The following is a 56124-nucleotide window of genomic DNA, read 5'->3' as shown; positions in this document are numbered from 1 at the left end:
TGGTTGCGGTTTTGGCTTATTTGCTGGGGTCGGTGCCCTTTGGTTTGGTGATCACGCGGGCGCTGGGCCTTGGCGATTTGCGCAAGATCGGGTCGGGCAATATTGGCGCTACGAATGTGCTGCGGACGGGGAACAAGCCCGCCGCCTTTGCGACCCTTTTGTTGGATGCGGGCAAGGGCGGCATAGCGGTGCTGATCGCGCGGGCGCTGGTCGGCAATGACGCGGCGCAGCTTGCGGCTTTGGCCTCATTCCTTGGGCATATTTTTCCGGTTTGGTTGGGGTTTAAGGGCGGCAAAGGCGTAGCCACGTTTTTGGGCACCTTGCTTGCATTGGCTTGGCCTGTGGGCCTGGCGGCCTGCGGCAGTTGGTTGGTGGCGGCGGCGATCTGGCGGATTTCATCACTGGCGGCATTGATTGCGGCGGCGTCTTCAACGCTTTGGATGCTTGCGTTTGGCCATGGGCAGATGATGATCTTGGGCGCCATTTTAACGCTGGTCGTGTATTGGCGGCACGCCGAGAATATCAAGCGGATTAAGGCGGGGACAGAGCCGAAGATTGGCAAGAAGGGCTAACGCTAGCCGCGATTTTTCAACGAAAAAGCAGGTTCTAGGGCGGGTCTGGCTTGGCTTGCGTTTTGCGGGCTGACAGGCTGGATGGATATTTGTGAACAGATGATGACAGGCGGCGGTTCAGGTTATCCGCTTAAGGCGTTGAGGTAGGCGCGGGTGCAGGTGGTGACGTGGCGAAAGCGGTCGCCGCCAAGATGAGTGCCGCCGTACCAGCGGGTGACGGTGATGATGTGGTCGGTTAGACCTTCGCGCTCAATCATGCGCAAGATTGCGGCGGCGGCGCCTGACTCGCCATCGTCATGGCGCAGCTGGCCTTCGGTCGTAAGAATTGCGGCCCAGCTGTTATGGGTGGCTTTCGCGAATTTCTTGTTTGATTTTAGGGTTTTGAGGAAGGCGTCAATATCGGCCTTGCTGTGAACTGGCGCTCCCGAGACCGCGTATCGCGAGCCTTTGTCGCTGACGACATTCAAGATTTGGAGCATGCTGCGCCTTTGTGGCTAGGGTTACACGTGGCGCGGCCGGTTGGGTTGGCTGTGGCTGGCAATGTCGGTCGACACGGCATTGAGGGCCGCGATCTCATGCGGCAACAGTTTGGGAAGGCAGCGTTCCATCGCTTGGGCCGAGTGGGTATGTGCGAGTTTGCCAAACAGCGGTGGTGCAATATTTGCCAAGGCCAACAGCGATTTTTGTAACCGGATTTGGACGGCAAAGATCGCGGCACCATCGCGGGCGATGGGGGGGAATACATCTTCCATCATGTCGGCAAGGGTGAGTGCGGGGGCCCAGACATTGGGGTAGCGCAGATCCACCTCGTGCGGGTCGGCCAACGGAGCCAAAAGCCGGACGGCGCGGGTAAGGATGTCAATCGCGGTTCCTGGGTCATTTACAGCGGGCGACAGTGCACGCTCGGCTATTTCTGACAGGACGGCGAGGCCAAAGCGGGGGTCTTGTTCAAAGCTGCGGGTGGCACCGATAGAAAAGGCGCGTGCGATTTTTGTTTCATCCTCGGGCAAATCGCCCAGAAGATACGCGATGGGCGCGTTGGGGTAGACGAATGCGCCCGGCAGCGCAGCGAGGTAAATCTGGCAGCCCAGCCCTTCGGCGACGTCTTGCAGCCAATCCATATGGACATAGCGGACATAGCCGATCTTGTCTTGGGTGATGGGGTGCGCGTCGGGCGGCGGTGGGCCGTTGTGGCCGTGACCGCCGAGGTAGGGGGCATCAATCCGGTTTGTCAGGGCGCGTTTGGTGGCGGTTTCGACCTTTTCAATCGAGTTACTCATCAGGCCAAAGACGGTAAGATGTGCGATCCAGCGCAGGATGGCGATGACCACGATGGCAACGACCAGAATGGTGACCACAAACAACACAAAGCGGTCATTATCCGTCAGCAGGCCGGTATTCAGCGAAATGATCCCGATCAGGCTGTACAGAAAGGAACCGAGGAAAATGGCAAGCACCCGCTGGGTCGTACGGTCGGTTTTCAGCAGGGCCGTGACACGCGGGGTAACGGCAGCGGCGGCCCCTGCAAAGGCGGAGACCATAATCCCAAGCGAGAAGGTGACGACCGATAGCATCGAACTGGCAAGAATGGTCAGGACAGCCGAGACCGAGCCCGCCCCAAGAGAGGCGCCCAAGCCTGCGGGCAAAAGCGGGCCGATTACGATGGCAGCGCCATTGGTCAGCAAGGCGAGGGCGGCGTAGAGAACGGCGACGAACCAGAGCTGTTCAAACAGTTCCTTTAGAAAGAGTCGCCATTTTGAGAACATCGTCGCCCCTGTGCCTTTGGATCTGCGCCCAACCTGCCTGTTGCAGCCGTGGCAAGCAAGGGGTTAGCGCAGGGCCCCCACAGCTTTGGCCACCGTCGCGCGGCGGGCGGCGTTGGGGGGATGGCTGCCAAGGAACGCATCCCCCGGATCAGGCAGGCGATCAAAGAAAGCCGCGCCGCGCAGGGCGTCAAAGCCTGCCAGCTCGGTGATTTCGGTGCCAAGGGCATCAGCCTCTAGCTCAAACCCTTTGGAAAAACGGCGTGCGCCGACCGAGGCCCCGATTTTCTGGGCTTGCTGCACCGCCGCTTCGCCGCCGCCGCCCACTGCGACCAACAACCCCGCCAACAGTGCACCTTCGGTGGCGCTTTGCTGTTGTTGCGGGATGTGGCCTGCGATGTGATGCGCCGCCTCATGCCCCATGACAAAGGCCAGTTCATCGACGTTTTGCGCATCGGCGATCAGGGCTAGGTTAAAGGCCAAGATCGGGCGGCCGTAATCATCCACCGTTTGAAAGGCGTTGGGCGCTTGGTCGGCACGATCATCAATGGCAATTTGGAAATCGCAGTTGATGCCGCGCGTCCGTTCGCGGCAGATGCGCTCGGCCACGGGTTCAACACCGTTCACGGCCGCAATGAAATTGCGGGCGGCTTGGGTTGCGGCCAAGGATTGGGCGGCTTGTGAGGGCTGTCTGGGGGCCGGTTGCTGGATAGGGGCAATCGGTGCCACGCAACCCGCGAGCGTAACTGACAGCAGAATGGCGGCGAACAGGCGCATTTTCGTCTCTTTTAAATGGTTATCACTACTTAGCAGATCAGGTCTTAAGGAAAAGCCCCGATCACGCAGGCTTGTTGTGCAAGTGGGATTGCCCAAAGCCGCGCACTAGGCCTAGAGTGACCTATGTTTACCATTGAGCACGAATTCGACGCAACGGTTGTGACCCTGATTGATGAGGGCGGACCAAGCTTGACCGAAGATGTGACCATCTCGGCCTTTGAAGATTGTGTGACGCTTGTGCAAATGGACCCGCGCAGTGGCGCGCCGGTGACCGTGACCTTGTCGATGGTGCAGGTGAATGACCTGATGGCGGCGCTGGATTTGCCCGAAGGCAGCTATCGGTTGATGCGGCAAGGGCCGGAAGCTTAGGATCAATCGAGGCGGAACTGCTTGTCGCGGCCGGTTGCACCGCGGATCAGGGTTATCCGCGATTTGGCAACGCCAAGCGATTTCGCCAAAAGCTTGATAACGGCCGCTGTTGCCTTGCCGTCTTCGGGAATGGTGGTCACATAAACGCGGATCGCGCCATCCTCGGTTGTGATGGTGTTGCGAGAGGCGTTGGGGGTGACGCGCACCGCAAATTCGCTGCCCGATGTAATGTTTAAGGTAACTTTAGCCATATTCCGCTTTCCTATCGGACAAGGGCACTATTGCGCTGTTTGCATAGGTGGGACAAGGCGTTAGAATAGGCCTAGCCAAAAGGCTGGGCGTTAGGGAGGCTGCGATGCGATATTTGGTCCTGTTTCCAGTTTTGGCCGCCTTAGTGGGCTGTGGCACCCCACAAGAGCGTTGCATCGCGGGGGCCACGCGTGACATGCGGATCGTCGACAGGCTGATCGCCGAGACGCAGGGCAACCTTGATCGGGGCTATGCGTTGGAAGAGGTCGAACGCACCGGCGTGCGTTGGGAGACTTGCCGCCGTGGCCCACCGCAAAAGGACGGCAAGCCAAGTAGACCCGATTTGTGCCTGCAAGAGTACACCTTTACGGTGACAAAGCCGCGCGCGATTAACCTTGCTGACGCGCGCCAGACCTTGGCCGAGCTACAAAAGAAACGTGCGGCGCAGGCGCGGGTGGCCGCACCTTTAGTGGCCAGTTGCAAGGCCACCCACCCCGAATAAGTGTTTAATGCGCGGGGGCTGCTGCGGCGTCGATCAGGCCGCGGCCACCGTCCAGCGTGACGATTTGGCCGGTCATAAACCCCGAAGCATCGGATGCCAGATATTGTACGGTTTCCGACAACTCATCCGCGCCTGCAATCCGGCGCATCGGGGTGGCGGCGGCAATGGCATCGCGGTAATCGGGGTTTTCTTTTAGGGCGCTTTGCAGACTCGCGCTCATCAACGAGCCAAAAGACACGGCGTTTACGCGGATACGTTTGGGCGCAAGGGCCACGGCGAGCGAACGGGTCATTTGTTCAACCGCAGCACAGGAAATCGAATAGCCCAGCAATTCGGGCTGGGTGCGGCGGGCGGCGATCGAGGACATATTGATGATTGAGCCGATGTTGCCATCGGTATTGCCTGCCTTTTCGGCCTGTGAAATCATGCGCTTGGCCGTCATTTGCGACAGGCGGAGGCTGGTCATCAGGTTTTGTTGCCACATCAGTTCGACGGCGTCTTCATCGGGGTTCAGCGGGTCCGATGGCTGCATTTGGCGGCTGGCATTGACCAAAATATCAACGCGGTCAAAGGCGTCTATAGTGGCCGAAAGCAGGTTGGCGATGGTCAGCTTTTCGCGCAAATCCCCGCCAAAATAGCGCAATGCGCCTTCGGCTTTGGCCTCGACGCTGCATTCGCTGTCCAGCTTGGTTTCATCTATATCGGCGAACATGACATTCGCGCCTTTGGCCAAAAAATGCCTTGCCACAGCAAGGCCGATGCCCGCAGCCGAGCCGGTGACGATCGCGGTTTTGCCAGAAATGGAAAACGACATGGGAATACTCCTGCGGGGTTATTGCCGGATGGGGCGTGCGGCGCGGGTGATGCGAAAGCGCGGGTCGCTGCCGATGTCTTCGACCTCCCGAAATAGGGCGGCGAGGGTTTTTTGATAGGGCAAGTGACGGTTGGCCACCAGCCACAGCGTGCCATGCGAGGCCAAAAGCCGGGCGGCAGATTGGATAAAGGCGGTTCCAAGCGCGGGATCAGGGTCGCGCGCGGTGTGAAACGGCGGATTGCAGACCACGGTATCCACGCCGCGATCCAGTTTAAAGCTGGTGGCATCGGCCCAATGAAACTGCGCGCGCGGATCGGTGATGTTCAGGCGGGCGCAGTTTAGGGCAATCGCCTCGGCTTCGACCAAATGCAGCTCTTTCACAGTGGAACGCGTCAGGATGGCACGGCCAAGATAGCCCCAGCCAGCCCCCAAATCGATCACACGTGTGCCAAGTTTTTCGGGCAGATTTGCGGCCAACAGTGCCGAGCCCGCATCGGGCGCATCGGCCGAAAACACGCCGGGCAGGGTTTGAAAACCGCCGTCGATGATTTGGGGTTTTGCCGCCCAATCCAGCATCTGATCATCATGCGGGGTAAAGATGAACAGCTTGCCATGTGCCTTGGACACCGGTTCCGAGATTGTAAAACGCTGGCGCAAATCACGCAGCAGGCTGTCGATTCCATCGGTTTTTTGACCATCAACAATGATCAGGCCGTTCGGCCCTGTGGCGGCAGCGGCATCAGCCAGCATGGCGCGGGCCTCGGCCTTGGCGCGCGGCACGCAGACAAGCACGGCGGCAAAACGCTTCGACGCAGGGCGTTCGGCCACGACCTGATAGCCGCGGGCGCTGAAATCATCATAATCGGGGCGCATGGATTGTTGCACGGTCAGCCGCGCCTTGGGCAGCATCGAGAAACTGTCGCCGCCACGCGGGCGCAAAGCCAAAATTTCACCGCTGTCGGGCAAGGCCAACTGGTTGTTTCGCAAAGCGAATGTCAGACGTTCTGAGCGCATGGGCAGCCGGAGTTACGGCCTTGATCCTTTGTATGGGGGCTTTGGAGCCACAAGAGGTGCACCCTTACTCTTTTTCCATGGTACATTGCAACGGATGCTGATGCCTGCGCGCAAAATCCATCACTTGGGCGACTTTGGTTTCGGCAATTTCGTGCGAGAACACACCCACCACGGCCAAACCTTTTTTATGAACGGTCAGCATGATTTCAAACGCTTGGCCATGGTTCAGCCCGAAAAACCGTTCTAAAATATGCACGACAAATTCCATCGGTGTGAAATCATCGTTCAAAAGCATTACTTTATACATCGGCGGGCGTTGGGTTTTCGGTTTAGGTTTGGTTAACAGTGCCGGGTCGTCGCTATTCCCGTCTGGCTTTTCCGAGAGCGTGAAAGGCTGTTGTGGCACGGCAATGCTCCGTCTTGTATGTGGATGCTTGGGATTCGGCTTTTGGCTATTCGCGGTATAATATAGTGTTTTTCCCACAGGCGCAAAGGGGCCCATGTGTTGGCTTTTGTGTTTGGCCTTTGGATGTGCAATTGGGGGCTAAATTGGGGGTAACGATGCGGGATATCTTAACGGTTGGTTTTGATGCGGATGATACGCTGTGGCAAAATGAGGCATTCTTTCGGCTGACTCAGGCGCAGTTTACCGACTTGCTGGCCGATTATGCGGCGCCCGACCATCTGCACGAACGCCTGCTTGCGGCCGAGCGGCGCAATATCGGGCATTATGGCTATGGTATCAAAGGCTTTGTGCTGTCGATGATCGAGACCGCGATTGAGGTGACCGAGGGGCGCGTAGCTGCCACCGTGATTGCCGAGATTATGGCCGCAGGGCGCGACATGCTGGCCCATCCCATCGAACTGCTGCCCCATGCACGCGAAGCGGTGATCGAGGCGGCACGCGACCATCAGGTGTTGCTGATCACCAAAGGCGATTTGCTGGACCAAGAACGCAAGCTGGCGCAATCAGGGCTGGGCGAGTTGTTTCACGGGGTCGAAATTGTGTCGGATAAAACGCCTGAAGCCTATGAAAAGGTGTTTGCGCGGCATGGCGGGCGGGCGGATCGTGCGCTGATGGTGGGCAATTCGATGAAATCTGATGTGCTGCCGGTGATCGCCGCGGGCGGCTGGGGCGTGCATATCCCGCATGGGCTGACATGGGCTTTGGAACATGCCGAACCCCCAACAGGACATGTGCGGTTCTACAGCTTGCCCGATCTGGGGGGCTTGGCCGATTTATTGGCAACGTTGCATATCGGCACTACCCACTAGGGGCCAGTGGTTGGGGTGTGTTTGGGGCTTTCCCCTAAATATAGGCGGTAAAGCGCCATATTAAGAATGCTGGTAAACCCGTTGATAAAAATCAGAAGTTTTGGGCTTTTCGCTTGAGGGCTGAGCGTGCTACGTTTTGCCTAGCAGTTTAAGCCCCACAAAAACAATCGGGGCATCACGAGGCAGGATAAGGAACAGCGACGTGGCATCGCTTACGGGGCTTTTCGCCCGAATTTTTCTTTTGATCGCATTAGCGGCAACGTTTTCCGTTTCGTCTGTCCGTATTGGGCAGGCAGCGCCTTATGCTGCCTTTGTGATTGATGCGCGAAGTGGCGAGACGTTGTACGAGCAGAACGCAGATGCGCGTTTGCACCCGGCCTCACTGACCAAAATGATGACGCTTTACATCACCTTCGACGCGATTCGTCGGGGTGAGATTTCGTTGGATTCGATGATTACTGTGTCCAAGAACGCGGCCTCGAAGCCACCATCGAAATTGGGCCTGCGGGCAGGGCAAAAGATTGCGCTGCGCTATTTGATTCGCGCAGCGGCGGTAAAATCTGCAAATGATGCGGCCTCGGCGATCGGCGACGCTTTGGGCGGGAATGAGGCGCGCTGGGCCGACAGGATGAACCGCACGGCCAAGGCGCTGGGTATGCGCAATTCAACCTTCAAGAACGCGAACGGGCTGACCATGCCGGGGCATCTTTCGACCGCGCGCGATATGACCACGCTGGGGCGGCGCCTGTTTTACGACTTTCCCGAATATTACAATATTTTCTCACGTCGTGAAACGGATGCGGGCATGGCCAAGGTGCGCAACACCAACCGCCGCTTTTTGGATTCCTACGCGGGCGCGGACGGTATCAAAACCGGCTATACCTCGGCGGCGGGATTTAACCTGACGGCTTCGGCCGAGCGGGGGAACAAGCGTATCATTGCGACGGTTTTTGGCGGCCAATCCACCGCGCACCGCAATGCCAAAATGGCCTCGTTGTTGGATCTTGGCTTTGGCGCGGCCAAGAATAATGTGGCCGTGCGCAAGCCTGCTCCGCCGAACTTGCAGGGCGGGGATGTCGAGATTGTGTCCGATAGCGGCGGCAGCAGTGTCGAGGACGACGAGGACGAAGGCGAAGGTCTCAGCGCAGGCAAAACGATCCGGCTTGTGACCTCGTTGAAAACCTCGCCCCGTCCGGCGCCGCGCCCTGTCAGTGATGAAAAGGTGGCCGAAACCGCCGTGGCTGTTATGGCGATGCAAGATGATATTGCAGGGATTTTGGCCGAGGTCTCTGTGCCGCCAACGCCTGCTGAACCGATCATGGACGTTGCCGCCGCTCTGCCTGAGGTTCGCCCAGAGCCCAAGCCAGCCGAGCTTGCACCCGAGCCTGTTGATATTACGCCAACTGCGATGCAGATTGCTGCAAGTCCCGAGGCAAAGCCTATAACCGAAAGCCCCGAGGCTGTGGCGTCGGATGTTCCGAACGTTGATGTCACACCGCGCAAACGATCGACCAAACTGCTTTTGGCCTCGGCAGAGCCTGCGAAAACCGAAGTACCTGCACCTGTGGTCGTGTCACGGGTATCAACCTCGGGCGGGCGGCATTGGGGTGTGAACCTTGGGCGTTATCCATCGCGCAGCACGGCAGAACGGGCGTTGATGCAAACGGCCTTGTCCGAAAGTGCGACATTGCGGGATGGGTTGCGCAAGGTTGTAGAACGCAAAGGCGGTTATGACGCCAATTACATGGGCCTAAGCCAAGAGCAGGCGGATTTGGCATGCCGCCGGTTGCAAGCCCGCGCTGTGCAATGCTTTACGATTGGGCCATAAGCCGTTGGTACTGATAGACCGCTGTTAGGCGTGGCCTGCCGTACCTGAAAGCGCCATCGGGTTTACGCCAATATGGCGCAGCGCGGCCCCCCATTTGCTTGCGGGTTCTGCCTCAAAGATCAAATCCGCAGGCGCGTCCGCGGTCAGCCAGTCATTGCGCAAAATCTCGGCTTCCAACTGTCCTTCGCCCCAACCGGCATACCCAAGCGCCATGAGCGCGGTTTGCGGCCCTTCGCCGCGACCCAAGGCGCGCAGGATATCTTGGGTTGCGGTCATGCCAAACTGGCCCGCAATATCCATAGTGCCGTCTTTGGCGTGGTAGTCGGGCGAATGCAGGACGAAGCCGCGCCCGCGTTCCACAGGCCCGCCGAAATGCACCGAAATGTTGCGGCTTTCAGGCAGATGGGGGATGCCAAGCTGCTCTAGCAGGGTTTCGAAGCTCAGATCATCGACGGGTTTGTTGACGATCAGCCCCATCGCGCCCTGACTTGAATGGGCGCAGATTAAGATGACCGAGGCTTCAAAACGCGGATCCTCCATCCCCGGCATGGCGATGAGGAGTTTTCCCGTGAGATCCATTTCAACTGTGTTTTCCATACGCTTAACATGGTGCGGGGCGCACGATAGCTCAACCCCCATTTGTACGAACGGTACCGATAGAAGGTAGATAACGGCGGGATCGCTGCAATGTGCCCATCTGTGCGAAACGCACAGATAACGGCGGGATCGCTGCAATGTGATTGTGCAGCCGCAGTGATACGGATTATTGAAGGGTATGATGTATAAAACCCGCCCCAATTTTTCTGATCTGTCTCGTTCGGCGCGCATTCTGTCAGCGCTTGCCGTGCTTGCATGTTTTTCCATCGCCACCCCAGCGGTGGCACAACCCGAGGTGCTGCAAGCCAACCTGCGGGAAGGGTGGAAGTTGACCAATGGCAACCAAATGGCAGCGTTTCAGTTGCAGTTGCAGGACGGTTGGAAAACCTATTGGCGTGCGCCGGGAGATAATGGGATTCCGCCCAGTTTTGATTGGTCTGGCTCACGCAACGTGAAATCTGTGCTGTTTCATTGGCCAAGGCCCAAGGTGTTCTCGGTCGGCGGGATGCAGACGATTGGTTATAGCCACGAATTGGTTCTGCCGGTGGAAATTGTCCCACAAGACCCCACTCTGCCGGTCGAGCTGAAGGCGGTCGTAGATCTGGGGGTCTGCTCGGATATCTGTGTGCCTGCATCCTTTAACGTGGCGGCAATTTTGCCGCATACGATTGGCAAGGATGAAACGATTGAACGGGCCTTGCGTCAGCGACCATCAACGCCAAAAGAAGCAGGCGTTGCTCGCGCCACATGCGAAATCATGCCGAATAAAGGTGGCATGCAACTGACGGCTGTGCTGCAAATGCCATCGGCTGGCGGGGATGAGGTGGTGGTGGTCGAGACCGGTCTGCCGGGGGTTTGGGTGTCGCCTGCCGATGTGGAACGGCGGGGCACTGAGTTGCGGGCAGTTGTTGATATGGTCGGGCCTGCGGGGGCGGCCATAGCGCTGCAACGTGGCGCGGTGCGGATTACCGTTTTGGGCAAACATCGCGCGGTCGACGTGCTGGGCTGCGCTTCCCCGTAAACTGTGGGCCAGGCTGCCAGCCCCACCCCACGCGACAATCGCCCCAATGCATTTCGCCGTTGGGCCGAAGTTACTGAAAAAGCCAGCATTATAGGCTTTGAAGACTTTCAGCATTTCCGCGCAGTCGAACAGGATACTTGCATTGGCCTTGTTAGGTTGTGGTGCTGTGCATACGCTCAATATAGGCACGCATTTCCTCGGCCTCATGGCGGGACTCGCGCAGACCTTCCATCGCGGCGCGCAGCTCGGCCTCGGACTGGCTGATTTGATTGGTCAGCTCTGCCTCGCGTTGCTCAAGATAAAGAATCGCCTGATCGCGCATTTCCTCGGCCTCATGCAGCGATTTTGCAAGGTTATCCACCTCGTTCACATCACCGCCCGCAACACGGGTAAAGCGATGCAAAAGCCAATGGGTGAACCACCCCAGCATGAAGGCCACGAAGAGGATGATTGTTGTGGCGATGATGAATTCTGTACGGTTCATATATGCACTTTTCGTTGGGGCGAGAGAGAGGCGCAAGCCGCCTCATTCGGGAACGCGTATGGCGGCAATCAGCGGGTGGCCTTGGGGTTGGATTTCGGGCGCCCCCAAGTTTCATCGCTTGGTGTGAAGGTAAAGGTTTGGTCTTGGTCCGCGACCGCTCCGGTGGCGTTTTGTGTGGCATCACCGGCATTTTGGTTATCGATAATATCGCCGCTGCCGTCTTCGGTGCCGTCGCCCGAATCGCCGTCGCCAGAGCCCATATCAGGGCCCATATCCGTGCCAGAGTCTGGGCCTGTATTATCCCCTGACTCAACCGTACCGTTTACGGTAGCATCGGCGGCTTCCTTTGCGGCCTGCTCGGCCATGGCGGCGGCAACCAGCTCGCTAGGCGAGGGGGCGGCTTCGACTGTGGCCTCGCTTAGCAGTTTGAACTCAATCCGGCGGTTGGCTTCGCGCCCGTCTTCGGTGCCGTTATCGGCGATGGGGTTTTCATCGCCATATCCTTTGGCTTTGAATTGTGTCACGTCCAAACGGCGGCCTTGCATTGCGGTTAAAACGGCTTCCGCGCGGGCCTGGCTGAGGGCGCGGTTGCCCGCGTCAGACCCTTGGCTGTCGGTATAACCACCGATTTCCAGCTCTAGCGGCGGGCAGTTGCTTAAAATTTCGGCGAGCGCGTCGACAATTTTGGAGGCGGCACCGTCCACTTCGGCCGAGCCGGGGGCGAAGCTGATTTTATTGCGGCGCATTGCCTCGTTCATATCCGCCACGCATTCCTCGGGCGATGGCAGGGCGGCCAAGGGATCGTATTTCTCATCATAGGTGACGTTGATGCGGAATGTTTTGCCTTGGCCCAGCTTATCCGACAGGATTTGCGAAATACGGGCGCGGCCATCGAGTTTGCCGGTAACGCCTGTCACTTCGACAGTGTCAGCGCGCACCAACAGCGCGCCGTGATGCAAAAGCGCCAGTGATTCGAGGCCTGAGAGCACACGAATGGCCCACCCATCGGGCAGGTCGGCATCAAGGCGGGTGGCGGTATAAACGCTTTTGGCCCCGAATTGCGACCGTGCATAGCTATCGGCGGCGATGCGCAAAGTATCATCCGACAAACGGCCACGCAGTTGGACTTTGCCTGCCTCATCCAAGGCGGCGGTAAATTCGGCGGGGCCAGCGGCGGTGGCCGAGGGTTTCGGCGGCAGGGTTGAATCAAGCGAAAACACCGGCGGCAGTTGCGCCTGCAAATCGCCGACAACACGGTCAAAATCGGCCTGCGGCGTATCAGCCGACGCCAGCAGCGAGACATCAGCATCGGAAAAGGTGATCGTGCCCTTACCCAGTGCTGCCACGGCTTTGATCCCGGCTACAGCCGCTTCGGACCAGCGCGGCGTTGGCACACCAAGACCTATGACACAGTTGGTTCTGGCGGACGCACCCGCTGTCACACCAGCCGACAGAATGCGATCCCGCGATTTGTCGGTATCGGCCGAACAGGCATCAAAGCGCGCGCCCCTGTCATCGATGACAAAGCGCAGGGTAAAGGGCGTCAGAACGGGGCGCGGGGCCGAGATGTACATCTTTACGTTCAGCGTGCCGGGGGCAAGCCGCGTAAGATCGCTTTCAAACTTGCGCTTTTCCTCGGGGCTTTGCGAAATCGCTGTGATTTCAACCAGATCCGCCGAGATCGAGATTTTAGAGCGCGGCAGAATGCGCAAAGCCGCAAGGCCGAACTTTAGGGCTGTAGCCCAGCTTTCGGGGGCAGGGTAATCGGCGCTTTCCAGCATATCGGAAATCGGCAAGCCGTTGGTCAAAGCGGCCACGTTTTCCGATAGCGCGGGGTCAACCTCTTTGCCCGGCACAAGGCCGATCAGCGAGATGCCATCATCATTGCGCAAAATCTCTAGTGAAAATCGCGGCGCCTCAATCGCGCGCATGGCGGTCACTTCCAACTGGTCACGCACGCGGCTGGCTTGCACCACGCTGCCCGCCATGTTGACCACGCGAAAGCGCGCCGCCTCATTCGGGGCGGTGCCGTTCAGGCGCAGTTGCAACCCGTTCGCCTCGACCGTGGCCCAAGTGATGCCGCTGCTCAGAAGTTGCGATGTCACGGCGGCGGCCGAGCGTTTCTCAATAGTCAGCGCCGACCACCACGCGCCCATTGACGCAAGAGACCCTGCGACGAGAATTGCGGATGCGGTGAGTACTGTTTTGCGAAGCTGCATTAGACCACTATTTGAGGCTGGTTGATGATGCTTAAGCGGTTGGGGCGAAAGGATCAATCAAAGCAATGCGGCACCGGCAAAAAACAGCGCAGGAATCAGGCCCGCATCGCGGTTTGTGCGAAACAGGGTCAGGCATTTTCCCGCGTCGGTTGTATCAAGCCGCGCAAGCTGCCATGCCATGTGCCAGCCAAAGCCCCAAATCCCCGCAAGGGACAGGGCAAGTTTGGTCGGACTTGGGTTGTGCGGCAGCAGGGCCAGCAGCGCAGCAGCCGTCATCAACACCACCGCCGCCACCAAAAACCCGCGCAGCCATGCTTTGCTGTTCTTATCCCCAAACAGCCGCGCTGTTGATTTAACGCCAATCAGCGCGTCATCCTCTTTGTCTTGGTGGGCATAGATGGTGTCATAAAACAGCGTCCAAGCAATGCCCGACAGCCATAGCAGTACGGCGGGCAGCGCAAGGCTGCCGCTATGTGCCGTCCATGCGACCAGCGCGCCCCAGTTGAACGCAAGGCCCAAAAACACCTGTGGCCACCATGTAAAGCGTTTGGCAAAGGGATAGATGACAACCAGTGCCAAAGACGCGATGCCAAGGCCAATCGTGGCGGCGTTATAGGAAAACAGAATCATCCCAGCGAGGGCGGCTTGCACCCCCATCCAAACTGCCGCTTGTTTTACCGTCACTTGCCCCGAGGGAATCGGGCGGCTTTTGGTGCGCGCTACGGCGGCGTCAAACTCGCGGTCGGTGATGTCATTCCACGTGCAGCCCGCCCCGCGCATCAAAAACGCGCCGATGGTGCAGCCAGCCGCGATCCACAGATCCCACATGCGAAAGCCTGCGGTATCTGCCGCTGCGGCCAAAGCCACACCCCAAAAGCAGGGGATCAGCAACAGCCATGTGCCGATGGGCCTGTCAGCACGGCTCAGGCGCAGGTAAGGGCGTGTGGTGGTGGGGGCAAAACGGTCTACCCAGTTGCCCGCAGGGGCATCGGCAACTGTCTGGCCTTTAGGCTCTGGTATTTGGCCGGATGCGGTCATAAATTGCCTCTATGGGAAATGCAAAAATCAGACTCTTTGTAGATCAGCCAGTCGGGGCGGGGCAAGTGATTGCCTTGGACGAAGGGCAGGCGAATTATTTGTTCAACGTGATGCGGCTGGGCGTTGGCGCGTCTATTTTGGTCTTTGACGGCCAAAACGGTGAATGGCGGGCCGAGGTGGCCGAGGCGGGTAAGCGCAAGGGGCTGGTGGTATGTGTGGACCAAACCGCGCCGTTGCGGATGCCGCCTGATCTGTGGCTGCTGTTTGCGCCGATCAAAAAGGCCCGCACCGATTTCATCGTGGAAAAGGCGACCGAGCTGGGCGCGGCACGCGTGATGCCGGTGCAAACGCGGTTTACCAATGCCGACCGTATTCGGGTTGATAAGCTGCGTGCCCATGCTGTTGAGGCCGCCGAGCAATGCGGTGGCACCTTTGTGCCGGTGGTCGACGATGTGGTGCCGCTGGTTAAGGTTTTGGCAGCGTGGCCTGCTGACAGGCGGATTTTGTGGTGCAACGAGCACCTTGCTGGTGTGTCCGAGGCGCTGCCCAAAGGGGGCGGGGTAGGCCCTTGGGCCGTGCTGATCGGCCCCGAGGGCGGGTTTTCGGATGAAGAACAGGCAATGCTGGCCGCGATGCCGCAAGTGGTACAGGCCAGCCTTGGCCCGCGCATCCTGCGCGCTGATACGGCCGCAGTTGCCGCATTGACGCTGTGGCAAGCACAGCTGGGGGATTGGGTGTGATGATCCGCGCCGAGGCGCGCGCCCAGTTATGGCGGCTGCGAGAGGTGTTCGTCGCCTCTGGATTGGCTGCCGTTGGCCTGTGGCTCATGGCGCTGGGTGGCCTTCTATTGGTGCCGGTTGGCGGGGCAGTTGTGGCCTTGGCTGCTGGCTTTGGCGTGCTGGCATGGCGGCGGCTGCGCTTTGCCCAAGGGGGCGAGGCCCCCGGCGTGGTAGAGTTTGACGAAGGCCAAGTCAGCTATTTCGGCCCCAACAGCGGTGGCGCTGTGGCCCTGCGCGAACTGGTAGAGCTGCGTCTGTTGACGGTCGGCGGGCGGCGCGTGTGGCGGCTGAAACAGCAAGATGGGCAGGCTTTGCTGATCCCTGTGTCGGCGCTGGGGGCCGAGCGGTTATTTGACGCGTTTGCAGCATTGCCGGGCATGGATACGGGCGCGCTGGTGGCGGCGGTAGATGCGCCAACCACGGTTTCGACCGGACGGGTGGTGGCAATTGGTGGTGACAGTCGCGTGATCTGGCAACATCCTGCGCGTCAAGTCTTGACTTGAGGGCCGCAAAACGACAGGTCTGTCCACTGAGTTTGACACAGCGAGATCGGAGCCTTCCCAATGTCTATTCCCCAATCCGGTGGTGGCCCGATTGAAAGCTTTGAGCAGCTGGCGGCCTATATGGAAAGCGGCTGCAAGCCAAAGGCCGATTGGCGCATCGGGACCGAGCATGAAAAGTTCGGCTTTTTAACGGCTACCCACGCACCTTTGCCCTATGACGGCCCAGCCTCGGTGCGCAAGCTGCTGGAAGGTATCCGTGACCGTTTCGGTTGGGAGCCGGTCGAGGAGCAAGGCCACCTGATCGGCCTTCAGCGCAACGGCGCGAATATCAGCCTTGAGCCGGGCGGGCAGTTTGAGCTTTCGGGCGCACCGCTTGCCACGATTGACGATGTCGCGGCGGAACTTGACCAGCATTTGGCCGAGGTGGCGCAAATAGCCGACCCAATGGGCGTGGGGTTCCTTGGCATTGGCGCGGCCCCCGAATGGACGCATGACCAAATGGACCGGATGCCCAAGGGCCGCTACCGTTTGATGACCGATTACATGGGCCATGTCGGCACACACGGCACGCAAATGATGTATCGCACCAGCACGGTGCAGGTGAACCTCGACTTCGCGTCCGAGGGCGACATGGTGAAAAAGATGCGCGTGGCGCTGGCCTTGCAGCCGGTGGCAACGGCGCTGTTTGCGTCCTCGCCGTTCTTTGAGGGCAAGCCGAATGGTCATAAATCCTGGCGGTCGCGCATCTGGCGCGGGCTTGACGGATCGCGCACAGGCATGCTGCCGTTTATGTTCGAAGAGGGTGCGGGATTTCAGCGTTATGTCGATTGGGTGCTGGATGTGCCGATGTATTTTGTCTATCGCGATGGCAAATATATCAATGCCTTGGGCCAATCGTTCCGCGATTTCCTAAAGGGCGAATTGCCCGCATTGCCCGGCGAAAAGCCAACGCTTTCGGATTGGGCCGACCATATGACAACCGTGTTCCCCGAGGCGCGGGTGAAAAAATACATTGAAATGCGCGGGGCCGATATGGGCAGCCGTGACTATACCGTGGCTTTGCCCGCGTTCTGGGTCGGGTTGATGTATGATTCCACAGCGCTGGATGCCGCTTGGGATTTGGTCAAAGGCTTTGACGCCGATACCCGCGAAGGGCTGCGCGTTGCGGCATCTGTCAAAGGGCTAGAGGCCGAGGCCGAAGGCGTGAAGCTAGCTGATTTGGCGCGCGCCGCTGTCGCACTGTCGCAAGCAGGGCTGGCCGCGCGCGGGCACGGCGAAGAGGCGTATCTTGCGCCTGTGGTCGAAAGTGTGAAAACCGGCGTCACGCAGGCCGACCGCTATTTATCGCTGTATCATGGTGAGTGGGAAGGCGAGCTGACGCCGATCTACACCGCCGCCCGCCTATAACTGGCCGCTTAGAACAGGGTCAAAGCGCCTTGTGTGATCCGTCACACAGCGGCGCTTTGGCCGTGTGCTTGCAGCCACAGAAAAACACCTTTTTGCTGGCCTCGGCCGTGTATTTCACGGGCGCAAACTCCGACCCTTTGTGCGACCCATCGCAGAACGGCTGTTTTGCGGATTGCCCGCAGGAACACCAAAAGTAGGATTTACCTTCCTCTACCTCAACCGGATAGGGTGCGGGTTGTGCGATTTTCGGGGTGTCGGTCATGTGGGAGGTCCTTTGGGTTGGGGGGGGCTATTTTGATATCCAGAGTGACTTGTCTGACCCTTGATAAGTACTTCTATTCCAAACAGGTTCGGATGAAATGAAATTTCGAGATACTCCTGCCAGCCCTAGAAACTTGGTCCTCAAATACGAAACGGTTTGAGGAAGATCCTTTTTCAAGTTGGTCGTTTCAGTGAGGTTTTCGGGGTCAGTTGCTGTTAATTCGAGATGAACTGGAGCTTTTGCCTTGTTGTCCTTGGCCAGTTCATAAGCCCTATCAATTTCAAAAGCCGAAGCGATTAAGAGCGCTTCAGTTGCGGCCCTCAGTTCGAGATGAACCTCCGAAACGCACGCCACGTACTTCCTTATAAGCAACGTTGCATCAAGTAGAGTTACACCGAAACCTTCTACCTCTTTTCGTGTCTTCGCGTTGATTTTGTTCGATTCCACGAGTGCAGAAATCGAAAAATAGAGCCCTACTGCAACTCTGTTTCTAAAGGCAGATTTCTCATCTCGCCGATCGCCGGCATACTGATGCTGGCTGCCGAAGCTCAGGCTATGAAGTGGTAGAGTGTCATGTTGGGCAAAGTTGCGTAGCGCATCAACGATGCGGTACTCTTGAGACGTGTCAAACCGTGCAGAGAAGCTGTTCTTGATAGAGTTGTGTAAGCCTGGGCAAGCATTTTCGAGCAGCTTGGTTATGCTCATTGATTGTTCATAATGCGCCCTAAACGCATTGAGCAGATTGAGTATCTTGAGGTCAAATCGGTTTCTGTATTCTTGGAAAAAACGTTCCGTATCATTAGGGTCAAAGCTTAGCACCATATATCCCAGTGCTGCTTTTGAAATAATGGTCTCAAATTCCAAATAACTTTCAGCAGCTACTCCAAGGAGCTCTTCGATTTTCAATAAGTTCAGGAGGTTGCGCTGTGCGGCTGAAAACTTTCTGTAATCATCACTGGAGATTTGGACAGTTTGGCGGTCACCATAGGGTTCCAAGAGTTGATATGATGTTGCCAATTCTGGTTCTCCTCAAACCAACCGCCCCCACAAATCATACTCACCTGCTTCTTCGACCTCAACGACCACCAGATCGCCCGCGTTAAGCCCTTCAAAACCCTCATCAATAAACAGGTTTCCGTCAATCTCGGGGGCATCGGCTTTGGTGCGGCAAGTGGCACCGTCGGCGTCAACCTCATCCACGATGACTTGGATGGTTTGGCCAACTTTGGCGGCCAGTTTTGCCTCGGAAATCGCTTGCGCTTTTTCCATAAAGCGGTTCCAGCGGTCTTGCTTTACCTCATCCGGCACATGGTCGGGCAGGGCGTTGCTGCGGGCACCAGCGACATTTTCGTATTGGAAACAACCCACCCGGTCGAGTTGCGCCTCATCCATCCAATCCAGCAGGGTTTGGAATTCGGCCTCGGTTTCGCCGGGATAGCCTACGATAAAGGTGCTGCGCAGGGTAATATCGGGGCAGGTGGCACGCCACGCGGCGATTTCATCTAGCGTTTTGGCGGCAGCGGCAGGGCGGGCCATGCGTTTCAGCGTATCGGGGTGGGCGTGCTGGAACGGGATGTCCAGATAGGGCAAAATCAGGCCATCCGCCATTAGCGGGATTAGGTCGCGCACATGCGGGTAGGGGTAGACGTAATGCAGCCGTACCCACGCGCCCAAACTGCCCAGATCACGCGCGAGGTCGGTGATATGCGCACGGTGGCCTTTGTCGATTGCGTGTTTGATATCAACGCCATAAGCGCTGGTGTCTTGCGAGATGACCAGCAGTTCGCGCACACCAGCCTCAACCAGTTTTTCCGCCTCACGCAGCACAGCATGGGCGGGGCGCGATTGCAGGCGGCCGCGCATATCGGGGATGATGCAGAACTTGCACTTATGATTGCAGCCCTCGGAAACTTTCAGATAGCTGTAGTGGCGCGGTGTCAGGGTCACGCCGCTTGCGGGTAGCAGGTCGATAAACGGATCGGGCGATGGCGGTACGGCAAGGTGGACAGCGTCCAAAACCTGCTCATACTGATGCGGGCCGGTCACGGCCAAAATCTTCGGGTGATGCTCACGGATATAATCCGGCTCGGCGCCCAAACAACCCGTCACGATGACCTTGCCGTTTTCCTTTAGCGCCTCACCAATCGCATCAAGGCTTTCGGCCTTGGCACTGTCGAGGAAGCCGCAGGTATTGACGATCACCGCATCGGCACCCGCGTAATCGGGCGAGATGGCATAGCCTTCGGCCCGCAGGCGGGTCAGGATGCGTTCACTATCGACAAGCGCTTTGGGGCAGCCAAGGCTGACCATACCGATCATCGGCTGGCCTTCACGGCGGGGCTCGGACAGGCGCGCGCGGGGCGCGAGATCGGGGCGGAGGTTTGGCGGATTTTGCGTCATCTGCAGGGTATATCTGGGAATCTGGCCCGAGGGAAGAGGGCAGTAATTTGCGTAATTCACTGATTATTAAGGGAATATAAATTAGGCCCAATTGATTATTTTTTTCGCAAGTTAGCGACGGAAGGACAAAGGAAATGCGTATAAGTTTATGAAAGAAGGGCGTGTCACGCGCAGCACAAAAAAGTGCAGCGTTATAAGCAGTTTAAAAACAAGTGTTTGCAACGTGGACCATGCCTTTTGTAATGCCACATTGCCGCAGTTTTTAGGAAAATACCAGCCAGCCTTGGGGGTGAATATTAAGGGTTGGCGACTAGCTTTAGAGGCTTAAGGGAGGATTCCGTTGAATGCATGGTCTGATTAACCGAGCGATCCAATGCTATGTGCGCGATACGCATGGCGATGCTGCATGGGCACGAGTCGCGTGCCTTTCTGGGGTTGGTGTCGACGGGTTTGAAGCCATGTTAACCTATGATGATGCAATGACCGAAGGCGTGCTGGCCGCAAGCGTGACCGTTCTAAACCGTCCGCGAGACATGATTCTTGAGGATTTGGGCACATTCCTCGTCTCTAACCACAGTTCGGATGCGCTGCGCCGATTGCTGCGGTTTGGTGGGGTGACGTTTAAGGATTTCCTCCAAACGCTGGAAGATACCCAAGGGCGCGGGCAGTTGGCCTTGCCAAACCTTGATTTGCCACTGCTAGATCTATACGAAATAACGCCGAGCCTTTATACGTTGCAATGCCGTTTCCCGCTTGCGGGGGCAGGCCATGTTGTTGTCGGGTTGTTGCGTGCGATGGCTGATGACTATGGGGCGTTGGCATTGCTAGACCATGACGGCGATAGCCTTGAGGGTGAAATGGTCCTTATTCAACTGCTTGAAGTCGCATATGCGCAGGGGCGCAGGTTCGAATTGGCTGCCCGAGGTGATTGAAAAGGTGAGCAAATGATGCCCGACGGTCCAATGCAGATAGAAAAGCCCGCGCTAAACCGCGTCATGCCGATGCATCTTTGGATTTCTGGCCGAGGTGTTATCGAATCTGCGGGGGGGACATTGCGCAAGGTCTTTGGTGCGGAGCACCTTGAAGGCGCCAGCTTTTTTGACCTCTTCGAAGTGCGTCGTCCTGGGGGGGTTTTTACAGTAACTGACATGCGCCGCCTTGATGGTGAACGATTGCAAATCATGCCGAAAGAGGCAAGCATCGTGCAAGGGTTTCGGGGTATTGCAGTCTGCCTTCCCGCAAATGAAGGGGTGTTGGTGAACCTTTCTTTCGGGATTGATGTGATGAAAGCGGTGGCCGCCCACGACCTTACAGACGCCGATTTTGCAGCCACGGATTTGGCAATGGAATTGCTCTATCTGGTCGAGGCAAAGACGGCCGTGACCGAAGAGTTGCGGCAACTGAACATGCGGCTGCAGGGCGCGCGGGACGCCGCAGAGGAGCAAGCCCTAACCGACACCTTGACCGGCCTGCGCAACCGCCGTGCGTTGGATTTAGCAATGTCGATGATGATTGACCGTAAGGTGCCCTTTGGCCTCATGCACATCGACTTGGATTATTTTAAGTCCGTGAATGACACGCTGGGTCATGCGGCGGGTGATTTTGTGCTGCAAGTGGTTGCAAAAGTGCTGCTATCGCAAACCAGGTTGGGCGATACGGTCGCGCGTGTTGGCGGAGATGAGTTTGTTGTCGTTTTCAGGGATTTAACCGATCCAAGCACGTTGTTTAAGGTTGCCGAACGGGTTGTTGAAAAGCTGACGGAGCCTAGTGATTTTCATGGGCAGGTTTGCCAGATCTCGGCAAGTATTGGGATAACAATCTCAACCGATTACGCACAGCCCAATGCCGATAAGATGCTGAGCGATGCTGATGAAGCGCTATACGCGTCTAAAAACGCAGGGCGCGGGCAGGCAAAGTTGCATTGTGATGGGACACCGGCCGATTTGCCTGGCAAACGTATACAGGGCGCTTAGACTTTTCTGCATGACAGAAACGATAAGAACCCGCCAGAGATGCACCTGTTTTGAATGGAAGTGCATCGGGTTTAATTATGCGAGTTACTCAGAAGACGTCGTAAAAATAATCGCCGCAATGGACTGCTGCTAACAGGTCTCACACGGTTTTTATGCACACTCGAATCAGGGCTGTGCTTGCGCTTGGCTCTGCGAAATATGGCTAAAATCGGCCCTGATCGCAGATGATAGGGTAAAAGGCGCCAAAGCTTCACCCTAATTTTGATCGAATTTATGAGTATGTCTAAGTCTGGTTAAGTTTGGAGGAGGTCGTTGTGCAAGTATTTCGCCAAGATGAAGCAGACGTTGCGGCCGTTGTCAGTTGGGGCGTGCGCGTCTTGCTTTTGGCAGCAGAAGATTCTGTAGAAGGTGGCGCTGTTCACAATCAGATTGCGACGCGTATCGCGGGGTTGGGCGGTATGATTGAAACAGAAAAAGACGCGTTCGCAGCCCTTGAAACGCTTACCATGGATGGCACTGGTTTTGGCCTGTTTGTCATCAATAGTGACCATGTTGGCGGGCTAGAGGCCAGCCGAAAACTCGTATGTCTGATGCATAAGGGTGGCGTCGATATGCCGGTTATTCTCGTTTCAACCGAATGCGCCACCTCAGAATTTCCAAACGACAGCCATGCCCCCGTTGTGCTTCGTGCACCTTTATCCGTGGTCGCAATGCGTGTCGGTTTTGAACATGCGATGCGTAACAGGTTGGTTTTTCGTGCAGCCTAGGCAGCTAAGGCGGACAAAGCCGAAAACAAAAAAGGGCAGGCACAAATGGCCCGCCCTCTTGTATTTCAATTGCCTGACAACTCAGGCGTGTCGCTTATGCGAGTGCGAGGTTCGTCGCAGATTCGCGACCGTCACGGCCAGCTTCGATATCGAAGGTGACAGCTTGACCGTCGGCCAAAGTACGCAAGCCAGCGCGCTCTAGTGCAGTGATGTGCACGAACACGTCTTTGCTGCTGCCTTCTGGCGCAATAAAGCCGAAGCCTTTAGTTTCGTTGAACCATTTCACGGTGCCCTTGGCCATCGTGAGATCTCCTGTCTTAGTTCCGCCCACACCATGCGGCGGCTCGGCACGTCAGCCAGTCATCGAGTTGCTGTGGCCGTAAGGCGGTAGACAGTGGTCGATAGAGATAACGTCGCAGTGCCTACATAGAAGTAGTTTCGCCAAAAAGCAAGGGATTATGGCGCATCTCATCAAGTTGTGTCAAAATTTGCTTGTGTGAACATCCCGCAGATGTGGCATGATGCTGCAAAGGAGGGCCGTTCTATGCCAGAGATTAGCAAAGACTTTACCGGACAAACCGTACTTACCACGTTTGAGATGACGCCGGGCACCGCCGCCGATCTGATGGAGGCGCTGCAATCGGCCTATGCCGCGTTTATTCGCCACCAGCCGGGGTTTTTGGGGGCGGGGCTGCACATGAATGACGCGCAAACCCGCATCGCCAATTACTCCAAATGGCAGAGGCGCGAGGATTTTCAAGCGATGCTGCGCACGCCGGAAATGCGCGAACGTAACCGCGTGATTGCCGGCCTGTGCAGCCGGTTTGAACCGGTGATGTATGAGGTGGTCGAGGCGTTTTGAAAGCCTTATACCGAAGTAAGCTCGCGCCCCTTGGAAATAGGTCAGCCTGAAGTTACGAAACAGAAATTTACAATTTTGGAGAGATGATATGGCTGCTCAGGGTTTAATCTTAATACTGATAATCGGCGGCGTGGCTGGCTGGTTGGCGGGGCTTATCGTCAAGGGCTATGGCTTTGGTTTGCTTGGTAATATCGTCGTTGGCATCGTCGGCGCACTTGTGGCGGGCTGGATTTTCCCAATGCTTGGGCTTGGCTTTGGTGGGGGAATTTTGGCATCCATCCTGCACGCGACGATTGGCGCGGTGGTCGTGCTGTTCTTGGTCCGCCTGATAAAACGGGCCTAACCACAGCCCTAGCGCCGCCCCGGACGCGACTTTCCGCCGCGCATACCGGCCCGACCTGCGGTTGAACGGCCCGCCATTTTCTGCGCGTCCTCAACCGCCTCTTCGACCACTGATTGCCGCGCCAGTGGGTCATCGGCGATGGCCAGTTCCACCGCCTCTAGCCGTTTCACCTCATCGCGCAGGCGGGCTGCCTCTTCAAATTCAAGGTTCTCGGCGGCCTTGCGCATTTGCACCCGCAAGCCGTCCAAGTGCGCCGCAAGGTTGCTGCCAACCATCGGTTTATCAACCTTGGCGGTGATGCGCGACTGATCCGTATCGCCTTGCCACAGACCGGCCAGAACGTCCTCGACGTTCTTTTTCACGGTCGTCGGGGTGATGCCGTGCAGCTCATTATAGGCGACTTGCTTGGCGCGGCGACGGTCGGTTTCGCCCATCGCGCGCTCCATGCTGCCGGTGATCCGGTCGGCATACATAATCACGCGCCCTTCAGAGTTTCGCGCCGCCCGTCCGATGGTCTGGATAAGCGAGGTTTCAGACCGCAAGAAGCCTTCCTTATCGGCGTCCAAAATCGCCACCAGCCCGCATTCGGGAATGTCCAAACCTTCGCGCAACAGGTTGATGCCGACCAGAACGTCAAAGGCCCCTAGCCGCAAATCACGAAGGATTTCAATGCGTTCAATGGTGTCGATGTCCGAGTGCATATAGCGGATCCGGATGCCCTGTTCGTGAAAATACTCGGTCAGATCCTCGGCCATGCGCTTGGTCAGCACTGTCACCAAAACCCGCAAACCGGCCAGTGCCACGCGTCGAATTTCATCCAACAGGTCGTCAACCTGCGCCTCGACCGGCCGGATTTCAACCATAGGGTCGATCAATCCGGTCGGGCGAATAACCTGCTCGGTGAACACGCCGCCCGCTTGCTCCAGCTCCCATTTTGACGGCGTTGCCGAGACAAAAATGCTCTGCGGCCGCATCGCGTCCCATTCCTCAAACTTCAGCGGCCGGTTGTCCATACAGGATGGCAGGCGAAAGCCATGCTCGGCCAGCGTCATTTTGCGGCGAAAGTCACCCTTGTACATGCCACCGATTTGCGGGACGGAAACGTGGGATTCGTCTGCAAAAACAATGGCATTGTCGGGGATAAATTCAAACAGTGTTGGCGGCGGCTCACCCGGTGCGCGACCTGTCAGATAGCGTGAATAGTTTTCCACGCCGTTGCAAACGCCGGTCGCCTCTAGCATCTCAAGGTCGAACGAGCAGCGCTGTTCCAGCCGCTGCGCCTCGAGCAATTTACCATCGGAAGTCAGTTGGTCCAACCGCATCCGCAGCTCTTTTTTGATGCCGATTATCGCTTGGTTCATCGTTGGGCGCGGGGTGACGTAGTGGCTGTTGGCATAGACGCGGATTTGTTCGAAATTGTCGGTTTTCGCGCCGGTCAGCGGGTCAAACTCAATAATCGCTTCCAATTCCTCGCCGAAAAACGAAAACCGCCAGGCGCGGTCTTCAAGGTGGGCAGGCCAGACCTCTAGCGAATCGCCGCGCACGCGAAAGCAACCGCGCTGAAACGCTTGGTCGTTGCGGCGGTATTGTTGCGCCACCAACTCGGAAATCACCTGCCGTTGGTCATAGCTTTCACCCGTAATCAGGTCTTGGGTCATCGCCGAATAGGTTTCGACCGAGCCGATACCGTAAATGCACGATACCGAGGCAATGATGATCACATCGTCGCGTTCCAACAGCGCCCGCGTGGCCGAGTGGCGCATCCGGTCGATCTGTTCGTTGATCTGCGATTCTTTTTCGATAAAGGTATCAGACCGCGCGACATAGGCCTCGGGCTGGTAATAATCGTAATATGAGACAAAGTATTCCACCGCGTTATCGGGAAAGAAGCCTTTAAATTCGCCGTATAATTGCGCAGCAAGCGTTTTGTTGGGCGCGAGAATGATCGCCGGGCGCTGGGTTTCTTCAATCACTTTGGCCATCGTGAATGTTTTGCCCGTACCGGTTGCCCCCAGCAGCACTTGGTCATGCTCGCCCGCATTGATGCCGGCGGTTAACTCTTTGATCGCATTGGGTTGGTCGCCTGCCGGCTGAAAGGGTGTCGAGAGTTTAAACCGCTTGCCGCCCTCAAGTTTGGGGCGCGTTAAAACCTCGGGGCGTAGGGCAGGGGCGTTGGTATTATTGTGTGGCATGATGATTCCTTCCAGCGCCTTAAGGATGGTCTGTTTTTGTTCTTGTTCAAGGGGGCTTAAGCGGTTGTTAAGCAAGGTTACGCTAACGTTAGAGGATAAGATTCAATTTTAAGGAATATTTTAAATTACTTTGCATCTTTCGGTTGAAAAGAAAAAATCCATGGTGCAAAGTATAAGGGCAAGCAGCAAAGTCTGTCGACCGATCGCACCACACACCCCACACACCCCACCCACACTCCCAGCGATCGGTCGGCAGAACTCTTTGACAGCGGCAAAGCGCTTGCAAACCCCCCTGTTTTTCCGCCATATGGCAACACGCAAATTCCAAGGAGCCAGCCTATGCGCGCCCGTATTTATCAGCCCGCCCGCAACGCCATGCAATCCGGTACTGCCAAGACCAAGGTCTGGGTGCTAGAATTCGTGCCCGCCTCGGCCCGTTCGGTTGATCCATTGATGGGTTGGACGTCCAGCGATGATATGAATTCGCAAGTGAAGTTGCGGTTTGAGAGCCGTGAAGCCGCGGAGGCCTATGCAAACACGCATGGAATAGAATTTGCTGTGGCCGAAACCCATACCCGCAAGGCGAATATCCGTGCTGGCGGCTATGGTGACAATTTCGCGACCCATCGGCGCGGTGTCTGGACCCATTAAACTATTGTGAATCGGGGTAAAGATCCGGCGAAACTGATGGTGGCCCTATAGGTTGCGGCTCTGCCATCCCGATCCACAAGAACTAGTTTTCTGCCGAGCCTCACTCATAATCACGCACATAATGACCTTGGGGGCGGCCGCGTTGGCTGCCCAAATTAATTTAAGCCTTCCTGGAGCCTATATCTGATGACCATCACCCACCTTGTCACCCATTCCGGCGGCTTTCATGCGGATGAGCTGTTGTCCTCGGTCATCCTGACCCAGCTGTTTCCCGATGCCACGCTGACCCGCACCCGTGACAAAGCATGGATCACCCCCGCCGAGGATCGGATCATTTACGACGTGGGCGGTAATTTTGACGCCGAGGCGCAGATTTTCGACCATCACCAACGGCCCAACCCGCTACGCGAGAGTGGCCAACCCTACAGCTCTTTCGGATTGGTCTGGGCAAAGTATGGACGTGATTACCTTCGTGCGATGGATGTGCCGGATTATGACGCCGACGCGATCTGGGGGTCTTTCGATCGCGGCTTCGTGCTGCCTGTTGATCTTGTTGATAATGGTGCGGTGAACACATCTGAGGCAGGGCCAATGTTCGCGGGCCTCACGCTGCCTGCGCTGCTGGAAAGCCTGAAAACCGTGTTCGATGACAATGAGGAAGGCGCCGATGACCGCGCCTTTATGGCCGCCTTGCCCGTCGCCCGCGCGTTCGTTGAGGCGCAGATAAAGCGCAAAGCCGCCAAGCTGCGCGCCGAGACGATGGTAATGGCCGCGATTGAGGCCGCAGGCGAGGGCCGCGTGTTGGAGCTGTCGATGGGCATGCCGTTTCGCGCAGGCATTGATAAGGCCGGTGCCGACCATCTGCTGTTCGCCATCTGCCCGCGTGGTGGCGATTGGACGCTGTCCACGATCCGCATTGGCGACGACACATTTGACAACCGCGCCGATCTGCCCGCCGCTTGGGCTGGTCTGACCGACGAAGCATTGGAAATAGCTAGCGGTGTCACCGGCGCCAAATTCTGCCACAACGGCCGGTTCATCGCGGTTGCTGCCTCACGCGAGGCTGTGTTGAAAATGGCCGATTTGGCGGTAGCCGAGGCTTTGGCGGGATAGCCTTGCGGCGCATCGCGTGAAGCAAAGGTTTATATCGGGAAAAAAATCAGCCAATCTATTTTACGACAATGGATTGGCTGAGTGGGCAGGTTCAGATCTTTTTAGCATCTTCCACAATGTTCAATTTGGCCACCCCGCTTTCGCCCAGCGGAATAGATGCAAACGGCCCGCCGTGGCACATGTCTGTGGGGTCGAGCGGGTTTAGGGGTGCTGCCTCGGCAAGAATTTCCGCAGCAAATTGTTCGGCATTATCTTTGGGCCGATACCCCAGAAAATGCGCCTTTGAATTATCGACAGGCGCGCGATCATTGTTTGAAACCCCGTAAACCACGGTAAAGCCCGTCACAGGCGTATCAATCGCCCGCGTCACCAGATGGATCAAATCATCATAGCTGAGCCAAGATCCCAAGGCGCGCGGATTGCCAACCTTGGCCGCACTTAAAATCCGCATACAAACGGCCTCAACCCCCCGCTTTTCCCAATAAAGGCTTGCCAGATCTTCGGCGAAACACTTTGCCAGCCCGTAAAACGTATCGGGCCGGTGCGCGACATCGGTGCCGATAAACTGATTCTTCGGATACATCCCAACCGCGTGGATGGACGAGGCATAGACCACCCGCCGCACCTTGTTTTGATAGGCCGCTTCCCAGATATTATAGGCGCCAATGATGTTAGACGGCAAAATCTGATCCCAGGGTGCCTCATCCCCGATTGCGCCGAAATGCACGACCATATCGGCCCCCGCCAACAGCTCAACCATTGGTGCCAGCTCGGCCAGATCGGCCTGCACATAGCGTTCATTTGGGTAAAGTTTGCCGATATCAGCGACCCGATCGGTCGTTACCAATTCATCGCAGAGCTTGGACAGCGGTTCACGCAGGTACGATCCAAGCCGACCCGCGGCCCCCGTTAGAACAAGTTTTTTCATCACGCACGCCTTTTAATGTCATCTCTTTGGCATGACCCTAGGCCCCATGCCACCCTTGGGCAAGCATGGGTTTGCGCGGTTACTCCGCCATGAACGCCCGCAAGACACGGCGGGTGGCGGCGACCATCGGGTCATGGGTTTCTTTCAATATCGTCACACGGTCAAACCGGCTGGGGTCGCTGTTAACCGCAGCGCGCAAGGCGTCACCAAAGGCCATGCGCAGCTCGGTGCCGATGTTGAACTTGCAGATGTTCGATCCCCGCGCCAGCGCACTCCGCTGCGCCACAGGCACGCCCGACCCGCCATGAATGACCAGCGGTACGCGCGTCACCGCCTCAATCGCGCGAATGCGGGCGATATCCAAACCGCCCTCTTTATCTTGTTGCAAATGCACGTTTCCGACCGAGATGGCCATCGCATCGACGCCGGTCTCAACGGCAAACTTTGCCGCGTCATCCGGGTCAGTGCCTGCCGAGTTTTCGCCATTGGCATAGCCGACAAAGCCGATCTCACCTTCGCAGGAAATGCCCGCCGCATGGGCCATTGCGGCGATTTCTGCTGTCTCATCAATGTTTTGCGTCAATGATTTGCGCGAACCGTCAAACATCAGCGAGCTAAAGCCGCTGTCCAGCGCCTCGCGGCATTCCTGCATCGTATAGCCGTGGTCAAGGTGTGCGACGACCGGCACCGAGGCGTTTTCGGCTAGATGCCGGAACATCTTGCCCAAGATCGGCAAGGGCGTGTGGGCGCGGCACGATGGGCCCGCCTGCAAGATCACGGGGCAGCCTTCGGCCTCGGCAGCGGCGACAAAGGCGCGCATATCTTCCCATCCCAATGTCACCAAACCGGCCACCGCATAGCGCCCCTTCAGGGCGGGTTGCAGGACCTCTGCCAATGTTGCCAGCGTCATTTGAACTTCGCGATCATGTCTTTGATGCCGGGGATAGTTTCGACCTGATAGGCATGGGTCGGCTGGAAATATTGCACAAGGCTGCGTTGCGACAGCCCACCCAGAATGGTGAAATAATACATCTCATACCCCGGCATCACGGCGCAGGGGTGATAGCCCGATTTCAGGGTGATCGTGGACCCGTCCATCAGCTGATAGGCATCGCCGGGCTTGCCCTCTTCATGCTGAATGATCTGGACGCCCGAGCCGTGATTGGGGCGGAAACGGAAGTTATAGGTTTCATCATGCCGCGTCTCAATGATGTTGCCAGCGGCATCTTTGCGGTCGGTGTCATGCTTGTGCGCAGGAAAGCCGGACCAACCGCCGGTGCCCACAGTGAACAGCTCGCTGACCAACAAGCGGCCCACTTTGCCGTGGTATTTGGTGCCAAGGATGTGCTTGATTTTACGGTGGGTTTTGGTGTCGTCCGAGCCGTATTGGACCTTGTCGATATCGGCCACGCGTACCTCAAACGGGTCCAAAACCTTGTCATAGCGCGCGCCAGCGATAAAGGTTTCGGTATCGCGCACGGCGACAATCGTCACCTTGGCGCCGACAGGAATATACACGCCCTCTGGCTCGCCATCCCAAACATCGGCACCCCGGTTGCCGAGGGATTTATACTCAATCCCCTCAACCAGCACATCGACGGTGCCAGTGGCTGGCACAATGCAGGTCTCATAGCCCGGCACTTGGTATTCAAATGCCTCGCCCGCCTTAAGCTTGACGATGTTAAAGTAATTCAACGGCACATTGGCATCATCGGCGTCAATTATCGGTTTGTTTTTATTGTCATGGGGGGCAAAATGCATGGGGGGTCCTTTAGGCTGGATGGGTCGGGCCGTCATGGGCCGCGAGGAATTTTGTCAGGTCATCGGGGAAGGGCATAGCTGGCGCACAACCCGGTTTCGCCACCACAATGGCCGCGCAGGCCGACCCGCGCAAGACGGCAGTTTTCAGATCAGCGCCTGCGGCAATGCCCGACAGCATACCCGCCATGAAACTGTCCCCCGCGCCGGTGGGTTTAAGGGCTGTGACCGGGTAAATGCCGGTACGGATTTCTTGGCCCTCATTGAAGGTAATCGCGCCAAGTTCGCCCATTTTATAGACTACAATCGCTGCGCTTGTCGTTGCCAAGTCGCGGGCCTTGGCTAGGCCTTTATCCTTACCACCAGCCATAAAGCCGAACTCATCATCATTGCCGATAATCACATCCGACAAGGCCCCCGCGCGTGACAAAACATCGGCGGCAACCTGCGCCGAGGGCCAGCTATAGGGGCGGTAATCGACATCAAAGATGATCGGTAGGCCAGCGGCGCGGGCCAGCTCAAACGCGCGAAATGCAGCGCTGCGCGAGGGGTCCGCCGCGAACACCGTTCCCGCCGTGACCAAGGCACCGAACTGGCTGTAATCGACGGCCTCAACATCCTCAACCGTCATCTCAAAATCGGCGGCACCGTTGCGGTAGATCACCGATTGGTGCCCCTGCACACGGCTTTCATACAGCGCGAGCGAATTGCGCGCCTCGCCACCGGCAGGGGTAACATAGGTGGTGTCCACGCCGTAATGGCGCAACTTGTTTACGCAAAACCGCCCCACGGCATCATCGGACACGCGGGTCACAAGGGCGGCTTGGCCACCGAGTTTCACAATGCCTGCGGCGATATTGGCAGACGAGCCGCCCATATCGGCGGTGAACTGATCGGCGGTTTCCACAGCCTCGCCGGGGGCAGGGAACAGGTCCATCCCCACGCGGCCGACCACGACAAAGCGGTTCTTGGCAATGCCTGCGATTACATCCATCACACGCCCTTTCTTTGCTTGGCGCGGCTGGATTCAACCTCGTGGTGCTTGGCTTCGACCCGTGGATTTTGGGTGATGTGCGGCGTGCCCACCTCCCACCACGTGTGGCCTTGGGTGGTCCATCCGTCATAGGCATCAACCTGCATCACAATCACGCTTGTCTTATCGGCGGCTTTGGCGCGTTTGAATGCCTCGGCAAATTCAGCTGGGTTTGACACGGTTTCGGCCAGCGCCCCCATCGACGCCGCATGCGCTGCGAAATCGACGGCAAAGGGCACGGGCACGGTGGGGCAATCGGCGATCAGGTTGTTAAAGCTTTCGTTGCCGGTGTTGTTTTGCAGCTTGTTGATCACAGCAAAGCCGCCGTTATCTAGCACGCAGATAATCAGTTTGCGGCCTGTCAGCACCGAGGAATAGATGTCAGAGTTCATCAGCATGTAGCTGCCATCGCCGGTAAAGACGATGGTGTCCTTTTCAGGCTCACGTTCGAATTGTGCAATTCTAGCGCCCCAACCGCCCGCAATCTCGTATCCCATGCAGGAAAATCCAAATTCCACATCAACGGTACCGATGTCTTTGGTCTGCCAATGCGCGGTTACTTCGGCAGGCAATCCGCCCGCAGCGGCGACAACACGGTCGCGGCTGTCGCAGAGGTCGTTCACCACGCGGATCACTTGGGCATAGGAATTAGGGCCATTACCCGCAGTGGTGATCTGGTCGGTATAGCCCACCCATTTAGCACGTTCGGCTTGGGCAAAACCCACCCAATCGCCTGCGGCTTTTTGCCCGCCCATCGCAGCCGACAGCGCCGCAAGCCCCAACTTGGCATCGCCGACAACAGGCAAGGACAGATGCTTCATCGCATCATGCCGCCCTACATTCAGGCCTATAATTTGCGCGTCCTTGGCAAAGGCGGTCCACGACCCTGTGGTGAAATCTTGCAACCGTGTGCCGACGGCCAAAATCACATCGGCCCGCTCGGCAATCGCGTTGGCACTGTCGGACCCCGTCACGCCAACGGGGCCGATGTTCAGCGGGTGGTCTTGCAGCATGTTCGCGCGGCCAGCGATGGTTTCAACCACGGGGATATTATGCGCCTCGGCAAAGGCGGTCAGGTCTGCCACTGCCCCCGAATATTGCACCCCGCCACCCGCGATAATCATCGGGCGCTTGGCGGCTTTCAGCAGGGCCACGGCATCTGCAACCTCGGCCACATCGGGCGCTTGGCAGCGGATGCGATGGACCCGTTTGGCAAAGAAATTGGTCGGGTAATCAAAGGTCCAGCCCTGCACATCTTGTGGTAGGCCAATAAAGGCAGGCCCGCAATCGGCAGGGTCTAGCATGGTGTTAAGTGCTGCGGGCAAGGATTGCAAAATCTGCGCGGGGTGGGTGATGCGATCCCAAAACCGCGTCACAGCCTTGAACGCGTCATTCACACCCAGTGTTGGATTGCCGAAATGTTCCAGCTGTTGCAAAACGGGGTCCGGCAGGCGGGTGACATAGGTATCGCCGCACAGCATCAGCATCGGCAAGCGGTTGGCATGGGCCAGTGCTGCGCTGGTTAGCAGGTTCGCCGTACCCGGCCCCGCACTGGCGGTGCAAAACATGAAGCGCTGGCGCAGCCATTGCTTGGAATAGGCGGCGGCGGCGAAACCCATGCTTTGCTCATTCTGGCCACGATACAGCGGCAGCGTGGCGCGCGCATCATACAGCGCCTCACCCAGACAGGTCACGTTGCCGTGGCCGAAAATGCCAAAGCCGCCACCGCACAGCCGCCACTCCTGACCGTCGATCTGAATGAACTGGTTTTCCAGATATTTGATGATGGCTTGCGCCACGGTAAGGCGAAGGGTGCTGTCTGGCATGGTTTTGGGCTTTCGGTGGTGGGTGCAATAAATGACGCTTGCGCGACTCTTGATCCAAGGATACTAATTTTGCAACCGGTTGCAAATCATATTTGTAGATGTGGTTCAGATCGACGCTTGGGAGGGCAGCATGGCAGATATTGGAATCGGGATTATCGGCGGCGGCTACATGGGTAAGGCCCACGCGGTTGCCATGTCGGCTGTGGGGGCGGTGTTCAATACTGGTCTGCGCCCAAAGCTGGAAATGGTATGCGCCAATAGCGATGCCAGCGCCGAACGTTACCGCGTGGCTTACGGCTTTGCCCGCGCCACATCTGATTGGCGCGTGCTGGTGAATGACCCAAAGGTGGAGGCGATCGTGATTGCGTCACCGCAAGAAACCCACCGCGAGATTGCGCTGGCGGCCTTTGCGCTGAACAAACCGGTATTTTGCGAAAAGCCCTTGGGCGCGTCGATTGACGATAGCCGCGCGATGGTTGCGGCCTCGGCGGGTCAAATTTCGATGGTGGGCTTTAACTATATCCGCACGCCCGCCAGCCAGTTTGCGCGGCAGTTGGTGGCAAGTGGCGCGATTGGCGATGTGACGTGGTTTCGTGGCGAACATACCGAAGATTTCATGGCCGACCCGAACGCCCCCGCGACATGGCGCACGCTGGATGATGCGAATGGCACGATGGGCGATTTGGCGCCGCATATGATTAACGCGGGGCTGGCGCTGATCGGGCCGGTTTCCAGCCTGATTGCCGAGGTGGAAACTGTGCATGCGACCCGCCCCGGTGGCAAAGTGACCAATGATGACCACGCGCAGATGATGTGCCGCTTTGCCAATGGCGCGATGGGCCAGATGTATTTCAGCCGCATCAGCCATGGCCGTAAAATGGGATATGCCTATGAAATAACGGGAACAAAAGGCGCGATCAAGTTTGACCAAGAGGATCAGAACGCGATCTGGCTATATAGCATGGATGAGCCCGAGGCCACGCGCGGCTTTCGCAAAATCCTGACCGGCCCCGCGCATCCTGATTACCTGCCGTTTTGCCAAGGCCCCGGTCATGGCACCGGCTACCAAGACCAAATTATCATCGAGGCGCGTGACTTTTTGCGCGCTATTGAAACCCAAAACCCTGTCTGGCCGACGTTCCAAGATGGCCTAGACGTGACCCAAGTTGTGACCGCGGCGCTTGCCTCCTCTCGTGCGAAAGCATGGGTGGATGTGGCCGCATATTAGGCTGTGAAAGGCACTGAAATGACGATCAAAATCGGGAATGCGCCCTGCTCTTGGGGTATCGAATTTGCCAGCGACCCGTCCTATCCGGCGTGGACGTCGGTTTTGGATCAATGCGCCGCTGCAGGCTATAAAGGCATCGAGCTCGGCCCTATCGGCTATATGCCCGAGGACCCTGCCATTTTGGCCCCCGCGCTGGCCGAACGTGATTTGGAAATCATCGGTGGCGTGGTGTTTCGCCCATTCCATGACGCGGCGAAATGGGATGAGGTGATGGACGCATCGGTGCGTACCTGTAAGGCGCTGGTGGCGCATGGCGCGCAGCATCTGGTGCTGATCGATAGCATCTCGCCCCGCCGCGCCCCATCCGCTGGCCGCGCGACAGAGGCCGAGCAGATGGATAAGGCCGAATGGACCGCCTTCCGCGACCGTATCGCCACAATCGCCAAGCTGGGCGCCGAGGAATACGGCTTGACCGTGGGCATTCATGCCCATGCCGCAGGCTTTATGGACTTTGAGCCAGAGCTGGAACGCCTGCTGGATGAGGTGGATGAAAAGATCCTGAAGATCTGTTTTGACACCGGCCATCATTCCTATGCCGGCTTTGACCCGGTGGCGTTTATGGACCGCCACATCAACCGCATTTCCTACATGCATTTCAAAGACATTGACCCTGTGGTCAAGGCCGACGTCGTCGCCAACCGCACCGACTTTTACACGGCGTGCGGGCAGGGGATTTTCTGCAATCTGGGCAAGGGTGACGTTGATTTCCCTGCCGTGCGTCAGCGCCTACTGGATGCAGGGTTCTCGGGGTGGTGCACGGTTGAACAAGACTGCGACCCGTCCAAACCCGGCACGCCGATGGAAGACGCCCGTGCGAACCGCGAATATCTGCAATCTATTGGTTTCTAAGGAGATACGATCATGGCAAAACTGAAATGGGGCATGATTGGTGGCGGCGAAGGCAGCCAAATCGGGCCAGCACACCGCCTGGGCGCCTTGGCCGACGGGCATTTTGAATTCGCGGCAGGTGCGCTCGACCATCGCGCCGCCGAGGGGCGCGACTATGCCCAGCGTTTGGGTATTGCTGCCGACCGTGCCTATGGCGATTGGCAAGAAATGCTGGCTGGCGAAAAAGGCCGCGCCGACCGTTGTGATCTGGTGACCGTCGCCACGCCAAACGCCACGCATTTTGAAATTACCAAGGCTTTCCTTGAGGCCGGATTCAACGTGCTGTGCGAAAAGCCAATGACGATGACCGTCGAGCAAGGCGAAGAAATCGTGAAGGTCGCGGAGGCCACGGGCAAGATTTGCGCGGTGAACTATTGCTATTCCGCCTATCCGATGGTGCGCCAAGCCCGTGCAATGGTTCGAGCGGGTGAGCTGGGCAAAATCCGGCTGGTCGTCACCAACTTTAGCCACGGCCACCACGGCGACGCGACCAATGCCGATAACCCGCGTGTACGCTGGCGCTATGATCCAGCGATGGCAGGCGTGTCTGGGCAGTTTGCCGATTGCGGCATCCACGCGCTGCATATGGCCAGCTTTATCTGCGACGATCAGGTTGAAAAACTCTCGGCTGATTTCGCCTCGACCATTTCCAGCCGCGTGTTGGAAGATGACGCGATGGTCAACTTCCGCATGACGGGCGGCACGGTCGGCCGGCTTTGGACCTCATCGGTGGCAATCGGGCGGCAGCACGGGTTTGACATTCAGGTCTTTGGCGAAACCGGCGGTTTGCGCTGGGCGTCGGAACAGCCGAACCAGCTGATCTATACCCCCGTAAACGGCCGCACGCAGATCATTGAAAAGGGCGAGGGGGGGCTGCATGCCGATGCCCAACGCCTGAGCCGCGTGTCGATAGCCCACCCCGAGGGCTTCCCCTTGGCCGTGGCAAACATCTACTGCGATCTGGCCGATGCCATTCGGGGTGAGGTGCGCGATGGCTTGCCAACCGCGCCCGATGGGCTGCGGTCGATGGCGGCGGTTCATACGGCTGTGGCCTCGGCCAAGAACCACGGCGAGTGGATGGATGCCCGCCCGCCGATGTTTCGCTAGGCTTTCGGGCGGGGCCGTAATGTGCCCCGCTCGGTCACCCGACACGGAAACAGCCGCGCCTCGGGGTAGCGGTCCGGCTCTTCCAGCAGCCGGACCATCAATTCAACCGAGGCGGTGACAATCGGCTTGATCGGTTGGTGAATGGTGGTCAGGTTGATATTCTGCCACCCCGCCATTTCCATATCGTTTAAGCCAATGATACCAATATCTTGGGGCACCTTCAGCCCCGCATCGGCAATCGCACTCAGCGCGCCGATAGACAGCACGTCATCCCCACAAAAATAGGCCTCGGCAGGGCCCAACGGCAACAAACGCTGCATTTCTGCACGGCCCGCATTAAAGGAATAGGCCTCGGCAAAGCTGTGGCGCACCTGAATCGTTGGGTGCAGTGCCAGCTCTTCGGCAAAGCCTTTCAGCCGGTCTATCGTAGAGGTCGCGTTTTGCGGCCCGCCCAAAAACGCGACCCGATGATACCCCCGCACGACCAATTCCCGCGCCGCCATCCGCCCAGCCTCAACGTTATCAATACCCACCACATGCACATCAGGGTCGCTGGTATAGCGGCCAAAGGTATGCACCACAGGCAGCCCTTGTTCGCGAAAGGCCTTTGAAAACACCGGCGGCAGGGTAGAGGACGCCACAATCGCCCCATCGACCGAATATTGCTGCAACATTTGCAGTGATTTCTCGGGCGCCACCTCGTCACTAAGGTTCACAAGCAACGGCCGCAAACCCCGGTCTTGCAGGCCACGTGTGAATAGATCAAACACCTGCAAAAAGATCGGGTTATGAAAGTTATTGCTGACCAGCCCGATCAGTTGCGTGCGCCGCGTCGTCAGGCTGCGGGCAAGAAAGTTCGGGCTATACCCCAGCTCGGCCGCTGCCGCCTCGACCTTTTGGCGCATTTTGGGTGAGACCGATGCCCCGTCGGTGAACGTCCGTGAGACGGCCGAGGTCGAAACCCCCGCCTTGATCGCCACATCCTTTAACGTCGCCGCCATCGCTTTGCCCCACTCGCTGTAGGTTTTACAAAACCACCTTCAGCGAGGTCTTGCAACCAATTGCAAGGCAAGCATGAAGGCAAAGATGCGTGGCACATACCCCTATGTAAACATAATTTTTATAGGTACTTGCCCCCATTTGTGCTGCAGATTGGTGCCACCGCATGGGCCGCTTATGGCTGTCAGCGCGGTGCCGAGGGACGTGAAGCCCAAAGTCATGCCGGACGCTCGCGGAAACTGGATTGGATGGTTTTCAAACTGTCTAAAGGATGCATGGATGGGCGAATCTGACTTGGGGCAGGTCACCAGCGGCTTATTCTCTTCTGCTATCACGCTAGAGCGATGGGGCGAAACTTATCAGGCAATGTGTGCAATAAAGCCATTCTTATGGAACACTCTATCAATTTTACTATTTCTGCATGAGGGTTTAAGACCAACGAACGGTTTGGCGCGTTACCTCCACCAACTTCAATGAAGGCTTCCTCATGGCCACCAAAACTGAACTTCACCCCCGCAATCAACACCGAGAGGGGTACGATTTTGTGCGCTTGGTGGCGGATTCACCTGAACTAGAAGCCTTTACGATCAGCAACCCTGTGGGCCAGACGACTATTGATTTTCAAGATGTGTCGGCGGTCCGTATGTTAAATCGTGCGTTGCTAAAGACGTATTACAATGTTGATTTTTGGGATATCCCTGCCAATTATCTATGCCCTCCGATTCCCGGTCGTGTCGACTATATCCACTATCTGGCGGACTTGCTTGCTTGCAGCAACAATCAAGAAATCCCTCGTGGGCGGAATATCAAAGCCTTGGACATAGGCACCGGTGCAAGCTTGGTGTACCCCCTTATTGGCCAGAGCGAATACGGCTGGCACTTCACGGGCGTCGATATCGATCCGACCGCCATAAAATCGGCACAGCAGATTTGCAAATTCAACCAGCTGAAAATTACCCTCAGACGACAAAAGAATCCTGAAAATATCTTTAGAGGCGTGATCGAGCCCCGCGATGCGTTTCACATCACCCTGTGCAACCCGCCGTTCCATGCGTCCATCGAACACGCGAACAAAGGCACCCAGCGCAAGTGGGCCAACCTTGGCAAGGGACAGTCTACAAAGCTCAATTTTGGTGGGCAAAACGCTGAGCTTTGGTGTCCGGGTGGCGAAATAAAGTTTATCGCGAGCATGGTTGAACAGAGCATAGAGTTCGCCGACCAGTGCCTGTGGTTCACCTCATTGGTGTCGAAAAAAGATAACCTGCAGCCACTCAATAAAATTTTAGAAAAAGCTAAAGTTGCTGATTTTAAAGTCGTCGAAATGGCGCAGGGGCAAAAAACAAGTCGTTTTATTGCATGGACTTACATTAAAGAAAATCAGCGATCTTTGTATCTGAATGGGGTTGCTCTGCCCCCCGGGCGTTCCCATCAATCTAATGTAGGGTCTGCCCAACCCTAAAGGAGCAGACGAATGAGGAAGAGCCGTTTTGCCGATGCGCAGATAATCGGCTGTCCGGCAGGGTATTGCGTAGCAATGCACGAGGGGAGGGCTGGTTTGCCAACCGCTGAGCCATACCGAAAGCATGGATTGAGTTCTACAACACCAAGCGCCCGCATTCTGCCCTTGGTGGCCAACCACCTGCCGTGGTCTATTGGCAGAGTAACGAAACAACCAGCCCTTATCAGCAGGTGCAAAGCGTCGCTTAAATTACGCTAATCCCTGTCCAACAAATGGACAAATGGGGAGTAGTTCAGTGTGCAAATAATCTGCATCCGGCGCGCCGATCGCAATGCCGAGCGCCCACATCTTAGGTAAGGCATGGTGACGCTGGCCGCGGCATAGGACGCCAAATTCAAACCTCTATATCGGGCGTTCCTACGCTGCGGGCTTGAAACTTGTCGCGCAACGGGATATCTGCACGTAAACAGCGAACAGTCAGGACGTAATGATGGCAAAGGCCAACCCTCTTCAGTTCATCCAACAAGTGCGGAGCGAGATCGCCAAAGTTGTATGGCCAACCCGCCGCGAAGTGGTCTTGACCACGATCATGGTGTTTATAATGGCCGCGCTGACCGCGACGTTCTTTTCGCTGATCGACTTGACGATCCGCACAGGGCTAAGCGCCGTAATCAACAGCTTCGGCTGAAAACGGCGCGAATTGGCCTTAGCCTCTTGAAATTAGGGGTCTAAGGCTGTATTCGGTCGATCAATCAGGAACAAAAACGCGCGGCGATTCGGTCCGCGCGTTGTTTTTTGTTCTAGTCGGGCGGAATGATCTGCCCAAAAGTCAAAGAATTTCCGAGGCTTAGGTCTTGGGCAAGATAGGTGAAGCAGGCATGGCCAAGCGTTGGTATTCGGTGAGCGTTCTCTCGAATTTTGAGAAGAAAATTGCCGAGCAGATCAGAACGTCCGTTCTTGAAGCTGGTCTTGAGGAAGAGATCGAAGAGGTTCTTGTTCCGACAGAGGAAGTGCTTGAGGTTCGCCGTGGCAAGAAGGTGACGTCTGAGCGTCGCTTTATGCCGGGTTATGTGCTCGTGCGCATGGAGATGACGAATAAGGGGTATCACCTGATCTCCTCGATCAACCGCGTTACTGGCTTTTTGGGTGCGCAAGGCAAGCCGATGCCGATGCGTGACGAAGAAGTGAATGCGATCCTGAACCGGGTTGAAGAGGGCGAAGCTGCGCCGCGCAACCTGATCCGCTTTGAGGTGGGTGAGCAGGTGAACGTGACTGACGGGCCGTTTGAAGGCTTTTCTGGCATGGTCGAAGAAGTTGATGAAGAGCATAGCCGCCTGAAGGTGACTGTCTCGATCTTTGGCCGGGCGACACCGGTCGAGTTGGAATTCACGCAGGTTGCTAAAACAGCCTAACGTGTTCTCGTGGGAGGTGGCCCGTACGCGGGCACCGAACCACTAAACCAAGCGCCCCGCGGTGGGGTGCGGTGATAAAAGGAGAGGCCACATGGCCAAGAAGGTTATTGGGCAGCTGAAGCTGCAAGTTAAGGCGGGGCAAGCTAACCCATCCCCACCCGTTGGTCCAGCTTTGGGTCAGCGCGGCCTGAACATCATGGCGTTCGTAAAAGAATTCAACGCCAAGACCGCTGATATGGAGCCGGGTACACCGACGCCAACGATCATCACGTATTATCAGGATAAGTCGTTCAGCCTTGAAACCAAGACTGCACCTGCTTCGTTCCTGCTGAAAAAAGCTGCTGGTCTGCCACCTGTTGGCAAGCGTAACCGCGCCAAGGGTTCGGTTAAGCCGGGCCGTGAAGTTGCTGGTACGGTAACTGTTGCGCAGGTTCGCGCGATTGCTGAAGCCAAAATGAAAGATCTGAGCGCTATCGATATCGAAGGCGCAATGTTGATCATTCTTGGTTCGGCCCGCTCTTGCGGTATCGAGGTGAAAGGTTAAGTCATGGCAAAGTTTGGAAAACGGACGCGCGCGGCGCGGGAAGCCTTTGCTGGCAAAGACATGATCTCGGTTGATGATGCTGTTGCTTTGATCAAAGCAAACGCCAAGTCGAAGTTTGACGAGACGCTGGAAATCGCGATGAACTTGGGTGTTGACCCACGTCACGCGGACCAGATGGTTCGTGGTGTTGTGACGCTGCCAAACGGCACAGGTAAGACTGTACGTGTGGCTGTGTTCGCACGTGGCCCAAAGGCTGATGAAGCAACGGCTGCTGGTGCAGATATCGTTGGTGCAGAAGACCTGATGGAAGCCATTCAGGGCGGCAAGATCGACTTTGATCGTTGCATCGCAACACCTGACATGATGCCATTGGTTGGTCGTCTGGGCAAAATCCTTGGCCCTCGTAACCTGATGCCGAACCCTAAGGTTGGTACAGTTACGATGGACGTGGCCGGTGCTGTTGGCAATGCCAAGGGCGGCGAAGTTCAGTTCAAAGTTGAAAAAGCTGGCGTTATCCATGCGGGTATCGGCAAGGCTTCGTTCGACGCGGCTAAACTGGCAGAAAACGTTCGTGCGTTTGTTGATGCTGTGACCAAGGCTCGCCCATCGGGCGCCAAGGGCACCTATGTTAAGAAGATCTCGTTGTCTTCGACCATGGGTCCTGGTGTTGCTTTGGATCTGGCGACAACCGCTGCGAAGTGAGTTTTGGTGCGGTGGGTTAACCCGCCGCACTTACAGAATTCCTGACCCTTCGGGGAAAGGATGGCGGGGCCGCCAAACGGCCCTGTCCTGTCCGAGACGGTGGGAGGGCATTTGTCCTTAATTTTCCTGCCTGAGATGGGGATCGAGACAAATTTCCGGGGGCTTCCCTCGGGTGATCTGGCCTCGGGACCCGTAAAAGGACCCGAATGCCCTTTTTTCGGAAGGGGCTAATATGAGCCGGGGGGAAACCCCCAAACTTGGAGTGAAACTGTGGATAGAGCACAAAAAGAGAAAGTGGTCGAGGAACTCGGCCAAATCTTTGAAAGCTCTGGCGTCGTAGTGGTTGCCCACTATGCCGGGATCACGGTTGCACAGATGCAGGACCTTCGCGCCAAAATGCGTGAAGCTGGTGGTTCTGTACGCGTTGCCAAGAACAAGCTCGCCAAGATCGCCCTTGACGGGAAGCCTTCTGCAAAGATGGCAGACCTGCTTACGGGCATGACAGTGATGGCCTATTCCGAGGACCCAGTCGCAGCTGCGAAGGTCGCGGAAGAGTATGCCAAGAAGAACGACAAGTTCGTTATTCTTGGTGGTACTATGGGTGACATCCTGTTGGATCCTGCTGGTGTTAAAGCCGTTGCAGCGTTGCCGTCGCGTGAAGAGCTTATTGCTTCGATCGTGTCTTGCATCGGTGCACCTGCGTCGAACATCGCTGGGGCCATTGGCGCGCCTGCTTCGAACATCGCCGGCATCTTGTCTACTATCGAAGACAAAGCTGCCGCCTGAGCAATCTAATGATCCGGCGTGGTTGATAATACCGACGTTGGAACCCAACTTTAATGAACGGAACAGAAAATGGCTGATCTGAAAAAACTCGCCGAAGAAATCGTGGGTCTGACCCTTCTTCAGGCACAAGAACTGAAAACCATCCTGAAGGATGAGTATGGCATTGAGCCCGCTGCTGGCGGCGCTGTAATGATGGCTGGCCCTGCTGCGGCTGCTGAGGCTGCTGAAGAGCAGACTGAATTTGATGTTGTTTTGACCGATGCTGGCCCGAACAAAATCAACGTCATCAAAGAAGTACGCGCTATCACCGGTCTTGGTCTGAAAGAAGCCAAAGACTTGGTTGAAGCTGGCGGCAAAGTAAAAGAAGGCGTTTCGAAAGCTGACGCTGAAGGCTTGAAGAAAAAGCTGGAAGAAGCTGGCGCGAAAGTAGAACTGAAGTAATTCGGTTCGGTGCCGCGTTTGGCATCGCCAAAAATTGGGCTGGGTGCGATGAATTTCGCGCCCAGCCAACTGCGTCTAAGGCGCATCTTGGCAGGGATTTGATAGGGATCTGACTGGGGCAGGGCCCCAAACCCCTTCCAAGGTGTGTTGTCATTGTTCGGGAGCCTTCCGGTGGGACGGAGGGCATGAATAGAACCGATAACCCCTCTATCGCCAAGCGGCGTATGCTCGTAGCCCGACGAGCCTGCGCCGGCGAAAACGATGAAAGGTGACTATGAGCATGGCTCAGAGCTACGTAGGTCAAAAGCGAATCCGCCGCTACTTTGGTAAAATCCGTGAAGTCTTGGAGATGCCGAACCTGATTGAGGTTCAGAAATCTTCCTATGACTTGTTCCTGAAATCGGGCGAGGGCCCGAAGCCCACCGATGGTGATGGCATTCAGGGGGTTTTCCAATCGGTGTTTCCGATAAAAGATTTCAATGAAACGGCCATTTTGGAGTTCGTGAAATACGAACTTGAAAAGCCGAAATATGATGTCGACGAGTGCCAGTCGCGCGACATGACTTACGCAGCACCGCTTAAGGTGACACTGCGTTTGATCGTGTTTGATGTCGATGAAGATACAGGCGCACGGTCGGTTAAAGACATTAAAGAGCAAGACGTGTTCATGGGCGATATGCCCTTGATGACGCATAACGGTACCTTCGTTGTCAACGGCACCGAGCGCGTTATCGTAAGTCAGATGCACCGTTCGCCGGGCGTGTTTTTCGACCATGACAAAGGCAAGACGCATTCCAGCGGCAAGCTGCTGTTTGCCTGCCGGATTATCCCCTATCGCGGGTCTTGGTTGGACTTTGAGTTTGACGCAAAAGACATTGTGTTCGCCCGTATTGACCGCCGCCGGAAACTTCCGGTGACCACGCTTTTGTATGCGCTTGGCATGGGTCAAGAGCAGATCATGGACGCGTATTACAACACGGTCAGCTACAAGTATGACAAAAACAAGGGTTGGGTCACCAAGTTCTTCCCAGAGCGTGTGCGCGGCACCCGTCCGACCTTTGATATCGTAGATGCGGCGACCGGCGAAGTGCTGTGCAAAGCTGGCGAAAAAATGACGCCGCGGATGGTCAAAAAGATCATCGACGAAGGCAAGGTAAAAGAGCTTCTGCTGCCCTTTGACCAGATCCTTGGTAAATATGTGGCTAAGGATATCATCAACGAAGACACCGGCGAGATTTGGGTCGAAGCCGGCGACGAGTTGACGATGGATTACGACAAGGACGGCGAAGTGAAGGGCGGAAGCCTGAAGGTTCTGCTGGACCAGGGCATTACCGATCTGCCAATCCTTGACATCGATAACGTCAACGTTGGCCCCTATATTCGCAACACGATGGCGGCTGATAAAAACATGGGCCGCGATACCGCGCTTATGGATATCTACCGTGTGATGCGCCCTGGCGAGCCACCGACCGTTGAAGCGGCAAGCCAGCTGTTCGACACGTTGTTCTTTGATAGCGAGCGTTACGACCTTTCGGCCGTTGGTCGCGTTAAAATGAACATGCGTTTGAACTTGGGCAAGCCCGACACCCAGCGCACGCTGGACCGTGATGATATCGTGGCTTGTATTAAAGCCTTGGTTGATCTGCGGGATGGCCGTGGCGACATCGACGATATTGACCACCTGGGCAACCGTCGGGTGCGTTCCGTTGGCGAGCTGATGGAAAACCAGTACCGTGTTGGCCTGTTGCGGATGGAACGTGCGATCAAAGAGCGGATGTCTTCCGTTGAGATCGACACGATCATGCCGCAAGACCTGATCAACGCCAAGCCAGCCGCTGCTGCGGTGCGCGAATTCTTCGGCTCTTCGCAGCTGTCGCAGTTTATGGACCAAACCAACCCGTTGTCGGAAGTGACGCACAAGCGCCGCCTTTCGGCTCTTGGGCCAGGCGGTTTGACACGTGAGCGTGCGGGCTTTGAAGTGCGCGACGTTCACTCGACCCACTATGGCCGGATGTGCCCGATTGAAACACCAGAAGGTCAGAACATTGGTCTGATCAACTCGCTCGCCACGTTTGCGCGGGTGAACAAGTATGGGTTCATCGAGACTCCGTATCGTAAGGTTATCGACGGCAAAGTTACCGACGACGTGGTTTACATGTCGGCAACCGAAGAAATGCGCCACACTGTAGCGCAGGCCAACGCGACTTTGGATGAGAACGGCAAGTTTGTGAACGACCTCGTGTCGACCCGCAAATCCGGCGACTACATCCTTAGCCCGTCCGAGACTGTTGACCTGATCGACGTGTCGCCAAAGCAGCTGGTATCGGTTGCGGCGTCCTTGATTCCTTTCCTTGAAAACGACGATGCTAACCGTGCGTTGATGGGTTCGAACATGATGCGTCAGGCTGTGCCTTTGGTACGGTCAGATGCGCCTTATGTTGGTACGGGTATCGAAGGTATCGTTGCACGCGACTCTGGTGCTGCGATCATGGCACGCCGTGCGGGTATCATCGACCAAGTCGATGCGTCCCGTATCGTTGTGCGTGCGACCGAGCTGATGGAACCGGGTGAGCCGGGCGTTGATATTTACCGTTTGCGTAAGTTCAAGCGTTCGAACCAGTCGTCCTGCATCAACCAGCGTCCGCTGGTAAAGGTTGGCGACACGGTTACGCGTGACGAAGTGATTGCCGATGGTCCTTGCACCGATATGGGTGAATTGGCTGTTGGCCGGAACGTGATCGTCGCGTTTATGCCTTGGAACGGTTACAACTACGAAGACTCGATCCTGATTTCCGAGCGTATTCTGAAAGACGACGTATTCACCTCGATTCACATTGACGAATACGAAGTCGCGGCACGCGATACAAAGCTGGGGCCAGAGGAAATTACCCGCGACATTCCGAACGTTGGCGAAGAAGCCCTGCGCAATCTGGATGAAGCCGGTATCGTCTACATCGGTGCCGAAGTTCAGCCGGGTGACATTCTGGTGGGTAAGATCACGCCAAAAGGCGAAAGCCCGATGACGCCAGAAGAAAAACTGCTGCGCGCCATCTTTGGTGAAAAGGCCTCGGACGTTCGTGATACGTCGTTGCGTCTTCCACCGGGTGCCTTTGGTACGATCGTTGAAGTGCGTGTGTTCAACCGTCACGGTGTGGACAAAGACGAGCGTGCTTTGCAGATCGAGCGTGAAGAAGTTGAGCGTCTGGCGCGCGACCGTGATGACGAATTGGTCATCTTGGAGCGTAACATCTATGCGCGCCTGAAGGTCCTGATCATGGGCAAAACCGCAGTTAAGGGGCCAAAAGGCATCCGCGCTGGGTCGACCATTGATGAGGAACTGTTGGGCACGTTGAGCCGTGGTCAGTGGTGGCAACTTGCGCTGGGTGAAGAAGCCGAAGCAAAAGACGTCGAAGCGCTGCACGACCAGTTTGAAGCACAACGCCGTGCCTTGGACCACCGTTTCGACGACAAGGTCGAAAAGGTACGTCGTGGCGATGACTTGCCTCCGGGCGTGATGAAGATGGTCAAAGTCTTTGTGGCGGTTAAGCGTAAGCTGCAACCGGGCGACAAAATGGCTGGTCGTCACGGCAACAAAGGTGTTGTTTCGCGCGTTGTTCCTATGGAAGACATGCCGTTCCTTGCTGATGGGACGACCGTGGATATCTGTTTGAACCCGTTGGGCGTGCCATCGCGGATGAACGTTGGTCAGATTCTGGAAACCCACATGGGTTGGGCCGCGCGCGGCTTTGGGATCAAGATTGACGAAGCTTTGTCCGAGTATCGCCGGTCGGGGGATATGACCCCTGTTCGTGATGCTGTGCGTTTGGCTTATGGCGATGAGACCTATGAAGCGGCGTTTGCTGGTCAGGATGAGGAGTCGTTCCTCGAACTGGCAGGCAATGTGACCGGCGGTGTGCCGATTGCTACGCCCGTTTTTGACGGTGCCAAAGAGGCGGATATCAACGATGCGTTGAAACGGGCAGGGTTCGCAGAATCCGGTCAGTCGATCGTGTTTGATGGCCGCTCGGGTGAGCAGTTTGCGCGCCCTGTTACCGTTGGCGTCAAGTACTTGCTGAAGCTGCACCACCTTGTGGATGACAAGCTGCACGCACGTTCGACCGGCCCATACTCGCTTGTGACCCAGCAGCCGCTGGGTGGTAAGGCGCAGTTTGGTGGTCAGCGTCTTGGGGAGATGGAGGTCTGGGCACTGGAGGCCTATGGCGCTGCATATACCTTGCAAGAGATGCTGACTGTTAAGTCGGATGACGTGGCGGGCCGGACGAAAATGTACGAAAGCATTGTGAAGGGTGAAGATAACTTTGAGGCCGGCGTGCCTGAAAGCTTCAACGTTCTGGTGAAGGAAGTACGTGGCCTCGGCCTGAATATGGAACTCCTGGACGCGGAAGAAGAATGACGCAGTCGGGGTGCGCAAATAACTGCGCACCCTACCGCCAACTCTTCCCACGCCCCCAATTCTAAGGATTGAAAATGAACCAGGAACTCTCAACCAACCCGTTTAACCCGGTTGCTCCGGTCAAAACCTTTGATGAGATCAAGATCTCTTTGGCATCGCCAGAGCGGATTCTGAGCTGGTCTTACGGTGAGATCAAAAAGCCGGAAACCATCAACTACCGGACGTTCAAGCCTGAGCGTGACGGTCTGTTCTGCGCGCGTATCTTTGGCCCGATCAAAGATTATGAATGCCTGTGCGGCAAATATAAGCGCATGAAATATCGCGGCGTTGTCTGCGAAAAGTGTGGCGTTGAAGTCACGCTGCAAAAGGTCCGCCGTGAGCGGATGGGCCACATCGAACTCGCAGCCCCGGTTGCGCATATTTGGTTCCTTAAGTCTCTGCCAAGCCGTATTGGTTTGATGCTTGATACCACGTTGCGTGATCTGGAACGTATTCTGTACTTCGAAAACTACGTGGTGATTGAGCCGGGTCTGACCGATCTGACCTATGGCCAGTTGATGACCGAAGAAGAATTCCTCGACGCGCAAGACCTTTACGGCGCTGACGCTTTCACCGCCAACATCGGCGCCGAGGCTATTCGTGAAATGTTGGCGGCGATCGACCTTGAGGCGACCGCTGACCAGTTGCGCGAAGAGCTGAAAGAAGCCACTGGCGAGCTGAAGCCGAAAAAGATCATCAAGCGTTTGAAGATCGTCGAAAGCTTCCTAGAGTCGGGTAACCGGCCTGAGTGGATGGTTTTGACCGTTCTTCCAGTGATCCCACCAGAACTGCGCCCGCTGGTGCCGCTCGATGGTGGCCGCTTTGCGACCTCGGATCTGAACGATCTGTATCGCCGCGTTATCAACCGCAACAACCGTTTGAAGCGTCTGATTGAGCTGCGTGCGCCTGATATTATCGTGCGCAACGAAAAGCGGATGTTGCAGGAATCGGTTGATGCGCTGTTTGACAACGGCCGTCGTGGCCGCGTGATCACGGGCACCAACAAGCGCCCGCTGAAATCGCTGTCGGACATGCTGAAAGGTAAGCAAGGTCGCTTCCGTCAGAACCTTTTGGGTAAGCGCGTCGACTTCTCGGGTCGTTCGGTTATTGTGACCGGCCCAGAGCTGAAGTTGCACCAGTGCGGCTTGCCGAAAAAGATGGCGTTGGAACTGTTCAAGCCGTTCATCTATTCGCGTCTTGAGGCCAAAGGGCTTTCCTCGACTGTTAAGCAGGCGAAGAAGCTGGTCGAAAAAGAACGTCCCGAAGTTTGGGATATCTTGGACGAGGTTATCCGCGAACATCCGGTACTGTTGAACCGCGCGCCGACCTTGCACCGTTTGGGCATCCAAGCGTTTGAACCGATCTTGATCGAAGGTAAGGCTATTCAGCTGCACCCGCTGGTTTGTTCGGCGTTTAACGCTGACTTTGACGGTGACCAAATGGCCGTTCACGTTCCGCTTTCGTTGGAAGCGCAGCTTGAAGCCCGCGTTTTGATGATGTCGACGAACAACGTGTTGTCGCCTGCAAACGGCGCGCCGATTATCGTTCCATCGCAGGATATGGTTCTTGGTCTGTACTATACGACCATGGAGCGTAAAGGCATGGTTGGCGAAGGCATGGCCTTTGCTGATGTCACCGAAGTTGAGCATGCTTTGGCGGCGGGTGCTGTGCACTTGCATGCTAAAATCCAAGCGCGGATCAAGCAAATCGACGAAGAAGGCAACGAAGTGTGGAAGCGTTTTGAAACGACCCCCGGTCGTTTGCGCCTTGGTAACCTGCTGCCGTTGAACACCAAAGCACCGTTCGATCTTGTGAACCGTTTGCTGCGGAAAAAAGACGTACAGAACGTTATCGACATGGTTTACCGCTATTGCGGTCAAAAAGAGTCGGTTATTTTCTGTGATCAGATCATGACCATGGGCTTCCGTGAGGCGTTCAAGGCCGGTATTTCGTTTGGTAAAGACGACATGCTGATTCCTGAAACCAAGTGGCCAATCGTCAATGATGTTCGCGATCAGGTTAAGGAATTCGAACAACAGTATATGGACGGTCTGATCACTCAGGGCGAGAAGTATAACAAAGTTGTCGATGCTTGGTCGAAGTGTTCGGATAAGGTTGCGGCAGACATGATGGCGTCGATTTCGGCGGTTCATTATGATGACGCTGGTGCTGAAATGGAGCCGAACTCGGTTTACATGATGTCGCACTCTGGTGCGCGTGGTTCGCCTGCGCAGATGAAGCAGTTGGGCGGGATGCGCGGTCTGATGGCCAAGCCAAACGGCGAGATCATCGAGACACCGATTATCTCGAACTTTAAAGAAGGTCTGACCGTGTTGGAGTACTTCAACTCTACCCACGGTGCCCGTAAGGGCCTTGCGGATACGGCTTTGAAAACAGCGAACTCGGGTTATCTGACCCGTCGTTTGGTGGACGTTGCCCAAGATTGCATCATTCGTGCGCATGATTGTGGAACCGAAAACAGCATCACCGCGTCTGCGGCTGTGAACGACGGCGAGGTTGTCTCTTCGTTGGCGGAACGTGTGCTGGGCCGTGTGGCTGCCGAGGATATCCTTGTACCGGGTCAGGACGAGGTTATCGTGGCAAAGGGCGAGTTGATCGACGAACGCAAGGCTGATCTGGTAGATCAGGCCGGTGTTGCGTCGGCACGGATCCGCAGCCCGCTGACATGTGAGGCCGAAGAGGGCGTTTGCGCCCAGTGCTACGGCCGTGACCTTGCACGCGGTACATTGGTGAACCAAGGTGAAGCTGTCGGCATTATCGCCGCGCAGTCGATCGGTGAACCGGGTACACAGCTGACGATGCGGACGTTCCACATCGGCGGTATTGCGCAGGGTGGTCAGCAGTCCTTCTTGGAAGCAAGCCAAGAGGGTAAGGTTGAGTTCCGCAACGCAAGCCTGTTGGAAAATGCCAATGGTGAGCAGGTCGTTATGGGCCGCGCGATGCAAATCGCGATCATCGATGAGGCAGGCCAAGAGCGCGCGTCGCACAAGGTTTCCTATGGTGCGAAAGTTCACGTCAAAGACGGCCAAGCGGTTAAACGCGGTGCCAAGCTGTTCGAATGGGATCCCTACACCTTGCCGATCATTGCCGAAAAGGCAGGGGTTGCACGGTTCGTGGATCTGATCTCGGGCATCTCGGTCCGTGAAGATACCGATGAAGCCACTGGCATGACGCAGCGGATCGTTTCCGACTGGCGGTCTGCGCCGAAAGGCAACGACTTGAAGCCAGAAGTGATCCTGATGGACGCTGACGGCGAGCCTTTGCGCAATGACGCTGGGAACCCGATTTCCTATCCAATGTCGGTTGACGCGATTTTGTCGGTCGAAGACGGTCAGGACATCAAGCCAGGCGACGTTGTTGCGCGTATTCCGCGTGAAGGCGCCAAGACCAAGGACATCACTGGGGGTCTTCCTCGGGTGGCGGAATTGTTCGAGGCCCGTCGTCCAAAAGACAACGCGATTATCGCGGAATCTGATGGTTACGTGCGGTTCGGAAAAGACTATAAAAACAAGCGTCGTATCACGCTTGAGCCTTTGGACGACTCGTTGCAGCCTCTGGAATACATGGTGCCGAAGGGCAAACACATTCCGGTTCAGGAAGGTGATTTCGTTCAAAAGGGCGATTACATCATGGACGGTAACCCGGCCCCGCACGATATCTTGCGGATCTTGGGTGTCGAGGCGCTTGCCAACTATATGATCGACGAAGTGCAGGACGTTTATCGTCTGCAAGGCGTTAAGATCAACGACAAGCATATCGAAGTGATCGTGCGTCAGATGCTGCAAAAGTTCGAGGTTCTTGACTCGGGCCAGACCACGCTTCTGAAAGGCGAAAACGTCGATAAAACCGAGTTGGACGAAGCAAACGCCAAGGCGCATAAGTTGGGTGTTCGCCCTGCTACGGCTGAGCCGATCCTTTTGGGGATTACCAAAGCCAGCTTGCAGACGCGCAGCTTTATCTCGGCGGCGTCGTTCCAGGAAACCACGCGGGTTCTGACCGAGGCTTCGGTGCAGGGCAAGCGCGACAAGCTGGTCGGTCTGAAAGAGAACGTCATCGTTGGTCGCCTGATCCCAGCCGGGACGGGTGGTGCGACAAGCCGTGTGAAGCGGATTGCAGCAGAGCGCGACCAAAAGGTTGTGGATGTTCGCCGGTCGGATGCTGAACAAGCAGCCGCTCTGGCCGCACCTGAACCGGTTGCAGCCCCAATGGACACCAGCGGCGAATAATCGCGTCGTTCGTTGAAAATTTGGCCCCTCGCAGGAAACTGCGGGGGGCTTTTGCTTTGTGAGGGATACAAAGTTTTGCGGCACGGGGGCTTGATCAATCCTGCCAAAACCGTGACGCATGTATGGTAGGGCAGGGGGCGCGTATGACCATTTCGAACAATTCACGCGGAATTTTGTACATGGTTGTGGCCATGGCAACCTTTACCCTGAACGATACATTTATAAAGCTTGCCACCGAGACGGTACCCTTGTCCGAGGCGATAGCGGTGCGGGGAATGTTAACGGTTTTGGGGCTTTTGGCCGTGGCGCGGGTGATGGGGGTAAAGGATTTCAACCTTGCCGCCGCCGATCGCAAACTGTTGGGATGGCGCACCTTTGGCGAGGTCGGGGGGACAATCACCTTTTTGTTGGCGCTGCGGCAAATGCCCTTGGCCAATATCTCAGCGATTTTGCAGTCTTTGCCTTTGGCGGTAACCTTGGGGGCGGCATTATTGCTAAAGGAACCCGTGGGCTGGCGGCGGATGACGGCGATTTTAGTCGGGTTCTGCGGGGTGATGATGATCGTTAAACCCGGCACCGAAGGGTTTAACATTTGGTCGGTTCTGGCGCTGGTTTCGGTTGGCTTTGTGGTGATCCGTGATCTGTCGACGCGGCAGTTTTCGTCAAACATTCCCTCGGTCGTGATAGCGCTATTCTCGGCCGTTGCGGTAACGATTATGGGTTTTTCCGGGTTGGCATTGGAAAGCTGGCGCGGATTGACGGTGGCCGAGATGCTGATGCTGACGACGGCTGCAGGGGCCTTGATTGTCGGATATATGTTTATTGTGATGGCAATGCGGGTTGGGGATGTGGCGATCATAGCGCCGTTTCGCTATACGTCTTTGGTAGTGGCGATTTTCTTGGGCTGGTTGGCGTTTGATACTTTGCCCGGTCCATGGACTGTGGCCGGTGCCGTGGTGGTTGTTGCGACGGGCCTTTACACCTATCTCCGCGAGCATCAGCTGCAACGCCGGATCGCCGCGAGCAAATCTTCGCTGACGGGTACGGCCACACCGGATCGCTAGGGGGCAAGCGGGTGTGTTGACAATCTCTGCGACTCCCCCTATACGCCAGCCACCTAAGGTATGTTTCGGCATGTCAAAAGGTCTCAAAGACTAAAGTGGTCATGATCCGGTCCGTAAGGTCCCGATCCTCTGGAATTCCACCGCACCGTTACCCGCAAGGGCAACGACTGCGGTTTTGGTGTTTTGTGAAGGCACAAGATGCCGTCGAGAAGCAGTGTGCCGGAAGTCGACCGGTACGAGTATTGACAGTTGCAACACGAGGAACGTGAATGCCAACGATCCAACAGCTTATCCGTAAGCCGCGCGAACCGCGCGTCAAGCGGTCCAAGTCACAGCACTTGGAATCCTGCCCACAAAAACGCGGCGTATGTACGCGCGTTTACACAACCACACCGAAAAAGCCTAACTCGGCTATGCGTAAAGTCGCAAAAGTGCGTCTTACCAACAGCTTCGAGGTTATCTGCTATATTCCAGGTGAAAAGCACAACCTTCAAGAACACTCTGTTGTTCTGATCCGCGGCGGTCGTATCAAAGACCTTCCGGGTGTCCGTTACCACATTCTGCGCGGTGTGTTGGATACCCAAGGTGTTAAAGATCGTCGTCAGCGTCGTTCGAAATACGGCGCGAAGCGTCCGAAGTGAGGAATTAAAACATGTCACGTCGTCACGCCGCTGAAAAACGCGAGATTCTACCCGACGCCAAATATGGCGATAAAGTTCTGACAAAGTTCATGAACAACCTGATGATCGACGGCAAGAAATCTGTCGCCGAATCCATCGTATACAACGCGCTGACCCGCGTTGAAGAGCGCCTGAAGCGCGCCCCGATCGAGTGCTTCCATGAAGCGCTGGAAAACGTGAAGCCATCCGTAGAAGTACGGTCGCGTCGCGTTGGTGGTGCTACCTATCAGGTGCCAGTTGAAGTGCGCGTAGAGCGCCGCGAAGCGCTTGCTATCCGTTGGTTGATCATTGCTGCGCGCAAGCGCAACGAGAACACCATGGAAGAGCGCCTTGCCGCCGAGCTTTCGGATGCTGTTAACAACCGTGGTACGGCTGTTAAAAAGCGCGAAGATACCCATAAAATGGCCGATGCTAACAAAGCATTCAGCCATTACCGCTGGTAAAGGGGCCGAACCATGGCACGCGATTACCACCTTAATCACTACCGTAACTTCGGGATCATTGCTCATATCGATGCGGGTAAAACCACGACGACTGAGCGGATTCTGTATTACACAGGCAAGTCCCATAAAATCGGCGAAGTCCATGACGGCGCCGCGACTATGGACTGGATGGAGCAGGAGCAGGAGCGCGGGATTACGATCACGTCTGCTGCAACGACCACATTCTGGCAGCGTACAATCGATTCCGACAACGTCTCCAAAGACGACCGGTATCGTTTCAACATCATCGACACCCCCGGCCACGTTGACTTCACTATTGAAGTAGAGCGTTCGTTGGCGGTTTTGGATGGTGCTGTCGTTCTGTTGGACGGCAATGCTGGCGTTGAGCCGCAAACCGAAACCGTTTGGCGTCAAGCTGATCGCTACAAGGTTCCGCGGATTGTATTCGTCAACAAAATGGATAAGACCGGTGCTGACTTCTTCAACTGCGTGAAGATGATTAAGGACCGTACTGGTGCGAACGCCTTGCCAATCGCTTTGCCGATTGGTGCGGAAGACAAGCTGGAAGGCATCATCGACTTGGTGACCATGGAAGAATGGGTCTACCTGGGCGAGGACCTTGGCGCGTCATGGGAGCGTCGGCCGATCCGTGCAGAGCTTCAGGACCAAGCTAACGAATGGCGTATGAATCTGCTTGAGACAGTAGTCGAGCAAGACGATGCTGCTATGGAAGCCTATCTTGAGGGCAATGAGCCGAGCGTTGACGCTCTGCGTGCGCTGATCCGTAAAGGTACGCTCAAAATTGACTTCATCCCGGTTATGGCTGGTTCGGCGTTCAAGAACAAAGGCGTTCAGCCACTGCTCAACGCTGTGATCGACTATCTGCCAAACCCGCTGGACGTGCCGCCTTACATGGGCTTTACACCGGGTGACGAGACAGAAACGCGTAACATCGCCCGTTCGGCAGATGATGAGCAACCCTTCTCGGCGCTGGCATTCAAGATCATGAACGACCCCTTCGTGGGTTCTTTGACGTTTACTCGGATTTATTCGGGCAAACTGGCCAAAGGCGATGCGATGATGAATGCGACCAAGCAGCGTAAAGAACGCGTTGGTCGTATGATGATGATGCATGCCATCGAACGTGAAGAGATCACTGAAGCGTTTGCTGGTGACATCATCGCGCTTGGCGGTCTGAAAGAAACCACGACCGGTGACACGCTTTGCGATCCGGGACACCCAGTTGTTTTGGAAACCATGACCTTCCCGGTCCCGGTAATCGAAATTGCGGTTGAACCAAAGACCAAAGCTGACCAAGAAAAGATGGGCATCGCTTTGGCCCGTCTTGCAGCCGAAGATCCCTCGTTCCGGGTGGAAACTGACATCGAAAGCGGTCAGACCATCATGAAGGGCATGGGCGAACTTCACCTCGATATTCTCGTTGACCGTATGCGTCGCGAGTTCAAAGTTGAGGCGAATATTGGTGCACCACAGGTGGCTTACCGTGAGACCATCTCGCGCGAGCATGAGATCGACTACACGCACAAAAAGCAGTCCGGTGGTACCGGTCAGTTTGCGCGTATCAAGATGATCATTATGCCAACAGAGCCGGGCGAAGGTTATTCGTTCGAGTCACGCGTTGTTGGCGGTAACGTTCCGAAGGAATACATCCCCGGCGTTGAAAAAGGCATCAAGTCTGTTATGGACTCGGGCCCGCTGGCAGGCTTCCCGGTTATCGACTTCAAAGTCGCGCTGATCGACGGTGCTTACCACGATGTTGACTCTTCGGTTCTGGCTTTCGAAATCGCCGCTCGTGCAGCAATGCGTGAAGGTCTGAAGAAAGCTGGCGCGAAGCTGCTTGAGCCCGTCATGAAGGTCGAAGTTGTCACCCCAGAAGAATATACGGGTGGCGTCATCGGTGATCTGACATCGCGTCGGGGTATGGTTACTGGGCAAGACAGCCGCGGCAACGCCAACGTGATTTCTGCGATGGTGCCGTTGGCTAACATGTTCGGCTACATCAACACGCTACGGTCTATGACATCAGGCCGGGCGACATTTGCTATGTCGTTTGACCACTATGACACTGTTCCGCAGAATATCTCGGACGAGATCCAAAAGAAATACGCTTAATTGGTGCGGCGGGGGTAACCCCGCCCTCCATTCTATAGGGTGTGCTTTGGCGCACCGCACCTATCCAAATCAGGAGGCCACCATGGCTAAGGCAAAGTTTGAACGTAACAAACCGCACGTAAACATCGGCACGATTGGTCACGTTGACCACGGCAAAAC

General features: G+C 56.5%; 55 protein-coding genes (1 of these 55 only partly in view). 33 read left to right on the top strand and 22 right to left on the bottom strand.

The genetic code is table 11. The features are described from left to right. Window positions 1–572, top strand: partial view of a glycerol-3-phosphate 1-O-acyltransferase PlsY gene (gene plsY, locus ACEN2J_RS13880; RefSeq protein WP_442106694.1) — the 3' portion only. It extends 37 nt beyond the left edge of the window; the window shows 572 of its 609 coding nt (coding positions 38–609); the start codon falls outside the window, past its left edge; it ends in the stop codon at window positions 570–572. Between the two features lie 122 nt (window positions 573–694). Here the strand turns inward: plsY and ACEN2J_RS13875 are convergent, their stop codons facing one another. The 3 genes from ACEN2J_RS13875 to ACEN2J_RS13865 all read right to left on the bottom strand — a co-directional run bounded on the left by ACEN2J_RS13875 (window position 695) and on the right by ACEN2J_RS13865 (window position 3112). Beyond that, window positions 695–1051 (bottom strand): YigZ family protein, encoded by a 357-nt coding sequence (locus tag ACEN2J_RS13875; RefSeq protein ID WP_442106693.1) that lies wholly within the window; start codon window positions 1049–1051, stop codon window positions 695–697. Window positions 1052–1072: 21 nt separating this feature from the next. After that, entirely contained in the window at window positions 1073–2338 is a 1266-nt protein-coding gene (locus ACEN2J_RS13870; RefSeq protein ID WP_442106692.1) for a DUF2254 domain-containing protein, read from the bottom strand. Window positions 2339–2401: 63 nt separating this feature from the next. Further along, window positions 2402–3112 carry a M48 family metallopeptidase gene (locus ACEN2J_RS13865; protein WP_442106691.1) on the bottom strand — a complete coding sequence of 237 codons (711 nt, stop codon included), beginning with the start codon at window positions 3110–3112 and terminating at the stop codon, window positions 2402–2404. Between the two features lie 123 nt (window positions 3113–3235). On the opposite strand from ACEN2J_RS13865, the gene ACEN2J_RS13860 reads away from it, so the two are divergent. Further along, window positions 3236–3481 carry a hypothetical protein gene (locus tag ACEN2J_RS13860; RefSeq protein WP_442106690.1) on the top strand — a complete coding sequence of 82 codons (246 nt, stop codon included), beginning with the start codon at window positions 3236–3238 and terminating at the stop codon, window positions 3479–3481. 2 nt (window positions 3482–3483) lie between these two features. On the opposite strand, the gene ACEN2J_RS13855 is transcribed toward ACEN2J_RS13860, so the two are convergent. Beyond that, entirely contained in the window at window positions 3484–3732 is a 249-nt protein-coding gene (locus ACEN2J_RS13855) for a DUF167 domain-containing protein (RefSeq protein ID WP_442106689.1), read from the bottom strand. A 104-nt stretch (window positions 3733–3836) separates the two neighbouring features. Here ACEN2J_RS13855 and ACEN2J_RS13850 point away from each other — a divergent pair, with 104 nt between their 5' ends. Then, the gene (locus ACEN2J_RS13850; RefSeq protein ID WP_442106688.1) at window positions 3837–4232 is read left to right on the top strand and encodes a hypothetical protein; all 396 of its coding nucleotides are present in this window, start codon (window positions 3837–3839) and stop codon (window positions 4230–4232) included. A gap of 4 nt (window positions 4233–4236) precedes the next feature. Here ACEN2J_RS13850 and ACEN2J_RS13845 read toward each other — a convergent pair whose 3' ends face one another. The 3 genes from ACEN2J_RS13845 to clpS form a co-directional block, all read right to left on the bottom strand. Beyond that, complete coding sequence (locus ACEN2J_RS13845) at window positions 4237–5046, bottom strand: SDR family NAD(P)-dependent oxidoreductase (RefSeq protein ID WP_442106687.1); 810 nt, start codon at window positions 5044–5046, stop codon at window positions 4237–4239. 18 nt (window positions 5047–5064) lie between these two features. Continuing rightward, the gene (locus tag ACEN2J_RS13840) at window positions 5065–6060 is read right to left on the bottom strand and encodes a class I SAM-dependent methyltransferase (RefSeq protein ID WP_442106686.1); all 996 of its coding nucleotides are present in this window, start codon (window positions 6058–6060) and stop codon (window positions 5065–5067) included. Between the two features lie 64 nt (window positions 6061–6124). Beyond that, window positions 6125–6466 (bottom strand): ATP-dependent Clp protease adapter ClpS, encoded by a 342-nt coding sequence (gene clpS, locus ACEN2J_RS13835; RefSeq protein WP_442106685.1) that lies wholly within the window; start codon window positions 6464–6466, stop codon window positions 6125–6127. Window positions 6467–6621: 155 nt separating this feature from the next. On the opposite strand from clpS, the gene ACEN2J_RS13830 reads away from it, so the two are divergent. Both ACEN2J_RS13830 and ACEN2J_RS13825 read left to right on the top strand, forming a co-directional pair. Continuing rightward, window positions 6622–7335, top strand: a complete 714-nt coding sequence (locus ACEN2J_RS13830) for an HAD family hydrolase (RefSeq protein WP_442106684.1) — start codon at window positions 6622–6624, stop codon at window positions 7333–7335. Between the two features lie 244 nt (window positions 7336–7579). After that, window positions 7580–9163: a serine hydrolase gene (locus tag ACEN2J_RS13825; RefSeq protein ID WP_442106715.1), complete on the top strand. Its 1584-nt coding sequence runs from the start codon at window positions 7580–7582 to the stop codon at window positions 9161–9163. 24 nt (window positions 9164–9187) lie between these two features. Here the strand turns inward: ACEN2J_RS13825 and ACEN2J_RS13820 are convergent, their stop codons facing one another. Next, window positions 9188–9742, bottom strand: a complete 555-nt coding sequence (locus tag ACEN2J_RS13820; RefSeq protein WP_442106714.1) for a YqgE/AlgH family protein — start codon at window positions 9740–9742, stop codon at window positions 9188–9190. A gap of 196 nt (window positions 9743–9938) precedes the next feature. On the opposite strand from ACEN2J_RS13820, the gene ACEN2J_RS13815 reads away from it, so the two are divergent. Next, complete coding sequence (locus ACEN2J_RS13815; RefSeq protein ID WP_442106683.1) at window positions 9939–10781, top strand: protein-disulfide reductase DsbD domain-containing protein; 843 nt, start codon at window positions 9939–9941, stop codon at window positions 10779–10781. 151 nt (window positions 10782–10932) lie between these two features. Here ACEN2J_RS13815 and ACEN2J_RS13810 read toward each other — a convergent pair whose 3' ends face one another. The 3 genes from ACEN2J_RS13810 to ubiA form a co-directional block, all read right to left on the bottom strand. Further along, the gene (locus ACEN2J_RS13810; RefSeq protein ID WP_442106682.1) at window positions 10933–11265 is read right to left on the bottom strand and encodes a hypothetical protein; all 333 of its coding nucleotides are present in this window, start codon (window positions 11263–11265) and stop codon (window positions 10933–10935) included. 68 nt (window positions 11266–11333) lie between these two features. Next, the gene (locus ACEN2J_RS13805) at window positions 11334–13484 is read right to left on the bottom strand and encodes an OmpA family protein (protein WP_442106681.1); all 2151 of its coding nucleotides are present in this window, start codon (window positions 13482–13484) and stop codon (window positions 11334–11336) included. 57 nt (window positions 13485–13541) lie between these two features. After that, on the bottom strand, window positions 13542–14522 hold the full coding sequence (ubiA, locus tag ACEN2J_RS13800; RefSeq protein WP_442106680.1) for a 4-hydroxybenzoate octaprenyltransferase: 981 nt from the start codon (window positions 14520–14522) through the stop codon (window positions 13542–13544). An 11-nt stretch (window positions 14523–14533) separates the two neighbouring features. Between ubiA and ACEN2J_RS13795 the strand changes: the two genes are divergently transcribed. Genes ACEN2J_RS13795 through ACEN2J_RS13785 form a run of 3 tightly spaced genes read left to right on the top strand, consistent with a single transcriptional unit; the run spans window position 14534 to window position 17211 of the window. Then, entirely contained in the window at window positions 14534–15262 is a 729-nt protein-coding gene (locus ACEN2J_RS13795) for a 16S rRNA (uracil(1498)-N(3))-methyltransferase (RefSeq protein WP_442106679.1), read from the top strand. Continuing rightward, window positions 15262–15804 (top strand): hypothetical protein, encoded by a 543-nt coding sequence (locus ACEN2J_RS13790; RefSeq protein ID WP_442106678.1) that lies wholly within the window; start codon window positions 15262–15264, stop codon window positions 15802–15804. The genes ACEN2J_RS13795 and ACEN2J_RS13790 overlap by 1 nt, the downstream gene beginning before the upstream one ends. A 60-nt stretch (window positions 15805–15864) precedes the next feature. After that, window positions 15865–17211, top strand: coding sequence for a glutamate--cysteine ligase (locus tag ACEN2J_RS13785; protein WP_442106677.1), 1347 nt, complete (start codon window positions 15865–15867; stop codon window positions 17209–17211). A 19-nt stretch (window positions 17212–17230) separates the two neighbouring features. Here ACEN2J_RS13785 and ACEN2J_RS13780 read toward each other — a convergent pair whose 3' ends face one another. The 3 genes from ACEN2J_RS13780 to rimO are packed head-to-tail and all read right to left on the bottom strand — an operon-like array spanning window position 17231 to window position 19873. Further along, on the bottom strand, window positions 17231–17473 hold the full coding sequence (locus ACEN2J_RS13780) for a CDGSH iron-sulfur domain-containing protein (protein ID WP_442106676.1): 243 nt from the start codon (window positions 17471–17473) through the stop codon (window positions 17231–17233). Between the two features lie 27 nt (window positions 17474–17500). Further along, on the bottom strand, window positions 17501–18490 hold the full coding sequence (locus tag ACEN2J_RS13775) for a hypothetical protein (RefSeq protein ID WP_442106675.1): 990 nt from the start codon (window positions 18488–18490) through the stop codon (window positions 17501–17503). Window positions 18491–18502: 12 nt separating this feature from the next. Beyond that, the gene (rimO, locus tag ACEN2J_RS13770; RefSeq protein ID WP_442106674.1) at window positions 18503–19873 is read right to left on the bottom strand and encodes a 30S ribosomal protein S12 methylthiotransferase RimO; all 1371 of its coding nucleotides are present in this window, start codon (window positions 19871–19873) and stop codon (window positions 18503–18505) included. Between the two features lie 344 nt (window positions 19874–20217). Between rimO and ACEN2J_RS13765 the strand changes: the two genes are divergently transcribed. The 3 genes from ACEN2J_RS13765 (at window position 20218) to ACEN2J_RS13755 (ending at window position 22613) form a co-directional block, all read left to right on the top strand. Beyond that, entirely contained in the window at window positions 20218–20805 is a 588-nt protein-coding gene (locus tag ACEN2J_RS13765) for a heme NO-binding domain-containing protein (RefSeq protein WP_442106673.1), read from the top strand. Between the two features lie 15 nt (window positions 20806–20820). Beyond that, window positions 20821–21846 carry a GGDEF domain-containing protein gene (locus ACEN2J_RS13760; protein WP_442106672.1) on the top strand — a complete coding sequence of 342 codons (1026 nt, stop codon included), beginning with the start codon at window positions 20821–20823 and terminating at the stop codon, window positions 21844–21846. 314 nt (window positions 21847–22160) lie between these two features. Beyond that, window positions 22161–22613, top strand: a complete 453-nt coding sequence (locus ACEN2J_RS13755; RefSeq protein WP_442106671.1) for a hypothetical protein — start codon at window positions 22161–22163, stop codon at window positions 22611–22613. Between the two features lie 94 nt (window positions 22614–22707). On the opposite strand, the gene ACEN2J_RS13750 is transcribed toward ACEN2J_RS13755, so the two are convergent. Further along, entirely contained in the window at window positions 22708–22914 is a 207-nt protein-coding gene (locus ACEN2J_RS13750; RefSeq protein WP_050524291.1) for a cold-shock protein, read from the bottom strand. Between the two features lie 243 nt (window positions 22915–23157). Between ACEN2J_RS13750 and ACEN2J_RS13745 the strand changes: the two genes are divergently transcribed. Both ACEN2J_RS13745 and ACEN2J_RS13740 read left to right on the top strand, forming a co-directional pair. Then, entirely contained in the window at window positions 23158–23475 is a 318-nt protein-coding gene (locus ACEN2J_RS13745; RefSeq protein ID WP_442106670.1) for an antibiotic biosynthesis monooxygenase family protein, read from the top strand. Between the two features lie 88 nt (window positions 23476–23563). Further along, window positions 23564–23818: a GlsB/YeaQ/YmgE family stress response membrane protein gene (locus tag ACEN2J_RS13740; protein WP_442106669.1), complete on the top strand. Its 255-nt coding sequence runs from the start codon at window positions 23564–23566 to the stop codon at window positions 23816–23818. Window positions 23819–23826: 8 nt separating this feature from the next. Here ACEN2J_RS13740 and uvrB read toward each other — a convergent pair whose 3' ends face one another. Continuing rightward, the gene (gene uvrB, locus ACEN2J_RS13735) at window positions 23827–26010 is read right to left on the bottom strand and encodes an excinuclease ABC subunit UvrB (RefSeq protein ID WP_442106668.1); all 2184 of its coding nucleotides are present in this window, start codon (window positions 26008–26010) and stop codon (window positions 23827–23829) included. A gap of 339 nt (window positions 26011–26349) precedes the next feature. Between uvrB and ACEN2J_RS13730 the strand changes: the two genes are divergently transcribed. Together ACEN2J_RS13730 and ACEN2J_RS13725 are read left to right on the top strand one after the other, a co-directional pair. Next, entirely contained in the window at window positions 26350–26661 is a 312-nt protein-coding gene (locus ACEN2J_RS13730) for an ETC complex I subunit (RefSeq protein ID WP_442106667.1), read from the top strand. Window positions 26662–26847: 186 nt separating this feature from the next. Next, on the top strand, window positions 26848–27774 hold the full coding sequence (locus ACEN2J_RS13725; RefSeq protein ID WP_442106666.1) for an MYG1 family protein: 927 nt from the start codon (window positions 26848–26850) through the stop codon (window positions 27772–27774). Between the two features lie 91 nt (window positions 27775–27865). Here ACEN2J_RS13725 and ACEN2J_RS13720 read toward each other — a convergent pair whose 3' ends face one another. The 5 genes from ACEN2J_RS13720 to iolD all read right to left on the bottom strand — a co-directional run bounded on the left by ACEN2J_RS13720 (window position 27866) and on the right by iolD (window position 33319). Beyond that, entirely contained in the window at window positions 27866–28702 is an 837-nt protein-coding gene (locus tag ACEN2J_RS13720) for an NAD-dependent epimerase/dehydratase family protein (protein ID WP_442106665.1), read from the bottom strand. Between the two features lie 79 nt (window positions 28703–28781). Then, the gene (locus ACEN2J_RS13715) at window positions 28782–29612 is read right to left on the bottom strand and encodes a class II fructose-bisphosphate aldolase (RefSeq protein WP_442106664.1); all 831 of its coding nucleotides are present in this window, start codon (window positions 29610–29612) and stop codon (window positions 28782–28784) included. Beyond that, window positions 29609–30463 (bottom strand): 5-deoxy-glucuronate isomerase, encoded by an 855-nt coding sequence (locus tag ACEN2J_RS13710; protein ID WP_442106663.1) that lies wholly within the window; start codon window positions 30461–30463, stop codon window positions 29609–29611. Before ACEN2J_RS13710 ends, ACEN2J_RS13715 begins: the two co-directional genes overlap by 4 nt. A 10-nt stretch (window positions 30464–30473) precedes the next feature. Then, on the bottom strand, window positions 30474–31454 hold the full coding sequence (iolC, locus tag ACEN2J_RS13705; RefSeq protein WP_442106662.1) for a 5-dehydro-2-deoxygluconokinase: 981 nt from the start codon (window positions 31452–31454) through the stop codon (window positions 30474–30476). Then, on the bottom strand, window positions 31454–33319 hold the full coding sequence (gene iolD / locus ACEN2J_RS13700; RefSeq protein ID WP_442106661.1) for a 3D-(3,5/4)-trihydroxycyclohexane-1,2-dione acylhydrolase (decyclizing): 1866 nt from the start codon (window positions 33317–33319) through the stop codon (window positions 31454–31456). Before iolD ends, iolC begins: the two co-directional genes overlap by 1 nt. A 130-nt stretch (window positions 33320–33449) precedes the next feature. Here iolD and ACEN2J_RS13695 point away from each other — a divergent pair, with 130 nt between their 5' ends. From ACEN2J_RS13695 to ACEN2J_RS13685, 3 genes are read left to right on the top strand one after another with little or no spacing between them, the layout of a single operon-like run. Beyond that, on the top strand, window positions 33450–34547 hold the full coding sequence (locus ACEN2J_RS13695; RefSeq protein WP_442106660.1) for a Gfo/Idh/MocA family protein: 1098 nt from the start codon (window positions 33450–33452) through the stop codon (window positions 34545–34547). An 18-nt stretch (window positions 34548–34565) separates the two neighbouring features. Further along, entirely contained in the window at window positions 34566–35456 is an 891-nt protein-coding gene (locus tag ACEN2J_RS13690) for a sugar phosphate isomerase/epimerase family protein (RefSeq protein ID WP_442106659.1), read from the top strand. Window positions 35457–35468: 12 nt separating this feature from the next. After that, window positions 35469–36602, top strand: coding sequence for a Gfo/Idh/MocA family protein (locus tag ACEN2J_RS13685; protein ID WP_442106658.1), 1134 nt, complete (start codon window positions 35469–35471; stop codon window positions 36600–36602). On the opposite strand, the gene ACEN2J_RS13680 is transcribed toward ACEN2J_RS13685, so the two are convergent. Continuing rightward, window positions 36599–37603 carry a LacI family DNA-binding transcriptional regulator gene (locus tag ACEN2J_RS13680; protein WP_442106657.1) on the bottom strand — a complete coding sequence of 335 codons (1005 nt, stop codon included), beginning with the start codon at window positions 37601–37603 and terminating at the stop codon, window positions 36599–36601. The two genes, ACEN2J_RS13685 and ACEN2J_RS13680, sit on opposite strands and share 4 nt — an antisense overlap. Window positions 37604–38088: 485 nt before the next feature. Between ACEN2J_RS13680 and rlmF the strand changes: the two genes are divergently transcribed. The 14 genes from rlmF to fusA all read left to right on the top strand — a co-directional run bounded on the left by rlmF (window position 38089) and on the right by fusA (window position 55965). Beyond that, window positions 38089–39060, top strand: coding sequence for a 23S rRNA (adenine(1618)-N(6))-methyltransferase RlmF (gene rlmF / locus ACEN2J_RS13675; protein ID WP_442106656.1), 972 nt, complete (start codon window positions 38089–38091; stop codon window positions 39058–39060). A gap of 113 nt (window positions 39061–39173) precedes the next feature. Beyond that, on the top strand, window positions 39174–39308 hold the full coding sequence (locus ACEN2J_RS13670; RefSeq protein ID WP_442106713.1) for an integrase core domain-containing protein: 135 nt from the start codon (window positions 39174–39176) through the stop codon (window positions 39306–39308). Window positions 39309–39550: 242 nt separating this feature from the next. Beyond that, window positions 39551–39748 carry a preprotein translocase subunit SecE gene (gene secE, locus ACEN2J_RS13665; RefSeq protein WP_050524240.1) on the top strand — a complete coding sequence of 66 codons (198 nt, stop codon included), beginning with the start codon at window positions 39551–39553 and terminating at the stop codon, window positions 39746–39748. A gap of 190 nt (window positions 39749–39938) precedes the next feature. Further along, window positions 39939–40472 carry a transcription termination/antitermination protein NusG gene (gene nusG, locus ACEN2J_RS13660; RefSeq protein ID WP_442106655.1) on the top strand — a complete coding sequence of 178 codons (534 nt, stop codon included), beginning with the start codon at window positions 39939–39941 and terminating at the stop codon, window positions 40470–40472. Window positions 40473–40563: 91 nt separating this feature from the next. Then, window positions 40564–41016, top strand: coding sequence for a 50S ribosomal protein L11 (gene rplK / locus ACEN2J_RS13655; protein WP_442106654.1), 453 nt, complete (start codon window positions 40564–40566; stop codon window positions 41014–41016). Window positions 41017–41019: 3 nt separating this feature from the next. Further along, the gene (rplA, locus tag ACEN2J_RS13650; RefSeq protein WP_442106653.1) at window positions 41020–41718 is read left to right on the top strand and encodes a 50S ribosomal protein L1; all 699 of its coding nucleotides are present in this window, start codon (window positions 41020–41022) and stop codon (window positions 41716–41718) included. 270 nt (window positions 41719–41988) lie between these two features. Next, window positions 41989–42504 (top strand): 50S ribosomal protein L10, encoded by a 516-nt coding sequence (gene rplJ / locus ACEN2J_RS13645; RefSeq protein ID WP_442106652.1) that lies wholly within the window; start codon window positions 41989–41991, stop codon window positions 42502–42504. A gap of 69 nt (window positions 42505–42573) precedes the next feature. Beyond that, window positions 42574–42945, top strand: a complete 372-nt coding sequence (rplL, locus tag ACEN2J_RS13640) for a 50S ribosomal protein L7/L12 (protein ID WP_442106651.1) — start codon at window positions 42574–42576, stop codon at window positions 42943–42945. A 280-nt stretch (window positions 42946–43225) separates the two neighbouring features. Further along, window positions 43226–47359 (top strand): DNA-directed RNA polymerase subunit beta, encoded by a 4134-nt coding sequence (rpoB, locus tag ACEN2J_RS13635; RefSeq protein WP_442106650.1) that lies wholly within the window; start codon window positions 43226–43228, stop codon window positions 47357–47359. Window positions 47360–47433: 74 nt separating this feature from the next. Then, window positions 47434–51645, top strand: a complete 4212-nt coding sequence (gene rpoC, locus ACEN2J_RS13630) for a DNA-directed RNA polymerase subunit beta' (RefSeq protein WP_442106649.1) — start codon at window positions 47434–47436, stop codon at window positions 51643–51645. 143 nt (window positions 51646–51788) lie between these two features. Beyond that, on the top strand, window positions 51789–52709 hold the full coding sequence (locus ACEN2J_RS13625) for a DMT family transporter (protein WP_442106648.1): 921 nt from the start codon (window positions 51789–51791) through the stop codon (window positions 52707–52709). Between the two features lie 269 nt (window positions 52710–52978). Then, complete coding sequence (gene rpsL / locus ACEN2J_RS13620) at window positions 52979–53350, top strand: 30S ribosomal protein S12 (RefSeq protein ID WP_022705589.1); 372 nt, start codon at window positions 52979–52981, stop codon at window positions 53348–53350. Window positions 53351–53361: 11 nt separating this feature from the next. Continuing rightward, complete coding sequence (rpsG, locus tag ACEN2J_RS13615) at window positions 53362–53832, top strand: 30S ribosomal protein S7 (RefSeq protein ID WP_442106647.1); 471 nt, start codon at window positions 53362–53364, stop codon at window positions 53830–53832. A 12-nt stretch (window positions 53833–53844) separates the two neighbouring features. Then, on the top strand, window positions 53845–55965 hold the full coding sequence (gene fusA, locus ACEN2J_RS13610) for an elongation factor G (protein WP_442106645.1): 2121 nt from the start codon (window positions 53845–53847) through the stop codon (window positions 55963–55965). The last annotated feature ends 159 nt before the right edge of the window (window positions 55966–56124 follow it).

This window comes from Pseudorhodobacter sp. W20_MBD10_FR17 (assembly GCF_052119765.1).
Classification (GTDB): Bacteria; Pseudomonadota; Alphaproteobacteria; order Rhodobacterales; family Rhodobacteraceae; genus Pseudorhodobacter.
Note: the sequence above shows the minus strand (reverse complement) of the source record. Positions and strands in the feature narration are given on the sequence as shown.

Coding starts and splice junctions, on each gene's coding strand:
- ACEN2J_RS13875 (WP_442106693.1), bottom strand. CDS start 1,051: ATGCTCCAAATCTTGAATGTCGTCAGCGACAAAGGCTCGCGATACGCG.
- ACEN2J_RS13870 (WP_442106692.1), bottom strand. CDS start 2,338: ATGTTCTCAAAATGGCGACTCTTTCTAAAGGAACTGTTTGAACAGCTC.
- ACEN2J_RS13865 (WP_442106691.1), bottom strand. CDS start 3,112: ATGCGCCTGTTCGCCGCCATTCTGCTGTCAGTTACGCTCGCGGGTTGC.
- ACEN2J_RS13860 (WP_442106690.1), top strand. CDS start 3,236: ATGTTTACCATTGAGCACGAATTCGACGCAACGGTTGTGACCCTGATT.
- ACEN2J_RS13855 (WP_442106689.1), bottom strand. CDS start 3,732: ATGGCTAAAGTTACCTTAAACATTACATCGGGCAGCGAATTTGCGGTG.
- ACEN2J_RS13850 (WP_442106688.1), top strand. CDS start 3,837: ATGCGATATTTGGTCCTGTTTCCAGTTTTGGCCGCCTTAGTGGGCTGT.
- ACEN2J_RS13845 (WP_442106687.1), bottom strand. CDS start 5,046: ATGTCGTTTTCCATTTCTGGCAAAACCGCGATCGTCACCGGCTCGGCT.
- ACEN2J_RS13840 (WP_442106686.1), bottom strand. CDS start 6,060: ATGCGCTCAGAACGTCTGACATTCGCTTTGCGAAACAACCAGTTGGCC.
- ACEN2J_RS13830 (WP_442106684.1), top strand. CDS start 6,622: ATGCGGGATATCTTAACGGTTGGTTTTGATGCGGATGATACGCTGTGG.
- ACEN2J_RS13820 (WP_442106714.1), bottom strand. CDS start 9,742: ATGGATCTCACGGGAAAACTCCTCATCGCCATGCCGGGGATGGAGGAT.
- ACEN2J_RS13815 (WP_442106683.1), top strand. CDS start 9,939: ATGATGTATAAAACCCGCCCCAATTTTTCTGATCTGTCTCGTTCGGCG.
- ACEN2J_RS13810 (WP_442106682.1), bottom strand. CDS start 11,265: ATGAACCGTACAGAATTCATCATCGCCACAACAATCATCCTCTTCGTG.
- ACEN2J_RS13805 (WP_442106681.1), bottom strand. CDS start 13,484: ATGCAGCTTCGCAAAACAGTACTCACCGCATCCGCAATTCTCGTCGCA.
- ubiA (WP_442106680.1), bottom strand. CDS start 14,522: ATGACCGCATCCGGCCAAATACCAGAGCCTAAAGGCCAGACAGTTGCC.
- ACEN2J_RS13795 (WP_442106679.1), top strand. CDS start 14,534: ATGGGAAATGCAAAAATCAGACTCTTTGTAGATCAGCCAGTCGGGGCG.
- ACEN2J_RS13790 (WP_442106678.1), top strand. CDS start 15,262: ATGATCCGCGCCGAGGCGCGCGCCCAGTTATGGCGGCTGCGAGAGGTG.
- ACEN2J_RS13785 (WP_442106677.1), top strand. CDS start 15,865: ATGTCTATTCCCCAATCCGGTGGTGGCCCGATTGAAAGCTTTGAGCAG.
- ACEN2J_RS13780 (WP_442106676.1), bottom strand. CDS start 17,473: ATGACCGACACCCCGAAAATCGCACAACCCGCACCCTATCCGGTTGAG.
- rimO (WP_442106674.1), bottom strand. CDS start 19,873: ATGACGCAAAATCCGCCAAACCTCCGCCCCGATCTCGCGCCCCGCGCG.
- ACEN2J_RS13765 (WP_442106673.1), top strand. CDS start 20,218: ATGCATGGTCTGATTAACCGAGCGATCCAATGCTATGTGCGCGATACG.
- ACEN2J_RS13760 (WP_442106672.1), top strand. CDS start 20,821: ATGCCCGACGGTCCAATGCAGATAGAAAAGCCCGCGCTAAACCGCGTC.
- ACEN2J_RS13750 (WP_050524291.1), bottom strand. CDS start 22,914: ATGGCCAAGGGCACCGTGAAATGGTTCAACGAAACTAAAGGCTTCGGC.
- ACEN2J_RS13745 (WP_442106670.1), top strand. CDS start 23,158: ATGCCAGAGATTAGCAAAGACTTTACCGGACAAACCGTACTTACCACG.
- ACEN2J_RS13740 (WP_442106669.1), top strand. CDS start 23,564: ATGGCTGCTCAGGGTTTAATCTTAATACTGATAATCGGCGGCGTGGCT.
- uvrB (WP_442106668.1), bottom strand. CDS start 26,010: ATGCCACACAATAATACCAACGCCCCTGCCCTACGCCCCGAGGTTTTA.
- ACEN2J_RS13730 (WP_442106667.1), top strand. CDS start 26,350: ATGCGCGCCCGTATTTATCAGCCCGCCCGCAACGCCATGCAATCCGGT.
- ACEN2J_RS13725 (WP_442106666.1), top strand. CDS start 26,848: ATGACCATCACCCACCTTGTCACCCATTCCGGCGGCTTTCATGCGGAT.
- ACEN2J_RS13720 (WP_442106665.1), bottom strand. CDS start 28,702: ATGAAAAAACTTGTTCTAACGGGGGCCGCGGGTCGGCTTGGATCGTAC.
- ACEN2J_RS13715 (WP_442106664.1), bottom strand. CDS start 29,612: ATGACGCTGGCAACATTGGCAGAGGTCCTGCAACCCGCCCTGAAGGGG.
- ACEN2J_RS13710 (WP_442106663.1), bottom strand. CDS start 30,463: ATGCATTTTGCCCCCCATGACAATAAAAACAAACCGATAATTGACGCC.
- iolC (WP_442106662.1), bottom strand. CDS start 31,454: ATGGATGTAATCGCAGGCATTGCCAAGAACCGCTTTGTCGTGGTCGGC.
- iolD (WP_442106661.1), bottom strand. CDS start 33,319: ATGCCAGACAGCACCCTTCGCCTTACCGTGGCGCAAGCCATCATCAAA.
- ACEN2J_RS13695 (WP_442106660.1), top strand. CDS start 33,450: ATGGCAGATATTGGAATCGGGATTATCGGCGGCGGCTACATGGGTAAG.
- ACEN2J_RS13690 (WP_442106659.1), top strand. CDS start 34,566: ATGACGATCAAAATCGGGAATGCGCCCTGCTCTTGGGGTATCGAATTT.
- ACEN2J_RS13685 (WP_442106658.1), top strand. CDS start 35,469: ATGGCAAAACTGAAATGGGGCATGATTGGTGGCGGCGAAGGCAGCCAA.
- ACEN2J_RS13680 (WP_442106657.1), bottom strand. CDS start 37,603: ATGGCGGCGACGTTAAAGGATGTGGCGATCAAGGCGGGGGTTTCGACC.
- rlmF (WP_442106656.1), top strand. CDS start 38,089: ATGGCCACCAAAACTGAACTTCACCCCCGCAATCAACACCGAGAGGGG.
- secE (WP_050524240.1), top strand. CDS start 39,551: ATGGCAAAGGCCAACCCTCTTCAGTTCATCCAACAAGTGCGGAGCGAG.
- nusG (WP_442106655.1), top strand. CDS start 39,939: ATGGCCAAGCGTTGGTATTCGGTGAGCGTTCTCTCGAATTTTGAGAAG.
- rplK (WP_442106654.1), top strand. CDS start 40,564: ATGGCCAAGAAGGTTATTGGGCAGCTGAAGCTGCAAGTTAAGGCGGGG.
- rplA (WP_442106653.1), top strand. CDS start 41,020: ATGGCAAAGTTTGGAAAACGGACGCGCGCGGCGCGGGAAGCCTTTGCT.
- rplL (WP_442106651.1), top strand. CDS start 42,574: ATGGCTGATCTGAAAAAACTCGCCGAAGAAATCGTGGGTCTGACCCTT.
- rpoB (WP_442106650.1), top strand. CDS start 43,226: ATGGCTCAGAGCTACGTAGGTCAAAAGCGAATCCGCCGCTACTTTGGT.
- rpoC (WP_442106649.1), top strand. CDS start 47,434: ATGAACCAGGAACTCTCAACCAACCCGTTTAACCCGGTTGCTCCGGTC.
- ACEN2J_RS13625 (WP_442106648.1), top strand. CDS start 51,789: ATGACCATTTCGAACAATTCACGCGGAATTTTGTACATGGTTGTGGCC.
- rpsL (WP_022705589.1), top strand. CDS start 52,979: ATGCCAACGATCCAACAGCTTATCCGTAAGCCGCGCGAACCGCGCGTC.
- rpsG (WP_442106647.1), top strand. CDS start 53,362: ATGTCACGTCGTCACGCCGCTGAAAAACGCGAGATTCTACCCGACGCC.
- fusA (WP_442106645.1), top strand. CDS start 53,845: ATGGCACGCGATTACCACCTTAATCACTACCGTAACTTCGGGATCATT.